Below are 57,671 nucleotides of genomic sequence, written 5' to 3'. Positions count from 1 at the left end.
GAATATGGCTCGTTGCTAAACGAGTCACTATGGCACCTGCTTGTGGCGGATTACGATAAACCGTTTCACCACTACCAACGACGGCTAAACATCGGGTGGTTTTAACCCCCAGTGCATGCATTGCCTCGCTCATTACGTACTCACGAATAGCAGGACCAAGTGCACAACGTCCATCTCCCCCTCTTGAGTAAGGAGTAGCACCAGAGCCTTTTAATTGAATATCCCACAACTGGTTTTTATCATCATTAATAGCGCCCAGCAAATGCGCTCGCCCATCGCCTAAACGTGGTGAAAAATGTCCAAATTGGTGCCCAGAGTAACCAAGTGCTACTGCAGGAATCGCCTGCTTTTCGTTACCGCTAAAAGTGCTAGCACGCAAATCAGCTGCAACGTTAATATTAAACTCTTTTGCTAAGCTCTCGTTCCACAGCAATAACTGAGGAGAGGCAACACTTGCAGGAAAATCTTCTATCGCAAAGTTTTCCGTAATGTCTGTGTATCTTGGCACTAATTTCATGGTAATTCCTATTATTGCTGACTTATACCAACACGGTTGTCACCAACGCCATAAGCAACAATTAAACTTAACTCTTGCATACTTAAGCCGCTTTGCTTTTGCATTTCATTAAAAAAAGCTTGGGCAGCACTCAGTGATTTTTTAGTTTGTAAGCCGCCGTCTATAATTTTATGAGCACGTAAGTAATTCTCTACATCGCGTGATAGTAAAAAGGTATCTTTACCAAGTGCTCGTAGCGCATAAGGTCCTGTATTTCCGCCTAAACGCGAACCATGTTTTTTTAAATACGCCCATAAACCAATAATATCGTCTGCTGGCCAATTAGCGACAAACTGGCTAAAACTGCCATGTTCCCCTGCTATTTCGTGGATCATGTAAGCATTTTCGGTAATTGTTTTTACTTTTTTATAGTTACGAACGATTCGCTCATCCGTTGCTTTTTGTTCCAGCATATCGGGTGGCATCATTAATAACTTATCAACGCTAAAATCCCAAAAAACCTCTCTAAAGCCTGGCCACTTATTATTAATGACTGACCAATAAAAGCCGCTTTGAAATACTTTTCGAGTAAATTCCTCAAGCCAATCGTCGTCACTTAACGTGCTTAGTTGTTTTTTAGATAGCGGTTTTGCAAGTAATAACTTAAGCATTTTTTCGGAGCCTTTTCGCTCTACCGCTCGCTTATAAATATCGCTAAATTTTTCCATACTAATTAAATACCTCACTACTTATATTGCTAGTGTACGAGAAAAGCACCCAATACGTAACCACTCCCATTATGGATGAATGAATATGCATTTAGTCGCTTGACACCTAGACGGCTAAAATGCTTTAATCGCCGTAATTACCCTATTTAAATTGCACAGGTTTGTAAGTTTTTACTCTACAAACAGGTGCAAAGGGCTAGAAGAGGTGCGTTATTCAGGTAGCGTATGTTAGGAGCGCAAACTCCAGTGAGCATACGTGAGGGGAATTAACGCCGAGAAGTAATCACTTTTGCGAGGTGTTTATTTCGGGCGACTAGGTTGAACCCTAGCGACTGTCACCAATAGCTGCTTATAACAAGCAGCTTATTAGTTTGGTGGAGAGCTTCTGGTCTTAAATATTAAGGCCGTGCGCCCTATTATTTTAAGCCCATTCGCTCTTCGAATTATTAGTTCGAACGACGTTAATGCGGCTCCTTCCATAAAGCTTTTTAACTCTTCGAATACTACCAATTGCATTAAATTAGTTATCGCTAAAATGATCACGTATTTAATAAAATTGGTACAAATTATAAGTTCGTGAGAGATGATCAACAATTTCAATTTAAACGACTACTCATTGTGGACCGCGCTTGTTACGCCATTTGATCAACACGGCGATGTTGACTACAACACGTTAACTAAGCTGGTTAGGGATCAAGAAGCCGCACATAACGGTATTTTGCTACTCGGCAGTACGGGCGAAGGTTTAGCGCTTACGCAAAAAGAGCAACAAGCCATTGTTGAGCACGTATGCAAGCTAAAACCCACAGTGCCACTCATGGTTGCTGTGGGCGGTAGTAATCTAAAACAACAAATTGAGTGGGTTAACTTCTGTAATACGCTGCCTATTCATAGTTTTTTACTTGGCTCACCCCTTTATGCAAAGCCCGGCGCTATAGGTCAAACTCATTGGTTTGAAAGCCTACTTAATGCAAGCGCTCACCCATGTATGCTTTATAACGTACCTGGTCGCAGTGCTGTAAGCATTCCAACAGCAACAATTCAAAACTTACAAAACAATAAAAATTTATGGGCACTAAAAGAAGCGAGCGGCAGTATTGCTCAATTTGAAGCTTACCGCCAAGCTGCACCTAATTTAGCTATTTACAGTGGCGACGATGCGCTAATGCCTTATTTTGCTCAAGCTGGCGCAAAAGGTTTGGTGTCGGTAGCTGCAAACGCATGGCCGGTGCAAACCCATGAATTTGTAAAGCGTAGTTTAAGCGGTCAATACCCTAATTTATTTGCCCAGTGGTCAAGCGCTATTAATAGCCTATTTGCTGTCGCAAACCCTATTCCCGTAAAGGTACTGATGCATTTGCAAGGTCGCTTAAGCAGCCCGCAACTGCGTCCACCTTTAACACATCTTGAGTTAACTCAAACCGATTGCATCACAACTGCAAACAACACCATTTTATCTTGGCATTAAATACAGGTTTTTATAATGAGCTGGTTAGAACTATTAAATAATTTAGAATCGGGCGCAGTACGCGCAGCATCACAAAACGAAAGCGGCCAATGGCAAGCTAACGTAGAAGTAAAACAAGGCATTTTAGAAGCCTTTAAAAATGGCACTAATACTGAGTTTGCAGGTGGTTTTGTTGATAAACATAACCTAGCTCCGCAAGAGTTTAGTGCTGAAGATGGCGTGCGTATGGTGCCGGGTGGTTCAAGTGTTCGCCGTGGTGCTTATGTTGCTAAAGGCACGATTATTATGCCACCAGCGTATGTAAACATTGGTGCATACATCGACGAAGGCACAATGGTAGATAGCCACGCACTAGTGGGCTCGTGTGCACAAGTAGGTAAAAACGTACATTTAAGTGCTGCAGTGCAGCTTGGTGGTGTACTTGAGCCAATTGGTGCAAGCCCAGTCGTTGTAGAAGACGATGCCTTTATTGGTGCAGGCTGTATTCTTGTTGAAGGCGTAGTCATTAAAAAAGGTGCAGTACTCGCTCCTGGCGTGCGTTTATCGGCAACTATTCCGGTTTACGACTGCGTAAACGAGCGCCAGCTTGATAAAGGCGAGCCAATCCCTGAGTACGCCATTGTAATACCAGGCTCTCGCCCTGCGTCAAACGAATGGGCGCGCGAGCAAGGCTTAAGCATGTCGTGTGCGTTAATTGTTAAATACCGCGACGAGCAAAGCGATGCATCGTTATTACTTGAAGAGGTTTTACGATAATGAGCTTTTTGAGCACGCCTATCAAAACTGCTGTAAATACAATTACACAACAACTTGATACCCCTTTTTTTGTTTACGACCTAGATCAACTAAACACGCATCTTGCGCGTTTAGTTGCGCAAACCGATGTAAAACTGTGGTACGCGGTAAAAGCAAATCCACTGTCTAAAATTATTCAAAGCTTAGACAGCGCTGGCTTTAATTTTGACGTAGCAAGTAAAGGTGAGCTTGAGCAAGTGCTAGCACAAGGCATTAGTTCGCAGCGCGTGCTCAACACAGGGCCTGCAAAAAGCCCTAAACAAATTAAACATTTTATTGAGCGCGGCGTGCGCATATTTGTTACCGAAAGCCTTAATCAAGTACGTTGGTTAAACCAACAAGCGCAACTACAAAATACGCAACTCCAAGTACTACTGCGAGTGCAATTACGTTGGCCTGAAGGTGAAAAAAACCCACTGGGCGGCGACAGCCTTACGCCGTTTGGTTTGGGTTGTGATGAGTGGCAAGCACTCAATGTAGCCGAGTACCCTGCACTTAAGTTTGACGGCTTACATATTTTTCAGTGGGGCAATATGCTTAGCACGCAAAAGCTAAGCGAATTGTGGTCACAAATGATTGCACCCCTTAGCCAACTTGCCAGCGATTTAAATATTAGCCTTAAAATTCTCGATTTAGGTGGCGGTTTAGGTATTCCATACACACAAAGCGAAACAACACTTGATTGGGATGACTTAATAGCTGCGCTCGCTAAAATTAAAAATGATGCGGGTGTAGAAGAGTTATGGATGGAACTGGGTCGTTATGCCGTTGGCGAATGCGGTCATTACGCAAACCCAGTAGTAGAGCGCAAACAAAACTATAATCAACAGCAAGTAATTTTAAGCGGCGGTATAAATCACTTATTACGCCCTGCTGTTACCAGCCAAGACTTTCCTGCTGCATTACTACGTGAATCCAGTGCTAAAACTCAAGCGGTCACTTTATACGGCCCACTTTGTACAGCGCTTGATTGCTTGGGTGAACATAACTTACCAAGCGATTTAAATGAGCACGACTGGCTAGTGTTTAGCCAATGCGGTGCTTACGGCTTTACCGAAAGTATGCCGTATTTTTTATGCCATGAGCTCGCTGCCGAGTACACATTGCAAAACGGTAAACTTACCTGTGTTCGCCAAGCCGAAAATGCCAGCCACTACTTAAGGTAATAAGCATGAGTAATACAACACACATCAGCCAAGAGAACATTGTAGTAGGGGAAGTTGCAAACGGCTTACCACTTACAATTCCTGTGTATCGTTTAAAAGGCGATGACACAGGGCCAAGTGTTTACATTCAGGCCAATATGCATGGCGCTGAAGTGCAAGGTAACGCAGTTATTTTTCAGCTGCTTGAGCAATTAAAACACCTTAACCTTAGTGGCGATATTACCCTTGTACCTTATGCAAATCCTATTGGCTGTAATCAAAAATCTGGCGAGTTTACCCTTGGCCGATTCGATCCGATTACGGGTACTAATTGGAATCGCATGTATCACTACAATAAAAATTTAGTGACACAGTTTGCACAAAATCATACTCAGTATGACGACGCTACATTAAAAAGTAACTTCAAACAGGCACTTATTGACGAAGTAGACAGCAAACTCAACGGCCCTGCTTATTTACTTAATACGGGTAAACGCATTGCGCTTAACTTACAAAAGCTCGCGCATCAAGCTGATATAGTGCTCGATTTACACACAGGCCCTATTTCAAGCAAGCATCTGTACTGCCCAACCTATGCAACCGACAGCGCACGTTACTTTAATATTGAACATGTATTGCTTATTCCTAGTGATTTTGACGGTGCGATGGATGAAGCAAACTTTTGCCCATGGTGGCATTTAAGTGATGCGCTTAGCGGACAAGGTCGCGAATTATCAATACCTGTAGAAGCATTTACTGTAGAGCTAGGCAGCCAAGAAAAAATAGACTTAAAAGAAGCATTAAACGATGCAAACAGCATTTTAAGTTACTTAAATCACAAAGGCGTATTACAAAACGCACCGCATACGCCAGCCAACATCACTCGCTATGCATGTAATTTAGATGACTACTTTGCTTATTACGCCCCTATTGGCGGCATGGTTGAATACATAGCCCCCCTTGGCGGACATATTAAAGCCGGTGAGCCCATTGCCAATATTTTGCGAATGGAACGCTACTTGAGCGAGCAACCACTGCAAACTCTTACCCTCGATTGCGATGCAATAGCCATTCTGCACTTTGCCTCGGCAAGTGTTAACCAAGGCACCGAACTTTATAAGTTTTTTACTAACATATTTGAGCTTTAGCTCACCCTTCTTATTGCGTGAGAGCACGTTGGCCAAAATGGTTAATTTGCATTAAAAAAGCGGCCTAGGTCGCTTTTTTTCTGATCTTTATCTACTTAATGTTCGTATGTGTTGTGTTGTGAACAAAAATTCAGTAAAAGTTCACCGTTACAAATGTAAAAAGACGTTATAATTAAATTAACGCATACAACAACCCATTCTCACAAAGGAATTACAATGAGCTGGCGCCACTGGATCACACTTTCTGCTTTAATAAGTACAGCTACCTTCGCACAAGAAGAAGTTGCTACAAATGAGCAAGACAACGACATTGAACTTGTAAAGCAATGTATTTTAAATGAAGTAATTGGCGGAGATGGTAAACAAACATTAGACGATCTTCGTAAAAAGTGTTCAGCTCTTGAAGAAAACAAACAACTTACCGCGCTTGATAAACGCCAAGCTCGTGAAGAAGTAGGTAAAAAAAATAGAAATGTAATTACGCCACATAAGCGTAACTATATTTTACCGCTTTCGTACGTATCACACCCAAACGATCGCCCATTTGATGGCTTTGATGCACTAACCGACGACAACGACGGTGAACCGCTCGACAACTTAGAAGCAAAATACCAGCTATCGATAAAAGTGCCTCTTTACGATGATTTTTCGGATAAAGACCAAGCCATATTTTTTGGCTTTACACTGCAATCATATTGGCAGATTTATAACTCAGAAATTTCTTCTCCATTTCGTGAGACCAACTACGAACCAGAGATATTTTGGATAAATTACCTCGACCCAGAAAACGTATTATGGGGCGACGAAATGGCAATCGCCTTGGGTATTTCGCATCAATCAAATGGTCGAAGCCAACCAAACTCACGTTCGTGGAACCGTATTTATGCAGACTTTATCTGGGAAAACAGAGGCTTTGTTTTTAGCTTTAAACCTTGGTACCGAATAGCCGAGGACGAAAAAGAAGATATTTTAGAAGCCAAAGGCGACGACAACCCAGACATATACAAATACATGGGTTACTTTGAATTTAGTGGTGCATATCGTTTTCACGACCATGAATTTAGTTTTATGACACGTAATAACTTAAATTCAGATAACCGTGGGGCAATTCAACTCGATTGGTCATTTCCTTTATGGGGTCGCGTTCGTGGTTATGCACAATACTTTAACGGTTATGGCGAAAGCTTAATTGATTACAACGCCGATATTGAACGTATTGGTGTAGGTATATTATTAACTGACTTGTTGTAAAATAAGCTCACAAAAAAGCCAAGCTATGTGGATTGTTCCACGGCTTGGCTTTTTACTTTTCGGCATTAAATTAAACTGTTATTTTTTAACAGCAAACACACCTTCAAACTCTGCAACTACATTGTCACCATCATAAATAGTAACAGGCACAACATAGCTTGCTTTACCTTCGGTTTCTAAATCGCTCAACTTACCTTTGCAGGCTTGCAAATCTACACAGCCACGTGGGTCTGTAGTTAGTGGTTTTAAATATTTAATATTAGCATCGGCTAACACAATATTACCTTCAAGCCCTGCTTCTTTAAGTGCTAAGTACGTAGCGCCCCAACCTGTAAGTGTTGCCAAGCTATAAATAGATCCTGCAAACATCGTGTTATGTAAGTTTAAGTTAGCGTCTAAATCTGCACTGGTTGTAAATTGCCAATCGGTGTAGCTTTCTACTTTAATACCCATTGCATCACTAATTGGAATTGATTCGCGCCAAATATTTTGCAGCACTTGCGTCCAATTTGGATGGCGAAACCAACCTGGCTCACTTGGCTTTTGCTTTATCATTTTAAAGTGCTGTACATCGCCGTAAGCTAAATGCGCTTTTTCTTTTAATTCGTAGCCATGGCGCTTATAAAACTCAAGTGCACGCTCGCGTGCAAACAAAACCAGTTCATCGGCATTTTGTGTCCATGCTATTTTTTCAAGTTCGTGAAGTAATCGGCTACCAATATGTTGATTACGATTACCCTCCGCAACGGCCATATAGCGTACTTGTGCTTGTTCATGACTATTAAAGTGCAAACGAGCTACGCCTAGCACTTCGCCTTCTTTATTTTTTATAAAGCGATGCTCAGAGTCTTGTTCCATATCGTCTTGTTCTGAGCCACGAGGCTCGCCCCAAGGCGCGCGTAATACCTGCCAACGCAATTGGTAATACGCTTGCCAATCTTCGCTACTTTGTGGGGTGCTTACCTGAAACATACATACTCCTGTTGTTATATAAGCCGTAAATAAAAGTCAAAAAAAGGCTACGGCGCTATACTAATCGTATTGGTTATCTACCAAGCTAGAAATTAGGTCGATTGGTATTATTATGGCAAATACCATACTCCATCTTAAAAAAACTGCAAATACGACTTTGGTGATGGCTGTAAAATAACGTAAAAAAATAATGACAAAGGCCATTGCGCTTTAACGTTGCTAGTTTATGCTGAGAATATGACTGAAAAAATCAATTATATAAATTCACTAACTGGTTTGCTGAGCGATCAATTTATTGAAAATAGCCACAGCATTGGTCAGTTAATCTATTGGCATAAGTGCAGTGGCGACCACATTCAAGTGCGTGAGCACGAGCAGTTACGCTGGTTACTTATTAACGACACTCTTCAATCTGTTATTGATTTAAATAACCCGGATTTATTACTTTTTCCACATTTATTGTGCCTAGGTAAGCATTGGCAAGCTCTTAGCGCGCCACAGAAGGTGTTAGAACTCGGCCTTGGCGGCGGTGCAATTCGTAATTATTTACAGCACAAATACCCTAAAGCACAAATAACATCGGTTGAAAAAAATGCCGATATTATTGATTGCTACACACAATTTTTTTCGTCAAATAAAAATGAGCGATTGCTTTGCGCCGATGCACAGCAGGTTTTAAAAAGTGCACAAAAAATTGATTGGATTATTCTCGATTTATTTAGCCAAATAGACGCGCCTCGATTTTTATTTGAAGAGGCATTTTATAAAAAAATCTACTCGGCTTTAAATAACAACGGCATGCTATTTATTAACTTTTTATCGCAGCATGATTCGCAATTAAAGCAACTTCAGCAGCTATTACTCGATGTATTTGGCTGTAACGTCAGCCCGCAAAAAATTACGGGCTACGTAAATCATATTGTAGTGATAACCAAAAACTTAAACAGATAAGTTAAACGTAACGGGTCCGTCGTTACACAAGCTTACTTGCATATCGGCACCAAACTCACCGGTGGCTATTGTAAGCCCCAACTCTTTAGCTTGAGTAACAAAGTACTCATAAAGCTCGTTAGCTTGGCTTGGTGTTGCCGCAGATGAAAAACTAGGACGCATACCCTTTTTAGTATCTGCCGCTAGCGTAAATTGCGACACCACTAATAACTCACCGCCAATATCTTTTAGGCTTAAGTTCATTTTATCGTTTTCGTCAGTAAAAATACGGTAATTACTTACCTTGTGTAAAAGCTTATCGGCCGTTTGTTTATCGTCGTGTTTTTCAACGCCTAGCAACAACAATATACCTTGGCTAATTTCGCCTACCACTTGGTTGTTTATTTCTACTTTTGCGTGTGTTACGCGTTGTATTAAACCTTGCATTTACACTTTATCCTTTACTGCTGGCTCGTCATCTTCAAGCTCTATTTCTGGCGTTTCTGGAATATCATTTGGGCTAATGCACGCTGTAAATTCAGCACCTAACAGCACAACAATCCATGACAAATACACCCACACAAACAAAATAGGAATGGTCGCTACTGCGCCATAAATAACTTCGTACGAAGGGAAATGGCTAATATAAAGTGCAAATCCCTTTTTAGTTAGCTCAAATAAAAGTGCTGCAAATAAAGCGCCTGGTACAGCCGCTTTAAATGACACTCTTGTATTAGGCACTAAAGTGTAGAGCATAATAAAGCCCGCCATCGAAATACCATAAGGTAATAGCTTTAACAAAAATCCACTAAACCCCGGAATCCCCTGATCAGCAAACGACACCAACGACACAATATAAGAAGTAACACCAATACTGGCACCTAAAAGTACAGGACCTAAGCTTAATACCATCCAATACACAGCAAATGAGATCATCATCGGGCGTTTTTTCTTAATTCGCCAAATACGATTAAGCGTCGCATCAACATTACGTATTAACAGCAAAGCAATGGCCGCTAAAAAACCAATACCCACGGCGGTCATTTGGTTTGCATTACCTGTAAACGAGCTAATATGCTCTCTAATTACATCTGTTGAAGTAGGCACAAGATTAGTAAACAAAAAGCTTTCTATTTCTAGTCGAGTCGACTCAAACCCCGGAAAAGCCGAAAATATAGCAACACCCACAGCAATAAGTGGGATCAACGAAAGTAAGGTAACGTAGGCTAAATAACCCGCATTCACTGTTATTTGATCGTCTATACACCGGTTAACGTACTGCATCCACCATGCAGGCTGTTGGCGCATAAAGGACTTAACTTGCTGTTTGTAATGGGAGAGCTTATCATTCATACAATTGACTTGTGCTTATGTAATTTTGATTATAATAACAATCAGCGCCATAATTTACAGCACTAACACTCGTAAACAGGAATTCAAATGAAAAAACAAACATTACTTAGTGTTTCAATGCTTGTATTAACACTTACTTTATCGGGCTGCCAATCAGCTTATTATTCAGCGATGGAAAAAGTGGGTGTTCACAAACGCGATATTCTTATTGACCGCGTAGAAGAAACCAAAGACTCACAACAAGAGTCGCAAGAAGAATTTAAATCGGCACTTGAACGTTTAACTACACTTATTGATTTTAATGGTGGCGAACTACAAGACACTTACAATCAATTAAACGATGACTACGAGTCGAGCTTAAAAGCCGCTAACGAAGTGTCAACAAACATCAATAAAGTAGAAGACGTAGCAGAAGCGCTATTTGATGAATGGGGCGATGAGCTAGAGCAATATAAAAGTGCCTCACTTAAACGTGAAAGCAGTAAAAAGCTAGCCGCTACTAAGCGTCAATTTGATCAGCTATTACGCTCAATGCGCAGTGCTGAGGACAAAATGGAGCCAGTATTAACATCGCTTCATGATAACGTTTTGTACTTAAAGCATAACTTAAATGCACAAGCGGTATCGGCTATTAAAGGCGAGTTCACTAACCTTAAGCGCGATATTCAATTGTTGATGAACGACATGAACAAATCGATTGCCGATTCAAACAAATTTATAGAGCAAATGAATAGCGCAGGCTAATCAGTTTAAACTCTTTTATTAAGCCTGCAAAATTGCAGGCTTTTTTATTGTTACTTTTTGTTACCTTTGAATTATTCGTTAATCTGCTGTTGTTGTTATACTTTTACAAAATAATAACTAGATTACGACAATGAAACTAACCACCTTTAGCCTCATCACTACATGTATGCTGCTAAGCGCTTGCCAAACAGCCAATCACATTGAGGTCATTGCAGGGGAAGGTACCGTTACTCCACTGCATCAAGATGGCGAACGAGAAGGACGCTTTCATAATCTCTACCCCGGTAAAAAAACTTACCCTACTACCTGCGAAGCTGACTGCTATCCAACGAGCCCTAAACTACAGTGCGAAACAGACAGTGAAAACTGCCAATATATTGCTGATCAAGTAATTCCGAAATTAAATACCGGATACACTGTTCGCTGGCTTGGGCATGCAGGATTTATGATCCGCACACCTAACGGGCAGCAAATGCTATTTGACCCAGTTAAAGAGCAATTTGATTCACCTGTTGATTTAGCCTTTAGGCTAGCCTCAGGGTTTTATAGACAACCCAGCGATTGGCTAACACAAAGTGAACTCGAAAACTTAGACGCTGTGATGTACTCGCATATTCATTACGATCATTTTAATAAAGCAGATATAGAAGAGTTAGGTAATAAACCTCGCTACTTAACACCACTGGGCATGGCCGACAACTTCCCAACTGGCGGGTTTAACATTAGCGAAATGGCTTGGTACGCAAAAACAAACATTAGCGATTTAGCTATTCATGCCTTACCTGCTCATCACTTTAGTAGCCGAGTAATGATACCCTTTATTTATGAAGATAACGATAAAGACCTATGGAACGGCTGGCTCCTTGAGCAAAACGGCAAGACCTTATTTTTTGCAGGCGATACCGGCTACTCAAAGCACTTTAAGGACATTAAGGACATTAAGCAAAAATATAGTGATATAGATATATGCTTAATGCCAATAGCGTCTTATTACAGTGAAGAGAGCCCTAGTTGGTATCGTTACGTACACACCACACCAGAGGATGCACTAAACGCCGCGAATGATCTTAACTGTAAAGTAATGATACCTTGGGGTTATGGTAACTCAACGTGGAAAATGGGCGACCGCACTAGTCATTCAGCCTTACTGCGCTTATTGCACATGCACACAAAAATGGATGCTAAAACACCTTTGTATATTTTAAACGAAGGCGAAAGTATTTCACTGTAACTAATTACTCAACTGTTTTAGGATGTGTGTTACACCAATATAAATACACAATAAAATTGAGAGATTAATGAAAAAATTAGCACTCGCCTTAAGCTTTTTATTAAGCGCTCCTGCAATGGCGATTGATGTTGAACATACATCAACCCCAATTACTGTCGATGGCGTATCAGAAAGCGCGTGGGATAAAGCCGCTTGGCACGACATGCCTTATTTAATGGATGGCACATTGCCATCAAGCGATGCCGACTTTAAAGGGCGTTATCGTTTACTGTGGGATCAAAACTATTTATATCTACAAGCCGATATTGTGGATGACGTTTTAATTGATACACACGCCGATCCAACCTATAAATATTGGGATGACGATGCGCTAGAAGTGTTTATAGACAGCGATGCATCGGGCGGAAACCACCAATTTAATCACACCGCTTTGGCGTACCACATTGGCCTTGATAACCAAGCTGCCGATTACGGCCCTGATAAAAAAGCCCATTTGTACACCGACCACCTAGTCAGTAACTGGAAGCGCAACACCACCGCACCTTTTAACATTACGTGGGAAGTAGCAATAAAACTCTACCCTAATGATTATAAAGAAGGAGCTAAAAACACCCCACTTACACTGAGCGAAAAGCAAGTCATTGGCTTTATGTTAGCGTATTGCGATAACGACGGCAGCAAAGTGCGCGAGCACTTTATGGGTTCACACGAAGTACAGCCAGTAAACGGCGACAGAAACCGTGGATTTATAGACGCAGATGTATTTGGCAAAATAACCCTACTCCCTAAAAAGTAAGCCACCCCACCAATAAAAAATTAAGTAGGTTGGGTTGAGCGAAGCGAAACCCAACGAAAAGATACCCTACCAACAAACGCGAGAGCTTTGCATTATCGATTACTTAAATAAAGATCAAAGTAAAAATATTACCTACTTGACCTGTAACAATATTAATCTTGAGTTTTTTCTAGATCGACTAGCCAATGATTATTTTCAAAGTCTTTTTTTTCCGACTCATCAAACTCAAATACTCTTTTAAAAATACTGTTCAAGTCAAATAGGAATTGTCCTTTATCTAAAACTTCTAACCTTGCTTGAATATTTTTTTCCCAACCGTTGTCGCTTGTATTTAGAAGTACTTTCTCAGCATTAGAGTGAGCAAGAGTATTCCTCAAGTTAATTATTTTACTTATTTTTTCATTAGTCTCTTTATCAAGATCTATATCCAATTTTAACTTTATATAATCTTTCCATTTATCTCTAACCCTCAAATTTTTAAGTCGATTGCTTAACTTCAAATACCTTGCGCCATAATAATTAATATATGCTTCTAATGTGAGCGCAGCATATAAAACGAAAGAATTTGAATAAAATATGAAAGAATGAATATGCAATCTATCTTCTTTACTTAACTGACCTGATTTCTCCCTAGCTTCTTTATATTTAGGATACGCTGCTTGTATTGAAAAAAAACAGTCTACCGTGAAATTGTAATACAGTTCATATTGCTTCTCTAAAATATATGTTTCACCATCATCGTTTTTAAGTAATATTCCAGTATGCATAGTTAATTCCTTTTTACATTTTCCAATTTATTTAATATTCAAAATAGCACTCATTTAAATTTAAATAAATGAATCTCACCCACAAAAAAGCCGCTGTATTTTGCAATACAGCGGCTTTTAAAATCATAATTCTAAATTAATAGATTATGCTTTTGGTCCACGACCTGCACGTTTACGTTCGTTTTCTGTAAGGTAACGCTTACGGATACGAATGTTTAGTGGAGTTACTTCAACTAGCTCGTCATCATCGATGAACTCAAGCGCTTGCTCAAGTGAGTAGTTAAGGTGTGGAGAAAGCGTTTGCGCTTCATCAGTACCAGATGCACGTACGTTAGTTAACTGCTTGCCTTTAAGGGCGTTAACTGTAAGGTCGTTATCACGGTTATGAATACCGATAACCATACCTTCGTATACTTCAACACCGTGACCGATGAATAAACGGCCGCGTTCTTGTAAGTTGAATAATGCGTTAGTAAGTGCTTTACCTGTTGCGTTTGCAATCATTACGCCGTTCTTACGAACACCGATGTCGCCACCTTTGTGAGGACCGTAATGATCGAACGTATGGTACATAAGACCAGAACCCGAAGTAAGCGTCATGAAATCAGTTTGGAAACCAATTAAACCACGGCTAGGGATCATGAAATCTAAACGCATACGGCCTTTGCCATCTGGAGTCATGTTAGTAAGTTCACCTTTACGTAGGCCAACTTGCTCCATAACAGAACCTTGGTGCTCGTCTTGACAGTCAATAGTAACTGTTTCAAACGGTTCTTCTAGAACGCCATCTACAGTACGTAAGATAACTTCTGGACGAGAAACTGAAAGCTCGTAACCTTCACGACGCATGTTCTCGATTAAGATACCTAGGTGTAATTCACCACGACCAGAAACACGGAAGCTATCTGGGCTACCAGTATCTTCAACGCGAAGTGCTACGTTGTGTACTAATTCTTTGTCTAAACGTTCACGGATATTACGTGACGTTACAAACTTACCTTCTTTACCACAGAAAGGTGAGTTATTTACAGAGAATGTCATTGTTACAGTTGGCTCATCAACACTTAGTGGTGGTAATGCTTCAACGTTTCCTGGGAAACAAACTGTATCAGAAATCTTAAGCTCACCAATACCTGTTACAGTTACGATGTTACCAGCGTAAGCTCTATCAGTTTCGATACGTTCAAGACCTAGGTAGCTTTGTACTGCGCCAATTTTACCATTACGTGTAGTGCCATCAGCACTGATAATAGTAACTTGTTGGTTAGGAGCAACAGAACCACGTTTAATACGACCAATACCAACTACACCAACATAAGAGTTGTAATCTAGTTGAGAAATTTGCATTTGGAAGTCACCTTCAGGATCTGCATCCGGTGGTGATACTTCGTCAACGATCATCTTGAACATAGGTTCCATGTTGTCTGATGGCTCGTCTAAATCTAGTGTTGCCCAGCCGTTGATAGCTGAAGCGTAGATTACTTTAAAATCTAACTGTTCGTCAGTTGCGCCAAGGTTGTCGAATAAATCAAAGATTTGATCCATAACCCAATCAGGACGTGAACCTGGCTTATCAATTTTATTGATAACTACGATTGGCTTTAAGCCTTGCGCGAATGCCTTTTGCGTAACGAAACGCGTTTGTGGCATTGGACCTTCTTGAGCATCAACAAGTAATAATACTGAGTCAGCCATCGAAAGTACGCGTTCAACTTCACCACCGAAATCGGCGTGTCCCGGAGTATCTACGATATTGATATGGTAGTCGTTCCAAGAGATGGCTGTGTTTTTAGCCAAAATGGTAATACCACGTTCTTTCTCAATGTCGTTTGAGTCCATCACGCGCTCTTCGTTACCGCCGCGTGTTTCTAATGTACCTGATTGCTCAAGTAGTTTGTCAACCAGAGTTGTTTTACCGTGGTCAACGTGCGCGATAATCGCTATATTTCTTAACTTTTCGATGCTCATATATTTACTCAGAGAAATTAAATTCTCAATGATCCTGCAAGATCTACGCACTCATCCACGCTTTCGCGAGATGTCCCAGCATAGGATTTAAAAGGGCGCATATTATCCCTCATTAATGACATGGATGAAAGTTTATCCAATACATATTTTAAAACTTTCTCAATACTTTTACTAAGTATCTGTTTTATATATGACAATTATATGAATTAAATTTCAATATTTTTTTGAAAAACAGTCTTTTTGGCTATTTTTCCGATCTTTTTGTTACTCTTTTGCATTTAGGTTATGCTAATTTCAGCTGATTAAATTAACAACAAATTACGCTCTGTAAATTTTGCACTAAAATGGAATATTTACGCACCAATATGGTGCATTTGTATATTCCATTTTGATGCAATGATATTTTTTTAATTTATAAACAGCCAGTTACAATAATGGCACAAAATCAGCTTAGTAAATACCAAAGCAATTATGCAGCAATAACAAAACCCAATAGTTGGAGGACACATGTCACAATCGGTTTTAGATTTTATTAAAGAAAATGACGTCAAGTTCATTGATTTACGCTTTACTGACACTAAGGGTAAAGAGCAACATGTATCGATTCCTCATCACCAAGTTGATGAAGATTTTTTCGAAGACGGTAAAATGTTCGACGGTTCTTCAATTGCAGGCTGGAAAGGCATAAACGAATCAGACATGGTATTAATGCCAGTTCCTGAGTCAATCAAACTAGACCCTTTCACTGAAGAAGCGACATTAATTTTACGTTGTGACGTAGTAGAGCCTTCTACACTACAAGGCTATGAGCGCGACCCGCGTTCTGTTGCTAAGCGTGCTGAAGATTACATGCGTTCTACAGGCATTGCAGACACTGTTTTATTTGGCCCTGAGCCAGAATTTTTCGTATTTGACGATGTTAAATACAAATCAGATATGTCTGGTTCTATGTACAAAATTGATTCTAAGCAAGCTGCTTGGAACTCAGATAAAGAATATGCAGATGGCAACACTGGTCACCGTCCAGGTGTTAAAGGCGGTTACTTCCCTGTTGCTCCAGTTGATGACTTCCAAGATTGGCGTTCAGCTACGTGTCTAGTTCTAGAAGAAATGGGCCAAGTAGTAGAAGCACATCACCACGAAGTAGCAACAGCAGGTCAAAACGAAATCGCTACTCGCTTTAATACAATGGTATTAAAAGCGGATGAAATTCAAGAAATGAAATATGTTATCCATAACATGGCTCACTTATACGGTAAAACAGCAACGTTTATGCCTAAGCCAGTTGTTGGTGATAACGGTTCTGGTATGCATTGTCACCAGTCTTTAGCTAAAGACGGTGTTAACCTTTTTGCTGGCGATAAGTACGGCGGTCTTTCTGAAGATGCACTTTACTACATTGGCGGCATCATCAAGCATGCTAAAGCAATTAACGCTTTCGCAAATGCGTCTACTAACTCGTACAAACGTTTAGTACCAGGTTTTGAAGCACCAGTTATGCTTGCATACTCTGCACGTAACCGTTCTGCATCAATCCGTATCCCAGTGGTTCCATCTGAAAAAGGTCGTCGTATTGAAGTACGCTTCCCGGATCCAACTGCTAACCCATACCTTGCTTTCTCAGCAATGCTTATGGCTGGCCTTGATGGTATCAAAAACAAGATCCATCCTGGCGATGCTATGGATAAAGATTTATACGACTTACCAGCTGAAGAAGCAGCAGAAATTCCAACTGTTGCAGCATCACTTGACGAAGCACTATCTGCACTTAGCGCAGACCGTGAATTCTTAACTCAAGGTGGCGTATTCACTGATGACTTAATCGATGCTTACATCTCACTTAAGTCTCAAGAAGTTGAAAAGCTTAACATGACAACTCACCCAGTTGAGTTTGAAATGTACTACAGCTGTTAATTAAGCTGTAAAAAATATGTGTGTTCTCAAGCCCGCTTTGCGGGCTTTTTTAATGGTAAAATTAGTCAATCTCCACTAAAGTTAAGTTACCGATAAAAATGCAGGGCTGCAGAGTGAATAACAAGATTTTATTACTATTAATTACTTTAGGATTAAGTAATTATGGTTATGCCGGTGAAACAAAAATATACGCTTGGAAAGATAAAAATGGCGTATTAGTGTTCTCAGACACCCCTCATAAAGGGGCCCAAGAGGTAAAGCTCACCAGCCAAGATCTTAATATGCCTGCAACAAATACTGACATTTTTGACGAGCAACCTCAGCCTCAACAAGCGGCCTTTAGTATTGCTATTTCCTCACCTGATCATAACCAGACTATTCGTGAAAATACCGGCACTGTTTATGTAACTAGCCGAATAAAACCACGCTTTGAAACTGGTTTTACTATACAACTTTTTATTGATGGTAAAGCACACGGCCCAGCCAGTGACAGCTCAACCTTTGCAATTAGAGATGTAGAACGTGGTCAGCACACACTACAATTAAAGCTTTTTAATAGTAAAAACCAAGTTATTGCTACAAGCGAACCCTGCATATTTTTTATGCACCGAAAAGGGCTAAACCTAGGTAACTAAATTGGGGCATTACTAAACGTGCAGCAGTGTATTTAACCATATAACTTGCTTGCAAACATCCACGCACTAAAATGGTGCAGCTATGATTAATAATAAAAACTTTAGCCCTGAGCTACTCGATGCCATTTGGCAAAATCAAACAACCGCTATCATGTTGCTTGATAAAAACTTCACCGTTGTATATGCCAATACCAGTACCAGTGAGCTGCTTGGCCTTGGTAACAAGCGCCTATTAGATCAGCCTTTTGATAGCCTTTTTAACTACCATTCAATCGATTTACAACGTATAGAACAATACTCATTGGTTGAAGGCGTAGATTGCCAGCAGCATAGAGCTGATGTGGTTTTTAGCGATTCTCGCCATGCAAAAGTAGCCGTAAGTACACGACAAATTAAGTTTAATGGCTCGCTTTATATTTTATTTGAGTGGCGCCAAACTGATGATGAAATTAAGCACGACCAAGCGTCTAATCAAATGCATCAATACCAAGCTGCTCGAAACCTAATTAGAGGTTTAGCACACGAAATTAAAAATCCTTTAGGTGGAATCCGCGGAGCGGCGCAGTTATTGCAGTATGAGGTTGATCAACAAGAAAGAGATCAATGTGCTGAGCTCATCATTGAGCAAGCCGACCGATTACGCGAATTAGTAGATAGGCTTTTAGGGCCTAATCAACTTCCGCAAAAATCGTATGGCAACATACATCAATCACTTGAATCAGTTGCAAGACTAAGTACGTTAGATAATTGCTCTAACATTAACTTGGTTAAAGATTACGACCCAAGTATTCCTGATGTATACATTGATCAAGGTAAAATTCAGCAAGTAGTATTAAACATTGTTCGAAATGCCCAACAGGCGCTTGTGGATGGCGGTGAAATAACAATAAAAACCCGCATAAATCATCAGCATCGTCGCCCGGGTAAAGCACCTAAAAAAGCCTTGTTGATCCAAATATCTGATAACGGACCAGGTATTGATCCCAGTGTACGCGAAACACTGTTCTACCCGATGATCACCAATAAAGAAGGTGGCTCCGGATTAGGCCTTTCAATAGCGCAAACACTGATTGATCAACATGATGGCTATATAGAATGTGATAGCTGGCCTGGACATACTGAATTTAATATCTATCTGCCCTTTGCAGATTAATGTTTGGAGTTTGCATGAAAACAGTTTGGCTTGTAGATGATGATGCTTCTATTCGATTTGTACTCGAAAAAGCACTAACCCGTGCAGGGTTTAACGCAGAAAGCTTTTCTAACGCGCAAGATGTATTAAGCGCATTAAAGTTTAGCCAACCTACTGTTTTAGTTTCTGACGTACGAATGCCTGGTATGGATGGTATGGCGTTGCTTGAACTTATTGCAGAGCAGAACCCTGGATTGCCCGTTATTATAATGACTGCGCACTCAGATTTAGACTCAGCTGTAAATGCATTCCAAAAAGGTGCTTTTGAATACCTAGCTAAGCCGTTTGATTTAAACGAAGCAGTGGCACTAGTCGAAAGCGCATGCAGGGCAAATTCCACTAAAAAAACTAAGCGTAAGCAAGCTCCACCAAAAAGTGCGCATATAATTGGTGAAGCACCCGCCATGCAAGAAGTGTTTAGAGCGATAGGTAAACTATCGGCTTCTAGCATGAGCGTATTAATAAATGGCGAATCTGGAACAGGTAAAGAACTTGTCGCCAGTGCTTTGCACAATCATAGCCCACGTAAAGAAAACCAATTTATTGCACTTAACATGGCGGCTATTCCAAAAGAGCTTGTTGAGTCGGAGTTATTTGGCCACGAAAAAGGCGCATTTACCGGCGCCGACAACGTGCGTAAAGGCCGTTTTGAGCAAGCCAATGGCGGCACACTATTTTTAGATGAAATTGGTGATATGCCACTTGATGTGCAAACACGTTTATTGCGCGTACTCGCCGATGGTGAATTTTATCGCGTTGGTGGTCATCAAAGTATAAAAGTAGACGTACGTATTATTGCGGCTACGCATCAAAACCTTGAAGATTTAGTTAAACAGGGCAAGTTTAGGGATGATTTATTTCATCGTCTTAATGTTGTGCGCCTGCGCTTACCTGCACTTCGAGAGCGTACTGAAGATATAGAAAGCTTGTCGCAACACTTTTTACATAAAAGCGCTAAAGAGCTACAAGTAGAAAGCAAAGTACTGAGCCCTAAAGCAACTGAGCAATTACGTTTATTTAATTGGCCAGGCAATGTACGCCAATTAGAAAACACCTGTCGCTGGCTTACTGTAATGGCACCGGGTGAGCTTGTGAGCGAGCAAGACTTACCGCCTGAAATTCTTGATGCCACACCAACTCAAGAAGAAGGTGATTGGTTAGATGCGTTTCAGCAATGGCTTAATCAAGAACTTAAACAAGGTAAAGAAAATATTTGGCCTGACATTCAAGCTCAGCTAGAAACCCGCTTAATAAAAACAGCTCTCGCTAATTGCTCTGGCCATAAGCAAGATGCCGCTATAAAAATTGGTTGGGGACGCAACACGTTGACCCGAAAATTAAAAGAGCGCAATATTAGCTAATTAAACGTTTTTAACACATTTGGTTATTGATGAAGCTAATCGAACATATTCCATTATTCAAACAAATGGAAATTATAAACAGGCTGCACTTTTTTAAAGAATTTACGCTCAGCGAGCGCCAAGTCTTATTGGAGTCGTTCGGCCTGTTATATTTAGTAAGCCAGCATCAGTTTTTATTTAAGCAATACGATAACGACAAGCGCTTATATATTGTACTTAGCGGTGCGTTGTTAGTATTTAAACATAATCATTTGCTAGAACTTGGAACGATAGTACCTGGTGAATTTATAGGTGAAGGCGCTTTTATAAATAACCGAGAGCGTAGCACTAGCGCACGCGCTAAAACCGACAGTATCGTCCTTGCCATTACCCCTGAAGCACTCACTCGTTTACCTAACGTTATCCGTGAAAAAATTAAAGACCGAATTATAGAAGGTATGAGTCTGCGTATTGCAAAACTTAGCGAGCATATAGAAGCCCACGGTTAACTTTATCACTCAATCCATATAAACAATTTGTAATGAACAGTTAAGCCAATCTGGTTTGTTTATATGTGTATTGTAAATAAAAGTATCTGACGGCTTTTGCCCAAAAGGTGTGCTTATTTTTGGCGTTGTATGCGTATACGATTGCGATGTATTTTGATAATAAATAACTAAGTACTGTTCAATAAGCTCCCAATCCAACATCACTCTAGAACCACTTGGTAATGTAAATTGCGCCTTTTTTTCGTCAAATGAAACGCGCATATTGTTATATCTATCGTTTAAGCAACCCGTTGTAAGCATAATACTTGGCATACTTAGCTCGGTGCTTTGTGAAGCTGAACGTAAATAAAAACCTATATTTCCATTCGTGTAATAATGATTCTCTGCTTTGCTGTAAATAATGTCAGGCTCAAATCCCATGCTTTGCATTATTAGCGTTAACTGTTCTAGCTGCCCGCTACCAAAGTCGTTATAAGAGACTATTAACGTCGCATTTTTATATGCTTTTGGTACTGCAATATTTTGGTATTTATAAGGTAGAGTTTGAGCAGCCAGTTTAGTTTCTAGCTGCTGCTTTTGATCTGCATTCAATGCTTGTGTATAAACATACACAGTTGGCTGCTGACACGCACTTAGTAAAATAACCCAGCACACTAAAACTATATTTTTCATCATCAATCTCAAATAGATTACAAGCGTAGTCTATTTGATTTTTGATAAATAGCAAATCAGCTAATTTGGCTATTTAACCACGCATCAACACTTTTACGTGTGTATAAAACTTCTTTAAATAAACGATGGCGTTGAAATTCAAGTACCGATTTTTTTTTCATATCGCCACTCACTAAGCGGCTATGGTGATCGTTAAATTTTGAAATCACAGAAAAACCACGTTCAGCATTTTCCTTTTGCTCTTTTACTTGATTAGTAAGATGTGACCTAACATCATCTGCGGTCAACATATCTGAATTATCTAAGCCCATTAGCTCTTTTTTCATTGCTAATCTTACGCCCATTTTCTACTCCGTTTTATATGTATTCATTACACATTGATTAATCCGCCAGAGTTTTAGCAATTAGCGAGCCATACGTAAAAAAGATTGCAACGAAGCTTAACTTTTAATTGCTTCAGTTTTTTTAAAGACAGATAAAATACCTAAAAACTTTCATAACTAATTGTGTATTACCGCTATCTAAAGTTACTTGCTTTGGTGCAAAAGTCGCTGTAAGCCTTTATACTAAAGCCTGTGCGTTACCCCACCGAGAGCAAATATGAACGAAGAATATATAGAAATAGAGTTAGAAGAAGAGCCGATTGAGCTTTGTAAATTATTAAAAGTATTAAACTTAGTTGAAGGTGGCGGCCAAGCTAAAAACCTAATTACTGAAGGCTATGTGGGTGTTAACCATGAAATTTGTACAATAAAGCGGAAAAAATTATACAGTGGCGATGTATTAGAATTTGATGGTGAATTTTTTAAACTTGCGCTAAGTGAAGATGCAACCCCTGCAGAAAAACCTGCGGTACAAACTCAAGCAGAGTCAAAGCAAGCTGCACCACAACCAACAAATCAGCCAGCTAAAAGTAAGCGTAAGCGAACTAAAAAACCAAAAGTAGATGATAAAACAGGTCGTCGACCTATTTCATTTGGTTAAGCATTTAAAAGCCCTCTTTTTATATAAAAAGGTCAACTTGTATAGTTGGCCTTTTTACTCTTTAATTCCCTTGTAAATAACAATAAAAACAAGGTAATAACATGTCACAAAACACACCAGCCACTTGGTTTAAACCCGTTGTATGGGCGGCACTCGTATGGAACTTACTTGGCGTTATTGCATTTGCTATACACATGATGATGACACCCGAAATGATAGATAAACTTCCGCTAGATCAACAAACTGCCTACTCTAACGTTCCTATTTGGTCAACTATTGCATTTGCTATAGCTGTATTTGGAAGCACTTTGGGTTGTATTTTTTTACTTGCTAAAAACGCGCTGGCAACGCCCACTTTTACGCTATCGCTCGGCGCTATTTTAATTCAACAATATTATAATTTTATTGTAATCAATAGTATTGAACTGCTAGGACTGAGCGCTGTATTTATGCCTGTTTTTGTAATTATAATTGCTGTCGCCCTACTCTATTTAAGCATTAAAGCTAAGCAGCAAGGTTGGCTGTTGTAATTTGTGAGGGTCTAAATAACTTTTGCTCCTTTATCCCTCTTTCAAATCATCTCTTGAAATTAAACTTTTCAGCATCATCTCTACTATATTAACTGTATAAAACTCGTTCTCTAAACACGATTTTTTACACTGGTATGCACTTTGCAACTCAAGCACTACAGAGGTCACTCTTCAAAATATTTTTATCATTCATAAAGGGGCAAATAATGAATAATAGTTTCGATACCCAACATCAGCTCACAATAAATGGTGAGCAATATCATATTCATTCTCTAAAAGGACTTGGCGACAAAGCGAAACGATTGCCCTTCTCCTTAAAAGTATTACTTGAAAACCTTCTTCGTAACGAAGACGGCGCAAATATTAAAGAACAAGACATTCAAGCCCTCCTTAATTGGGACCCTCAAGCAAAACCTGCATCTGAAGTTGCCTTTACCCCCGCTCGCGTAGTTATGCAAGACTTTACCGGCGTACCCGCTATTGTTGATTTAGCCGCGATGCGTGATGCAATGGAAAAGCTAGGTGGTGATCCTGCAAAAATAAACCCGTTATCGCCTGCTGAACTTGTTATTGACCATTCGGTACAAGTAGATGGTTACGGCAATGATGGTGCATTTGATTTAAATGCAAAACTTGAATACGACCGAAATAAAGAACGTTACGAATTTTTGCGTTGGGGACAAACCGCTTTTGATAATTTAAAAGTAGTGCCACCAGCAACCGGCATTGTTCACCAAGTAAACCTAGAATACCTAGCACGCGTTGTTTTTAATGAAGACCGCGATGGCAAAAAATATGCTTACCCAGATACGCTTGTAGGTACCGACTCTCATACAACCATGATCAATGGCTTAGGTGTGCTTGGTTGGGGTGTAGGCGGCATTGAAGCTGAAGCAGCTATGCTTGGTCAGCCTATTAGCTTACTCATTCCACAAGTAGTCGGTATGAAGCTAAGCGGTAGATTACCTGAAGGAACTACCGCAACCGATTTGGTGTTAACAGTTACCGAAATACTACGTAACCATGGCGTAGTAGGTAAATTTGTAGAGTTTTATGGTGACGGCCTTGCTGACCTACCACTTGCCGATAGAGCAACCATTGCTAATATGGCACCAGAGTACGGTGCTACATGTGGTATTTTCCCGATTGATGATGAAACCATTAACTATCTTCGCTTAACAAACCGCGACGAAAAACACCTAAAAGTAATTGAAGATTATGCTAAGCATCAAGGCCTATGGCGTAACGATGGCGACGAAGCTAGCTACACCGATACACTTGAACTTAAATTAGATGATGTTGTACCGAGCCTTGCAGGCCCTAAACGTCCACAGGATAGAATTGCCCTAAATGAAGCTGGCAAAGTTATTGGCGATCATTTAAAAGGCTTCCAAGACGAACGTATGGCTCGTCGCGATAAAAGCGATGAAGAACAAGCTCGCATTGAAAGTGAAGGCCCAGCAACAAATCCAGATGAGCCAGTAGACGAAGCACAGTTTATGGGTGCCGCTAAGGTTAAATTTAAAGGCCAAGAGTTTGAGCTAAACGATGGCGCTTGTGTTATTGCCGCGATTACCAGCTGTACTAATACTTCTAACCCAAGTGTTATTTTAGCCGCAGGCTTAGTCGCTAAAAAAGCAAAACAGCTTGGTATTAATGTAAAACCTTGGGTTAAAACATCACTTGCACCGGGCTCTAAAGTAGTTACTGATTACCTAGAAAAAGCAGGATTGATGGATGACCTAGAAAGCTTAGGCTTTAACCTTGTTGGCTACGGTTGTACAACTTGTATTGGTAACTCAGGCCCACTAGCAACCGAAATATCAGATGCCATTCAAAAGCACAAATTAGTGGTTAGTTCTATTTTATCGGGTAACCGTAACTTTGAAGGACGTATTCACCAAGATGTTAAAATGAACTTTTTAGCGTCTCCTCCGCTTGTTGTTGCTTATGCCATTGCAGGTAGAACCGATATTGACGTATACAACGAACCTCTTGCGCAAGATGCTAACGGTAACGACATTTACCTTAAAAATATTTGGCCAAGTGTTAAAGAAGTAAGCGACCTAGTTAAAGAAACAGTAACTAAAGAAATGTTCAAAAAAAGCTACGCTAACGTTTACGAAGGCGATAGCCGTTGGCAGCAAATTAAAATACCAGATGGCAAACTTTACGATTGGGATGACGCATCTACCTACATTAAAAAAGCACCATTTTTTGATGGTATGAAAGTAGAACCACCAGGCATTCCTACTATTGAGGGTGCACGTTGTTTAGCTAAACTTGGGGATTCAGTAACCACTGACCATATTTCTCCAGCAGGAGCTATTAAAGCAGATGCACCAGCAGGTTTATACTTGCAAGAAAATGGCGTAGATAAAGCGCAGTTTAACTCGTACGGTTCACGCCGTGGTAATCACGAAGTAATGATGCGTGGTACGTTTGCTAATGTTCGTCTTAAAAACTTACTCGCCCCAGGTACTGAAGGCGGCGTAACACGTACGCAACCAGAAAACGATTTAGCAAGCATTTACGATGCGGCTATGGAGTATCAAAAAAATAATACGCCTCTTATTATTTTAGCGGGTAAAGAGTACGGTACAGGTTCATCTCGTGACTGGGCGGCTAAAGGCTCTCTGTTACTTGGTGTAAAAGCCGTTGTAGCACAAAGCTATGAGCGTATTCACCGTTCTAACTTAATTGGTATGGGTGTATTACCGCTGCAATTTAAAGAAGGTGAAAGCTACGAGTCACATGGGTTAACTGGGCAAGAACAATTTGATATTGATGGCCTGTACGATAAAACCGATGAAGTAACCGTTATTGCAACCAATGCCGAAGGTAAAAAAGTAACCTTGAGTGTTGATGTACGTATTGATACCCCTAAAGAGTGGGATTACTACAAACACGGCGGTATTTTACAATATGTACTGCGTAATATGCTCGATTAATACGCGCTGTAATTAGTGCATTTAAAAGCCCAGTTTAGTAATAAGCTGGGCTTTTTTATGTGTGCCGTTTGTTGTTTCAAATCAATGCCGAATATTTAAAGCCTGCCTACACTAGGGTCACTCTTAGTGAGGTGACTATGTCGCAAATAATGATTATTCGACTGCTTAAAACATCAATAGTGTTTGGATTATGCCTTATTGTGACAGGCCACACTTTAATTGTGTCGAGTTATTTCACTGTTAATCATGGTATTAAAGGAATAATTACAGCGGCAGCATGTATCGCTATAGGAGTGCTATTATCACTTCCCACTAAAATATATTTAACCATACTGCTAATGGAAGCCGAAAAACGTTATTTAAAAAACCATAAAAGCCCTAACTCAGAATAGCTAAAGTGCGCTTAAATTATTAATTTCTTTATTACGTTTTTCTAGTTTGTCTTTTACATTTTCGGCGTCATTAAATAGCTTTTTAACAGAGTCTGGATTCAAAATACTGATCCCCTCTGGTGCAGCCGACATTGTATTTGTACTTGGAGAGGTGTTTAAAATAGACGTGTCTTCTGCAGCAATAACAGTAATATCTTTAGGATCGAGTTTTACTTCAATACTTTTTATATGCGGGTTAGGTGTATCAGAAAAGTGCCATTGGCCTGTTTCATCTTGCCACTTAAAAATTTTGCTGCTTGAGGTAGTACTTGCAGGCATTGGTTCATCAGAAATACTGCTCGCAATTTTATCGCCCGCTTGCTTAACACCTTGCACTGCTTGATCCAAAGTATTGCTAGATAGCGCGACCATTTTTTCTTTAATTTGCTGAGATTCACTGCTAATTGATGATGCAGAAAGCCATGTTTGACCGTCAGGCTTTTTTAGATAAAACAAAGAGATGACTGCAATAGCCATGATTGATATAGCTAAGTAGGTAAAGTATTTCATAGCGTTCCTGCTTTAATTAATCCTTTATTACCACAAGTTTAATAAAAAATACTTAATTAGGCAATTTTTGTACCCTAATAAAAGAAAATAAAAACGCAGCCTAAGCTGCGTTGTTATTATTGATTAAACTACACCGTAGTAACGTTAAATACCGTCACCATCCATGTGTAGTCCGCATTCTCGGTTTAAACCAAAAAAGCGAGTTTCTTCCTCAGTCATTCCTGGTTCTAACTTACGTGTTGTATGCACGTCACCCATCGACACATAACCTTGCTCCCATAATGGGTGATAAGGTAAATCGTGCTTAGTTAGGTACTGATACACGTCGCGGTTAGACCATTCAATAATCGGGTACACTTTAACCGTGCCACGGCTAATTTCTACAAACTGTTTATCAGCACGCGATGATGATTGATCGCGGCGCAGGCCACTAAACCACGTACCGGCTTCAATCTCTTTTAGCGCGCGGGTCATCGGCTCTACTTTATTAAGCTGATTATATTGCTTAATGCCGTCTTCGCCTTGCTCCCATAGCTTACCAAATTTGGCTTCTTGCCATGCAGGGCTAAGCGGCGCTCTATACACCTTTAAGTTAAGCGATAAACGCTCACTCATTTGCTCAATAAACTGATACGTTTCAGGAAATAAATAACCTGTATCGGTTAATACAACAGGAATATCTGGGCGTTGTGAGATCATTAAATGCAGCATCACTGCTGCTTGAATACCAAAGCTAGATGATAAAAATGCCGTATTAGGCAAGTTATCAAGCGCCCATGCAACGCGCTGTTCTGCGCTCATACTCGCTAGTAAACCATTAGCATCAGCTAACATAGCCGTTTGGCTTTGTTTATCTAGCTGTAAAATGTTTTTAAATTCACTCATGGTAAATTCCAAACCTCACCAGCGCTTAGCGCTGGTATTAAATTATGCGTAAAAGTCGGTTACTGATACTTTTACTTCAGCAACAATGCCTTTGCGTATAACAAAGTCACCAAAACACTCACCGTCGTTACGCTCTTTAGCCCATTGGCCAATTAGCTTATCGAATGCTTCTAGGTAAACATCTTCGCCTACGTTCTCAAGGTACAATTTAGGAATACGTGTGCCTTCTACATTACCACCTAAGTAAACGTTGTACTTACCTGGGCCTTTACCTACTAAACCAGCTTCTGCAAGCATTGCGCGGCCACAACCGTTCGGGCAACCTACAACGCGCATAATAATGCTGTCATCGGGTATACCGTGCTTAGCAAGCAGTGCTTCAGTTTTTTCTATTAGGCTTGGTAAGTAGCGCTCTGCCTCGGCCATTGCAAGCGGACATGTTGGCAGTGAAACACACGCCATTGAGTTTTTACGCTGCTGCGAATCTTTGTCATCAATTAAGCCATGACTACGGGCAATTTCTTCAATCACTGCTTTTTGATCAGCGGGTACACCGGCAATAATTAAGTTTTGATTGGCTGTCATGCGCATATCACCTTGGTGAATTTCTGCAATTTTACGACAACCTGTTTTTAGTGGCTTGTCTGGGTAATCCAAAATACGGCCATTTTGGATGAAGAGTGTTAAATGACTCTTTCCATCAATACCATCAACCCAACCTATGCGATCACCTCGGTGGGTGAACTTATAAGGTCTAATCGGTTCAAACTTAACACCAATACGTTTTTCAACTTCAGCTTTAAATGTATCTGTACCAACACGGTCTAGTGTGTACTTTGTTTTCGCATTTTTACGATTTTCGCGATTACCCCAATCACGTTGAACTGATAAAACATGTTCAGCAACACTCAATGTATGCTCAAGAGGTATAAAACCAAATTCGTCAGCTTTACGCGGGTAAGTTGCTGTATCGCCGTGCGTCATAGCAAGACCGCCCCCCACTAATACATTAAAACCAATTAGCTTGCCGTTATCAGCAATCGCCACAAAGTTTAAATCATTAGCGTGCACGTCTACTTCGTTATTAGGTGGGATCGTTACCGTAGTTTTAAATTTACGTGGTAAATAGGTCGCCCCTAAAATAGGTTCTTCTGTGGTTTCTGTCTTTTCACCATCTAACCAAATTTCAGCGTATGCTTTGGTTTTTGGTAATAAATGTTCAGAAATTTTCACAGCCCATTGATAAGCCTCTAAATGCAGTTCAGATTCAACTGGGTTGGTTGTACAAAGTACATTACGATTAACATCACCTGCCGTCGCTATAGAATCAATACCAACACTATCGAGTAATTGGTGCATGCCTTTAATGTTTGGCTTTAATACGCCATGAAATTGAAATGTTTGTCGGGTAGTTAAACGAATGCTGCCATACGATGTTTTATCACCAGCAAAATCATCAACGGCTAACCACTGTGCGGGTTTAATGATACCGCCAGGCATACGCGCGCGCAGCATAACATTATGTAAAGGTTCTAATTTCTGTTTTACACGTTCAGATCTTATATCACGATCATCTTGCTGGTACATGCCATGAAAACGAATTAGCTGAAAGTTATCTGCGGTAAAACCACCTGTGATGTCATCTTTTAACCCTTGAGCTATAGTGCCGCGCAAAAAGTTACTTTCACCTTTTAAGCGCTCGTTATCAGAAAGTTTTACATTTTTATCTTGTTCGCTCATTTTAAATCCTAAATTTGTTACAATTACGATAATTAGATACTAAATAAAATAGGAGGCGCGGTTAGTACACGTCTTTCTGATAGCGGTTTGCGCTACGTAAATCTTTTAAGTACTGCTCTGCGTCTTCGTTACTCTTGCCCGTGTTTTCTTTAACTATATCAAGCAAAGTATTGTGTACATCTTTTGCCATACGATTTGCATCGCCACAAATATAAAAGTGGGCGCCAGCCTCTAGCCATTCAAATACCTCTTTACTATTACTGCGTAACTTGTCTTGTACGTATACTTTTTCGGCTTGGTCGCGGCTAAATGCAACATCTACTTTGTTAAGTAAACCCGATTTTAAATAACCCTGTATTTCTACTTGGTATAAAAAGTCTTGCGTGAAATGTGGGTTACCAAAAAACAACCAATTTTTGCCTTGTGCTTCACGCGAGTCACGCTCTTGTAAAAATGCACGGAACGGCGCAATACCCGTACCAGGGCCAACCATGATCATGGGCGTATCATCGTTAGTTGGTAGGCGGAAATTGTCGTTATGTTCACTAAATACTTTAACTTTACAACCTTCTTCAGCACGACGAGTTAAGTAACCTGTACAGCCACCTAAATGTTCGCTATCAAATGCATCAAACTGCACTAGACCTAGTGTTAAATGTACTTCGTCTTCAACCTCAGCTTGGCTAGATGCAATTGAGTACAAGCGAGCTTGTAGTTTACGTAGGCAATCTACTAATGTTTGCGCATCAATTTTTGCAGGGTTTTGGCGAATTACATCAAATATTTGGCGAGGTTCAATATACGCACGCATTGCGGCTTTATCTTCTACAAGCTTTAATAATTCAGGCGTACCTGTTGCTGTTGCGTATTTTTCTACAAAACCAGGGTATGACTGAGTCAGCTCTAGTTTTTCAATAAGTGCATCACGTACGCTTAGCTCTTCATCACCTACTTTTACAATGCTAGCCGCATCTATTTGAGTAAGTGTAAGTACTTCATCAACTAATACATCATCATTTAAAAAGTACACACCTAATGAATCACCTGGTGTGTAAGTAATGTCTGACCCTTCAAGTGAAATTTCAACGTGGCGTACATCTTTAGTTGAGTCGCGACCGGTAATTTTTTGAACGGTTAATAGCTCTGCTTCAAATGGATTTTGTTTTGTATATTGGCTTGAAGCGGTTGTTGGTGCACCAAATGGCATTGATACTACTTGGCCACCAGCTGCATCTTGTTGCGCTTTTAAATCAGGTTCAAATGCATCAATTGCGCCCGCAATCCATGTTGCAGCTTCTTCTTCATAATCTACGTCTAAATCAGCACGTTGATATATAGTTTGCGCGCCGAGTTTATTTAAACGCTCTTCAAAGTCTTTTGCTGTTTGGCAGAAAAACTCATAGCTAGAATCACCTAAACCAATAACAGCTATTTTTACATCATCTAGTTTTGGTGCTTTTTTAGTGGCTAAAAATTCGTGAAGTGTTTCTGCGTCCTCAGGTGGCTCACCTTCGCCGTAAGTAGATACAACGATAGTTAAAAACTTTTCTTTTTTCAGGGCTGTTGGTTTGTAATCTGACATGCTAACAAGCTTAACTGCTAAGCCGCGCGACTCAGCCTGCTCTTTCATTTTGCTTGCTACGCCTTTTGCGTTACCCGTTTGCGAACCATATAAAATAGTTAGCGCTGCTGCATCACCCGCAGCCGGTACGCTAGCAGTAGGAGCACCTAATGCAGCTGAGTTAGCATTAGCAGCTAAATAACCGCTTACCCATGCTTGTTGAATTGGATTAAGCTCAGCCACTAAACCTTGCAGCTTTTGTACTTGATCTTGCGATAGCGGGCTTGCCGCAGCATTTAGTTGACCTAACAACATGAATCGATTCCCCATAACCCTGAAAATTAAACACAACACACTTTGTGTATTGTTAAAAATGAGTTTTACCTCATCCAGAGCGTATCTGTTGAGGTTTTCTAAGTATCTAGGATAACGGGCTCTGCATAGATAAAAAAAGAATAGAATCTGCTTTGATATTCCATTTAGTTATTAATTTATAAAAACACCTTCAAAAACAGATTAAAGGGCGATTATTGCCTTTTACAGCACTTTAAATTAACAATTTTGTAACCTAACTAATGTAGGGTATATTCCTCATTCAAAATAAAAATAGGAACAACTATGTTACACGGGAAATATAAAAATAAACTACTTAGTACCGCATTGTTACTTGGCTCATTACCTGTAATGGCCAATGTAGCTAATGGCGGCTTTGAACAATGGACTGGCAATACACCTAGTTCTTGGAGCACTATTGATAGCGGAATTGCTTTATCTCGCTCAACCAGTACAGTTAAAAGTGGTAGTAGCTCTGCTGCTGTCAATGTAACAACAGGATCGCAAAGTAACACTGATTTACTACAACAAGTTGCTGTAAAAGCAGGTAAAACCTATAACTTTTCGGCTGATGTTTACCACACCGAAGGTAAAATTAAAGCTCGCTTGTATGTAGATGGTTATCAAGGCTATTCAAATCAAGCACAAACTAACCAATGGCAAACAGTTAGCCATAGCTATACAGCAAGCAGTAATAAAACAATTAGTGTTGGCCTTAGGTTTTACGATGTAAGTGGATTTGATGGCAGCGAAACCGTATACGTAGATAACTTTTTACCAAACGCTGATGGCAGCGCATCAACAAGCTGTACTGACAATAGCCTCATCTTAACGCTTAGTACCGATAATTACGGTAGCGAAACTAGCTGGGCCGTTAATAACAATCAAGGTAGTGCTGTTGCTAACGGCAGTGGTTACGCATCAAACACTCAGTATGATGAGCAAATATGCCTAACTGATGGAACTTACACACTTGTTATTAACGACAGCTACGGCGATGGCATGTGTTGTTCAACAGGTAATGGCAGTTATGCACTTAAGCAAGGCTCTACCACATTTGCTAGCGGTGCAAGTTTTAATAATACAGACAGCACAGCATTTACTTTAGGTAGTGGCTCTGGTGATGGCGGCGGGACCAACCCAACACCCACTGGCTACTATGTTACTGCTCAAGGGTTATCGGGTTATGCACTAAAAACTGAGCTTTATAATATTATTAAAGATCATAATGCACAGGGTTACTCGGCTATTTGGAATTTTTACGACTCATCAGCACGTGATACATACTTTGAAAACGATAACAGCATTTTAGATATGTATAGCGAAAAACCAAACGGCTCAGATAGCTACAATTATGCTGCGGTGAGCGATCAATGTGGTAACTATAGTGGAGAAGGCGGCTGTTACAACCGTGAACATTCATTTCCTAAAAGCTGGTTTGGCGGCACTATTGAGCCAATGAACTCAGATGTGCATCATATTTACGCAACCGACGGTTATGTAAACTCAAAACGTAGTAACTTCCCATTTGGTGAAGTAGCAAGCGCTTCATTTACATCAACTAACGGAAGTAAATTAGGTTCTGCCGCAAGTTCATTAAATTACTCAGGTACTGTATTTGAGCCAATTGACGAATTTAAAGGTGACTTTGCTCGCGCTTATTTTTACATGGCAACGCGCTACGAAAATGTAATAGGCACTTGGCAAACCAAAACGACCTCAAGTAATGCAGTGCTTAATGGTTCAAGAAACCAAGTATTCGAGAACTGGGTTGTAGCCATGCTGCTTAACTGGCATAACAGCGATCCTGTAAGCCAAATGGAACTTGACCGTAACCAAGCAGCGTTTGAATTTCAAGGCAATCGTAACCCGTATATCGACCACCCTGAATTTGTAGAAATGATTTGGTAAAAGTTAGCAGTTAAAACAAAAGCCTTTGCAAATGCAAAGGCTTTACCTTTTAGTGTGTAATATTTTTTAGAAATATGATGGTTTAAGCTAATTATAAGAAACAGCTGCGATAAGTGATTTTTCAGCTCTGTTTTTCATCAACGTTAAAAGTGAATGATGAAAATCTTGAAATATCACCTCCCCCCATATTCGCGAATAAACACCAAAATTTGTATTATCTTGCACGGTCGTTTTTAACGTTAAAATCGTATTGCCGCTTTTATCTTCACTTAACTCATATCCACCGTAAAGAGGTGAAAAGTATTCACCGCCTAGTTTTACGTGTTTATCGAGTGCGTCATCGGGGATAGCATCAGGGTCTATATCAAATCTATAATGCATCAGTTTATTTGGTTGCCAGTCGGTTATTACTTCTTTAAACACAACGCCTTTTTGCCAAGTACTTGTGCGAACAGCGCCTATACCGCTAGCATTCATACTTGCCTTTAATGGCTTTGGTACACCAATTAATTGAGTGAGTGAAAAAGGCACTTCCTGTGGTTTTATGTCACTCACATTAGCTAACTGCTGCCACACAACATTGATGGGCGCGTTAATAGCTATTGAATTTGTTACTTCGTATGTTTTTGATAAATGTAAAAAATTAACTTCAATAGGTGAGAGCAATATAGGCAACAACGCGATTGATAATAACGAGCTATTCGCTTTTTTCATTTTGCGCTTTCTAACAAAGCCCGCAAGTAATCCACCAATGCTGGCAAAAAACATAAAAGCAGGCAAAGCCATTGCCACACAAATGCTCCCTTCAAGCAAAGTAATTACACTTACAAATAAAAAAACAAAAATAGGCTGCCAAGCAATCGTGATCATTTGCCTTTTAGTTAATGCCTTTGATTCGTTGTACTCAAAGTGAATACGAATATAGCCAATAGCAACAGGCACTAAAAACATAAATGATATAGAGACTAAGCTACCTAAATTGTAAGCATTGACTAGCTCTACAAACAGCCGCATAAATATGCCGTAAAGCGTACCAAGTAAAATACCAATTGATTTAGGGGAGTTGAGTTGCATCTCTATTCTTTATTGTTGTTATTAACAACCCGAAAGTAACAGAAGTATTATTTCACCACAAATAAAACGAAATTAACGGCTGCTGTAAACAAATAGCTTGAAATATAGCGGCTTTAACAACCACTAAGACTAAAGGATAATAACCTGCCATTAACACGATACTATTCTGCAAACAGTCCTTCACCCCTTTAAAATAAAACGCAAACATTTGATTTATAATATTTTTAATCTATATCTGTAATTTTATAATTTTTAACGTAAAGCTGTTTTTCAGATTAACTGTATTAAAAACAACCATGCACGACCTTTTGCCTATACATCCCAGCCTAAAAGCTGATTTACCCTGCATGTTCAATATTCATTTGCTTTAACAAAAGCCGTATTTATTTGACTAAGCAACAATGTTGCAGGAGAACGCATGCAAACTACACCGCCCGGTGATGCACCATCAAACACGCACAAGGATGCTCAAAGCTACGAGCAACTTCACAAGCCGAGTTCAGAGTTTAATACTCGCGACGAGTATCTCGAACATGAATTACAAATTATGCAGCCTAAACGTTGGCGTCCTAATTTACCGTTTAGAGATTACCGATTTGAATTTGAAGACACCATTCCAGCAATGGCCGGTACTATTGGTAAAGTGGTTATGGTGGGCGCTATTGCAGCAACATTTGCGGCACCTCTTGGTTTAGGCGATGCGTTTGTTTTAGAAAATGTGCGTTACGAATTACTCATTGTTTCTATTTTTATCATTTTGTTTTCAGGCTTTATTTTACCAACAGCCAACTTGGCTGGCACTCACGGCCCGCTTATTCCGTTAATTCCTATTGTAGTTGCAGCTGGCGGCCATCCTATGGCGTTTGGCTTACTCATTGGTGCCTTTGGTTTTATTTTAGCCATAACCAAGGGAGGAAGTATGCTCGCGCGCCTAACCAGTAAAGGTGTGTGTGGCGGACTACTTATTTATTTGGGCTTTATTGGCACTATTTCGCAAGTTAAAAAGCTGTTTGCTTGGGCTGAAGCCATTGATATGGCACACATTGCATTTATTGTTATTTTAGCCACCATTTTATTGTATGCACTTTTAGAGCACTTTAAAAAGCGCTGGTTAGCGGTGCCATTGAGTTGCCTTATTGGTGGCGTGGTTGCCTTTGCTTTAGGTGCACCGTTTGAGTTTCATACTGCACCGGGTTTACCAAATATGAACCCAGCATACTGGTGGGGCGAAAACACAGGTTGGATGCTTGGCCTACCAACACTTGAAAGCTTTGTTGTTGTACTACCTTTCGCTGTACTTGCTGTCGCTATGTGGTCACCTGATTTTTTAGGTCATCAAGTATTTCAAAAAATAAGCTATCCGCAACGCACCGAAAAAGTACAAATGAATATCGACGACACCATGCTAAGTGCATCAGTTAGACAAACATTTGGCTCACTTGCCGGTGGTGCTAACTTTGCCTCGTCTTGGGGTACTTATATTGTGCCTGCCGCTATTGCTAAGCGCCCTATTCCTGCTGGCGCTATTTTAACTGCATTATTTTGTATTATTGCTGGTTTATGGGGCTACCCTATGGATTTAGCAATTTGGCAGCCTGTGCTCTGTGTAGCACTTATTGTGGGCGTGTTTATCCCACTACTTGAAGCTGGCATGGAAATGACGCGCGAAGGTAAAACAACGCAATCAGCCGCTATTGTGGTATTTGCTTCGACCTTAGTTAATCCGGCTTTTGGTTGGTCGCTTACTATGTTACTTGATAACTTAGGACTGATTGGCTGTAAAGAGCGCAGCGCTGAGCTAACTAAAATGAGCCGCTGGGTGATTCCACTTATTATGTTTGTGTTACTTACCACTGTAATGGCAATTGTAGGTATGTTACCTGGTATACCGGCGTTAATGGCTGACTTTAGGCATTAACCTTTAGCTACCACATCTAATATTTACCCACAAAAAAGCACGGCAATTGCCGTGCTTTTTTACGTGTAATAAGTGTTCTAAAGGAGCTTTGATCAAACTCCTTTTTACTGATCATTACTTTGGCTACTAGATTACTCGCCATTATTAATCGTGTAATGTATATCTAAAATTTTTAAGGATGAAAGTAGGTCGGGTGAATAAATTAAACAATCAAAATAATTATTTTAAAAATACAGAAGTTGAAGGTAATAAACGCCTAGTTACAATTAGTGTTAGTAGAAATAATATAATTATAAAAAATGGTATAGGACGCTTTAAGCGGGGTCCCTATAAAGGAGCTTCCTTATCATTAAGTCCAGAAGAAATAACAACCCTTTATCAAGTTGGCACCGTTGTTGGTGGCTATATTATTGGAACAATCACAACTAACTATTTCACAAAAAAAGGAGCTCAGGCGTCTAGAGGAACAAGTAAAATATGCAATTTTAAAAAGCCTCTATATAAAAAAATTTGTGGTAAGCCCCTTTATTTTCGTAATGAAGCTTTAGATATAAATGGTAGAACAATTGAAATTTTTAGGTGTGATGACGGCCATGAGTACATACAACCAGTGATATCTGCTATGAAACTCCCTCATAAAAAAACGCGAACTTAGCCGCGTTTTATTATTTAATTACTTTTAAGCAATTACTGCCAAGGGCGCTCAGCAGCAAGTTGCTTTTCAAACGCATCAATTTGTGGATTTAGCGTTTCGGTTACACCGATAAAATCTAAGCCACTTAATAAGCGCTCTTTTACTTCTTTACTAATATCAAAGTTAATTGGCGCAAATTTACTGCTTGTTAGTGTTTGATTTTCAAGATCGATTTCAATGTTTATATCGTCATGCTGTTCGCTAAGTACAAACAACTGCTCAAGCGTATCGGCAGGTAACGCTATGGCTAACATTTGGTTGTTACCACAGTTATTAAAGAAAATATCTGCAAAGCTTTCAGCTAAAATCACTTCAAAACCGTATTGCTTAAGTGCCCATGGTGCATGCTCACGAGATGAGCCACAGCCAAAGTTATCGCGCGTTAATAATATTTGCGCGCCTTGGTAACACGGGCGATTTAAAATAAAGTCAGGGTTTGGCTCGTCGTTATCTAGGTAACGCCAATCATAAAACAATGCCGCATCAAAGCCTTCGCGGCTAGTTGATGTTAAAAACTGCTTAGGAATAATTTGGTCAGTATCTACATTGTTTTTATCAAGTGGGGCCATTAAGCCACTAAAAAATACGCTCATTAGGCTTCTCCTCTAATATCAACAAAGTGACCATGTATTGCAGCAGCTGCGGCCATTGCAGGGCTAACTAAATGGGTACGCCCGCCACGACCTTGGCGACCTTCAAAGTTACGGTTAGAAGTAGATGCACAACGCTTGCCTGCTCCTAGGCGGTCATCGTTCATCGCTAAACACATAGAACAACCTGGTTCGCGCCATTCAAAGCCAGCGGCTTTAAAAATATCGGCTAAGCCTTCGTCTTCAGCTTGTTTTTTAACTAAACCAGAACCCGGTACTATTAACGCTTCAATGCCGGCTACCACATGTTTGCCTTCAACAATTTTTGCAGCTGCGCGTAAATCTTCAATGCGGCTATTTGTACATGAGCCAATAAATACCGTGTCTACTTTCGCGCTTGATAATTTATCGCCCGCTTTTAAATCCATGTATTTAAGCGCGCTGCGAATAGCATCGGCTTTAATTAAATCTGGTTCTTGGTCTGGATCTGGTATGCACTCATCAACACCAATTACTTGCTCTGGGCTTGTGCCCCAGGTAATTTGTGGCTGAATGTCGTCGGCATTTAGCTCAACAACTAAATCAAAGTGTGCGCCTTCATCCGTTTTTAATGTTTCCCAATATTCAACGGCTGCATCAAAATCAGCGCCTTTAGGTGCAAACGGGCGACCTTTTAAGTAATCATAAGTAATTTGGTCAGATGCAATCAAACCGGCCTTTGCACCCATTTCTATACTCATATTACATAGCGTCATACGCGCTTCCATCGAAAGCGCTTCAATGCCTGCACCACAAAATTCAGCGACATAACCCGTGCCACCAGCAGTACCTAACTTACCAATTACCGCCATAATTAAATCTTTAGCCGTAACCGTTGGACGCAATACACCATTAATTTGAATTTTTAATGATTTCGCCTTTTTTTGCTGTAGCGTTTGCGTTGCTAATACGTGCTCAACTTCCGATGTACCAATACCATGCGCTAATGCGCCAAACGCACCATGCGTAGAGGTATGGCTATCGCCACATACAATGGTTGTGCCAGGCAAAGTAATACCTTGCTCTGGGCCCATTACGTGCACAATACCTTGATTAATTGAGTTTAAATCGTAAAGCACAATACCAAACTCTTTACAGTTTTTATCAAGCGCCATTAATTGGTTTTTAGATACTTCACTTGCTGCATCGAGCGAGCGGCTTTTAGTCGATACGTTATGATCCATAGTTGCAAAGGTTTTTTCTGGGCAACGTACAGTACGGTTTTTTTCACGCAAGCCTGCAAAAGCCTGCGGAGAAGTAACTTCATGCACTAAATGGCGGTCAATATAAAGTAAGTCGGTTTGCTCGTTTATGCTGGCAACGGTATGTGCTTGCCAAATTTTGTCGTATAACGTTTGGGCCACTTGCTAATTCCCTAATCTGTTTGAGTTGCAGCATAACGGTGCTGCAACTTTAATATGTTATTAAATGCGTGAAACGATGGCTGCTGCCACATCGCTTGTGCTGTAACCTGCATTTGGATATATATCTGGTGTACCAACGCCTGCTTCTACGGCTTCTGCTACTGCTTTTTCAATGGTGCGTGCAGCTTCGTCTTGTCCTAGCGAGTAACGTAGCATTAATGCGGCACTTAAAATTTGTGCTATTGGGTTTGCAACGCCTTTACCTGCAATATCTGGCGCTGAGCCACCCGCTGGCTCGTATAAGCCAAAGCCCGATTGGTTCAAGCTTGCCGATGGTAATAAGCCCATTGAACCTGTGATCATGGCGCACTCATCTGACAAAATATCGCCAAATAAGTTATCGCAAAGTAGTACATCAAACTGGCTAGGCTGCTTAACTAACTGCATAGCCGCGTTATCTACGTATATGTAGTCTAAGCTTACTTCTGGGTAGTCTTTGCTTACTTCGGTTACTACTTCGCGCCATAATACGCTTGATGCTAATACATTGGCTTTATCAACAGATGTTACGTGGTTACTACGTAGCTTTGCAGCTTCAAAAGCAAAGCGGGCAATACGTTCAATTTCTTTTCGTGAGTATGTTTGCGTATCAAATGCAAACTCTTCTGCGCCTTCACCACTGCGGCCTTTTTCGCCAAAGTAAATGCCGCCAGTTAGTTCGCGCACACATAAAATATCAAAGCCTTTTTCGCTAATATCTGCGCGAAGTGGCGACGCTGCACTTAATGCAGGTAATAATTGTGCAGGGCGTAAATTACAAAACAAACCAAAGTGCTTACGAAGCGGCAATAACGATGCGCGCTCCGGTTGCTCATTTGGTGGTAAGTTTTCCCATTTAGGACCGCCTACCGAACCAAATAAAATAGCGTCTGAGTTTTCACACGCAGTAAGCGTGCTCTCTGGTAATGCTTTACCAAATTCGTCAATGGCTGCACCGCCAATTGCATAATGCTCGCGGTTTAGGGTAAAACCAAACTTATTGCTTACAGCATCAAGTACTTGCTCTGCTGCTGCCATTACTTCTGGGCCAATACCGTCGCCAGCTAATACCGCAACGCTGTAGTTTGTTTTACTCATCCTGCTTTCCTTTGTTGTTTTAAATCAGACACCTTTTGTGCACGATAAATTAAGTTATAAACACGGATCATGGCGCGTACCGACGCTTCAACCACATCCGCTGCAATGCCCGCACCGTGATAAGGTCGGCCATTATATTTAGCTATTATATTTACTTGCCCTAATGAGCTTGCACCTTGGCCTGTCGCTTCTAAGTTATATTCAATCATTTCAACGCTCATACCGGTTAAGCGCTCAATAGCTGCAAACGAGGCTTCTACTGGGCCATTGCCCGTCGCGGCTTCTTGTTTAGCTTCGCCATCAATACGCATGCCAATGGTAGAGCTTGCTACCGATTGTGAGTTAGAGGCTGAGTTAACAAATTCTAATTGGTATTTTTCGTCTTTGTCGTTAATTTGATTAAAGTAAATCATTGCCTCAAGGTCGTAATCGTATACGGTGCCTTTTTGGTCAGCCAACTCAATAAAGCTTTTATATAAGCCATCCATATCGTAATCAGATTTTTGATAGCCTAACTCTTCTAAACGATGCTCAATAACATGACGACCCGAACGCGAAGTCATATTTAATTGGTTGCTTGGCACACCAACGCTTTCTGGCGACATAATCTCATAAGTATTTTGCGCTTTTAATACACCATCTTGGTGAATGCCAGAACTATGTGCAAAGGCGTTTTCGCCAACAATTGCTTTATTTGGTTGTACTGGCATATTACAAATTTTAGCCACTTGACGAGATGCGCGGTAAATTTCTTCACTTTTAATATCTGTGTATACTTTTAAGTGGTCGTGGCGCATTTTCATGATCATCGCCACTTCTTCAAGTGAGCAGTTACCAGCACGTTCACCAATGCCATTAATAGTACACTCAATTTGGCGTGCGCCGGCTTGCACTGCTGCCACCGAGTTTGCTACTGCTAAACCTAAATCGTTGTGGCAATGCACACTTAAGCGCGCTTTATCAATATTTGGCACGTTATTCATTAAATGGCGGATCATAGCGGCGTATTCGTCTGGCGTTACAAAACCAACGGTATCTGGCAAGTTAATAGTTGAAGCTCCAGCATTAATTGCCTGCTCAACAATTTTACATAAATCCCAATGCGGCGTACGACCAGCATCTTCACACGAAAACTCAACATCATCAGTATAGTTACGTGCCAATTTAATTGATTTAACGGCCATTGCTGTTGCATCGTCTAGGCTCATACGTAATTTATGTTCAAGGTGCAAAGGGCTTGTAGCAATAAAAGTATGAATACGGCTTTGCTGAGCTGTGCGAAGTGCTTCGCCACAGGCTTCAATGTCTTTAGCAACTGAGCGCGCTAAACCACAAATAATCGGGCCTTTTACTTCGGTTGCAATACGTTGCACCGAGCGAAAATCAGCAGGGCTCGAAACCGGAAAACCCACTTCCATCACATCCACATTCAAGCGGCTAATTGTATGTGCTAATTGAATTTTATCATCTTCAGTAAGGCTTGCTTTAAGCGCCTGTTCGCCATCACGTAAGGTGGTATCAAAAATCCATACTTTATCTTGCTCTTGCATAACTGCCCCTCATTCCTATGTTACCCAAATTTCAATTAATCCCAGCCGCGAGATAAAAAAAACCCCGCAATTGCGGGGTTTTTAGTGTTCAACTCGATGCAAACACACTAATCCCCGCTTACTTGCCATAGCAGTAAGAGGTTAAGTTTTAGTGTAATTAAACGAATAATATGCATCTTGTTTTCTTGTGTGTGTGTTCAGTGAAGCCTATTTTTAACATTCATAGCCGCACCAAGCAAGCATAAATATTCCACATAATAGATTTAAAAACGATTCAATTGGGTTTTTTAATTTAACATAGGTCAACATAGGGAATTAAAATAACAAATACGCAACTAGTGGCGCTTAAATTAATAAGCACTGCAATATACCGTGCTTATATTAACTTTTTGCAATTTTTTTAAGCTATGCCTCTTTATTCGTTTCTCTTACGTAATGCGACGCACCGCGAGTAATATAACGTAATTGCCAAATAACGCGCTCAATCAATTCGTCGCGTTGTAGCCCTTCTATGTCGAGCGCTTCTGCGCCGGCATTAAATACCAGAGTGACCATAGATTCAGCCTGAATATAGGCATGCATGGAGTTACATTTGGTTTCGCTTTCTAAATAATGAGCCAGCTCTAAAATAAAATGTTTTACCTCGCGCGCTACTGCGGCTCTAAATGCTTTAGACGTACCAGAGCGTTCTCGTAGCAATAATCTAAATTGGTTACTTGAGTTATCAATAAACTCCATAAACGTAACCACTGAGGTGTTTATAACACTGCCGCCATCGTTTGCTATGCGCCTACGTGCTTGACGCATTAGTTGGCGAAGAGTTAAACCTGCTTCGTCTACCATGGTTAAGCCAAGCTCATCCATGTCTTTAAAATGACGATAAAAAGAAGTTGGGGCAATACCGGCTTCTCGCGCAACTTCGCGTAAACTTAAATTAGAAAAACTATGATCAGCACTCAGCTGATTAAATGCCGCCTCAATTAAAGCCTGTCGTGTTTTTTGTTTCTGTTGCGCTCTAACACCCGACATCAACAGCTCCTAGAATGAATTTATGTGAATTTTTAGTGAAAATGTGCCTAATTCCCTAGTCTAATACTTGACGCCAAGAGTTTGAAATACTATTTTAGCTTACAGTTGTACGCTGAGATTGAGAATTATGAATAAACCACCGATTATTTGGACAAACGTCCTGTTTTTTAGCCTAACCTTTTTGGCGGCTGCCACCCTTGTACCTTGGTACGCTATTAGCTACGGATTTACCAGCGCGCATTGGATTGCTTTTGTAGGCTGCATGTTTTATGCGGGCTTATCTATTACTGCCGGTTACCACCGATTATGGGCACATAAAACCTATAACGCACACCCTGCGGTTGAATTTATTTTTGCGCTTGGCGGTGCTTTTGCACTACAAAACAGTGCTTTGCACTGGAGTAGCGATCACCGTGTACATCACGGCCAAGTTGACGACCCAATAAAAGACCCTTACGCAGCTACTAATGGCTTTTGGTACAGCCATATTGGCTGGATGTTACGTGACTACCAAGGCGATAGCTATAACGACTATAGTAATTGTCGTGATTTACAACGAAATAAAGTCGTTACGTGGCAACATAAGCACTACTTAAAACTAGCTATTGCTATGAACGTAGGTTTGCCACTCGCACTAGGCTTAATGGTAGGTGATGTATGGGGTATGTTAATTCTTGCAGGCTTACTACGCTTAGTACTAAGCCAACACTTTACTTTTTTTATTAATTCGGTTGCACATATTTGGGGTTCTCGCCCATACACCGAAAAAAATACAGCACGCGATAACGGCTTTTTAGCATTATTTACTTATGGCGAGGGTTACCATAACTTCCACCATATTTTTGCAAGCGACTATCGTAACGGTATTAAATGGTTTCATTACGATCCAACAAAATGGATGATTCGCTCTTTAGCAGCTGTTGGTTTAGCTAATAAATTAAAGCGTACGCCAGTTGAACGCATCGAAAAAGCGAAGGCCGAAACGCTAATGGGTAAAACGCAAACGCGTCTTGCAAAATTGCCTTTAGCGCAAGATAAGCTTACATTATTACAACAAGAGTACGATTTACTGCTGAAAAAACTGCAGAATTATTGTTCACTACAAAAACAAGTGTTAGAAGTTAAAAAAAATAACATGGCAAAGCAGTGTGAACGCTCAGCATTAATGGCACAATACCATGAGTTGGAAGCCGCCTGGGAAAATCAAAAACAGGCATGGCTAGCACTTAATGCGAGGTTATTAAAAGCCTCTTTTAATTAATTTAGGAGTGGCTGTGGCCAAACAACCAGAACAAAAAAAAGTACCCGTGACATACCAATATGATGCAATAATTATTGGCACGGGTCCTGGCGGTGAAGGTACCGCCATGAACCTTTCAAAAAATGACAAAAAAGTAGCGGTTATTGAACGCCAAGAAGCTGTTGGTGGCGGTTGTGTGCATTGGGGAACAATTCCTTCAAAAGCGCTTCGCCACTCTGTTAGCCGTTATATTGAATACAAAGCAAACCCGTTATTTAATGTTGGCGAGCGTCCTAGCCGCTTAACATTTCCTGATATTTTGCGTCATGCCAGTTCTGTTATTTCTAAGCAATCTAATTTACGTAGCAGCTTTTACGATCGCAACCGCATTCATATGTTTCAAGGTGATGCGAGCTTTGTAGATAAGCACACAATTGAAATAAAAAGAAATGATGGCTCAACTGAGCGACTAACTGCTAAAACAATTGTTATAGCGACCGGTTCACGCCCTTACCGCCCGCCTGAAGTCGATTTTACGCATTCTCGTATTTACGAAAGCGATACAATACTTGGCCTTGAACATGACCCTCATCGCGTACTTATTTATGGCGCTGGTGTAATTGGTTGTGAGTACGCTTCTATATTTAAAGGTTTAGGCGCTAAAGTTGATTTAGTTAATACACGCGACCGACTACTTGCTTTTATGGATGCTGAAATATCTGACGCGCTTAGCTATCACTTTTGGAACAGCGGTATTGTTATTCGTCATAACGAAGAGTTTGACCGAATAGAGACCCGTGACGACTGCGTTATTATGCATTTAAAATCAGGCAAACGCGTAAAAGCTGACTGTATTTTATTTGCTAATGGCCGTACTGGTAACACTGATACGCTAAACCTTGAAGCCATTGGTTTAAAAGCCGATAGCCGTGGCCAATTAAAAGTTAACGAAACATATCAAACAGAAATTGATAACGTTTACGCTGTAGGTGATGTAATTGGCTATCCAAGCCTTGCAAGTGCTGCGTTTGACCAAGGTCGCATAGCTGCTGATGCCATTGCGTGTGGTAACTGTGACGACCGCCTGATTGTTGATATTCCAGCTGGTATTTATACCATCCCAGAAATGAGCTCAGTAGGTAAAACAGAGCAAGAACTTACAGCCGCTAAAGTACCGTATGAAGTTGGCCGTGCACAGTTTAAGCATTTGGCTCGCGCGCAAATTGCTGGTACTGAAGTAGGTAGTTTAAAAATATTATTCCACACTGAAACCAAAGAAGTACTTGGCGTACATTGTTTTGGCGAGCGTGCCTCTGAAATTGTTCACATTGGCCAAGCCATTATGGAGCAAAAAAATGGTGGCAATAATATCGACTACTTTGTAAATACCACATTTAACTACCCAACCATGGCTGAAGCCTACCGTGTTGCGGCATTAAATGGTTTAAATCGCTTATTTAAATAAGTAGTTTTAAAAGCCTTTATAAATAGATAACAAAAAACCCGCAACTTAGCGGGTTTTTTACTTTTAAACAGTTTTAAAGTTTATTTAAGTAGCTATTACTTATGGTACTTAGCACTTAGCTCATGTACTGCATTAATGAATACACCAGCATTTTCAGGGTCTACATCTGGTGTAATACCGTGGCCTAAGTTAAACACGTGGCCATTGCCTGTACCGAAGTCTTCTAAAATAGTGCCTACTTCTTGGCGAATACGCTCTGGTGTACCGTGTAACATAGATGGATCCATATTACCTTGTAGAGCTACTTTATCACCCACACGGCGTTTAGCGTCGCTAATATTAATAGTCCAATCAAGACCAATTGCATCACAACCTGTTGCTGCAATAGCTTCAATCCATTGACCACCATTTTTAGTGAACAAAGTAACCGGTACTTTACGACCATCGTATTCACGAATTAAGCCATCTACAATTTTATGCATATATTGCAGTGAAAATTCGTTGTAATCGCGCGGGCTTAATACACCACCCCATGAGTCAAATACCATTAGCGATTGCGCGCCAGCTTTAATTTGAGCATTTAAATAATCAATAACTGAGTCAGCTAACTTATCGAGTAATAAATGAAGTGTTTGCGGCTCTGCAAACGCCATTTTTTTGATTTTACCAAATACTTTGCTGCTACCGCCTTCAACCATGTAAGTTGCTAGTGTCCAAGGTGAACCAGAAAAACCAATGAGCGGTACTTCACCCTTAAGCTCACGACGAATAGTGCTTACTGCGTTCATTACGTAGCCAAGCTCGTCTGTAGGGTCTAACTTTGGAATTTTTTTAACATCAGCAAGTGATGAAATAGGACGTTCAAATTTAGGGCCTTCGCCAGTTTCAAAGTAAAGACCTAAACCCATCGCATCTGGAATCGTTAAAATATCACTAAATAATATAGCGGCATCTAACGGGTAGCGACGTAGTGGCTGCAGTGTTACTTCACATGCAAGCTCAGCATTACGGCACAGGCTCATAAAATCGCCCGCTTGTGCACGTGTAGCGCGATACTCTGGTAAATAGCGTCCTGCTTGGCGCATCATCCATACCGGAGTTACATCAACAGGTTGTTTTGCAAGTGCACGTAAATAACGGTCGTTTTTTAATTCGCTCATGGCGTAAATGATCCTAAGACTTGTATAAATTGTGCAAGATTGTACCACCATATTCTCCGACCCTCTATTGCTTAGGGACGAAAACAGCTTTACCTAGAGGCAGATCAATATAATGGCGTGCTTTAATCCATTTTGACTATAAAGTAAGCAAAAAAGAATAACATTTAAAACTTTTTATTAATATGTTTGCAACATTACAAAAACCTTGTTATTGTTTGTCCCGCGTTAACAAAAAAAATAATAAAAATCTTAAAACAATAAAAATAAATGTTTTAAAATAATAACAATAAAAATCATCTCATAAAAATAAGAAAGCTTGTTATAACAAGTCACTGAAAGAAATTAGACCACCGTAACTGGTGGTTTTTTCTTGCCTAAAATAAAATCCCTCGCCTTAGATTATATAAAAAGGTACACCCCTCAAAGTAGCTCAACTTTACTTGTTGATATACTCGCAAATTAAATATATCTTGATGTACATAAACTTATTATATTCTAATTGAAAGACCAACCCAGCTAGGAGAACAGTTATGCTGACGCGTGTAGAAAAAGCTCAACAAAAATGGGGTGGTAGCCACACAGTAATTGATAAATGGCTAAACGAACGCCAAGACCTTATTGTACTTTATTGCAAAATTGCAGGTTTTACGCCGTACGAAAAACAAGATCAAGCATTGCCAGAGCCAAAACTAATTGAATCATTTTGCCAACTTTTAATGGATTACCTATCTGCGGGCCATTTTGAAGTGTATGACGATATAGCAAAAGCATGTGAAAAAAAGGGCTTACAGAGCCAAGAGCTTGCAAACTCTATTTACCCGCGTATTTCCAGTACAACCGACATAGCGTTAGATTTTAATGATAAGTACGCTGAAGTAGACAAAGAAGACTTGTTAAAGGGTTTTGATGATGACTTGTCTGTTATTGGTGAGGCATTAGAAGCACGCTTTGCACTTGAAGATGAGCTTATTGATAACTTGTTTTCTAATCACGCAAACTAATATGTTATTTACGCATATTAAAAAAGGGACCTAAGGTCCCTTTTTGCATTTACACAATAAGCTTATTATTGTGCTGGTGCTTCTTCATTTTGAATTTCAAGTAATTCAACTTCAAATACAAGTGTTGAATTAGCTGGAATCTTACCTAAGTCGCGGTCGCCGTAAGCAAGTTCTGAAGGAATAGTGAACTTGTACTTAGAACCCACTGACATAAGTTGTAAACCTTCAGTCCAACCAGCAATTACGCGGTTAAGAGGGAAAGTTGTAGGTTCGTTACGTGCATATGAGCTATCAAACTCAGTACCGTCTAATAAAGTACCTTTGTAGTGTACTTTAACTACGTCTGTTGCTACTGGCTTTTCGCCATCGCCTTCGCTAAGTACTTCATACTGCAGGCCAGACTCAGTTACTGTAACGCCTTCTTTTTTAGCGTTGTCAGCTAGGTATTTAACACCCGCTTCTTTGCTTTTTTCAGACTCTACTTTTGCTTTTTCTTCTTGCTTAGTACGTACTGATGTATCTAGTTCAGTTAATACTTCGCGAATTTTTTCTTCGTCAATTTTTGCATTACCAGCAAGTGCATCTTCAAAACCACGGATTAGAAGTGCTTGGTCTAGCTCAATACCAATTTCTGTTTTGTCTGCTAGGTCTTTATTTAAAAAGTTACCTACAGATGCACCAATACCGTATGCTTGTTGCTGTTCTACAGTGTCTAATTTAACTTCAGCTTGTTCTTTTTTTGCTTCTTGATTACAAGCTGTAAGCGCTAAAACTGACGCTGCAATCAATGACAATCTAATCGTCTTTTTCATTTTAAATCTCCGACACACTTTGCAGTTGTCATTTTAATGTATTATTACTAGTTAAAGATTAACGGCCCACATGATAGGCTGCTTGTTTAATGACTAAATTCCACATTGTTAGCTAAACTAAAAACATATCCAGTGATTAGACAAACAACCTAGGCATTTAACGCGTCCTAGTCTAACCTCTCAGTCACTAAGAGTTAAGGGGAAATACCTGTAATATGTCGATATTTCGTACTTTTTTAATCGTATTTAGCTGTTTTTTAGCCATCGCCTGTACCGATAAAAAGCAACACGCTGTAGCAAGTTACGAACATGCTGCACAAGGTGCGTTTTCATCAACACTTTCAAACGATGGTAAATACAGTTTGATCTCCTCTATCAACCATGGGGTCGCCCTGTGGGATAATCAACAGCAGGTACTAAAATACCAATGGTTTCAGCAGCAAGCTCAAGACAGTTTGGTATACGCCGTTGCTATTGCTTTTGATAACAGCGTGGCTGTTACCGCCGAAAAAACCACGTTTGCTGTGTGGGATATAGCCACAGGCAAAAATAAAGGTTATTACAAAATACAAAAAGCCAGTATTCGCGATATTGCTATTAGCAATCAAGGCCGTAGTGTTTTATACGGCCGTAGCGACGGCGTTGTCGTATTTGTAAACCTAGAAACCGGACGTCGTATTGAGTTTTTAGGTCATCAAGATAAAGTTAACACCGTTGACCTATCACCTAACGGACGCTACGCCTTAAGTGGCTCTAACGATTATGTTGCTTACTTTTGGGATACACGTACAGGGCAAGTAATTCATCGTTTTAATCACCCAACGCGTGTTACCCAAGTGACGCTCGATCCACAGGGTCGCTATGCGTTTACGGCCGACAGTATGGCACAAGCAAATGTATGGAAGCTGACTACAGGTGATCTTGTGAGTAAACTGAAGTATATTGCGCGTCAGAAAATTTTTACTGCTGTGCGTTTTAACGAACAAGGCACTTTGCTTGCAACCGGCTCGCCAAATAAGCGCGTAGATTTGTGGCAAATACTAAGCGGCGAAAAAATTCAAACTTGGCAGGTTACCCCGCGCGAAGGCAGTAAGCCTAAATCGGCGGTGGTGCTAGATGTGACATTTACAGATAACGGTAAGTCGTTGTTAACCGAAAGCTCCAGCGGTATCGCAGAGCGATTTATTATACGAGAGAATAATGAACACAATTGAACATCGCTTAATGGAACTTGAAGCCAAAGTGGCTTTTCAAGACGAAACGATTGAAGTTTTAAATGATGAAATAAAAGTGCATCAGCAACTTTTAGCAAAAATGAAACGCCAAACAGAGCTGCTAGCAGAAAAAATTAAAGAGTCGCAGTCATCATCGTCTATGATGTCTGAAGCACCTGAGCCGCCTCCACCGCATTACTAAAGCCGGTAAAAATTAGGCAATAAAAAAACCGGGTTAGTCGCCCGGTTTAAACACACCAATTACTTGTTCAAATTGGCGAGTCGACGCCTGAACAGCGTTATCGGGTTGCGCCATTTTATGACCGCACTCAACACACTCTACTTTTTCAACATCATGTTCTCTGTATAGCATCATAGTATCCATGGCTTTACACTCAGGGCACGATGCACCAGCAATAAATCGCTTCTTTTGTCTCACAACATTTTTCCTGTGGTTTGAACTGCCGTTATTTTATCGTATAACTTCACTTGTTGATACGCTTGATAAGAGCATTAAGTTCTATGTTATGATAGCGCCAACTTAACAAGGGCACAGCAAAGTAACGCATTCATGATCCAAATCTCAGAAATAGAACTACTTCGTGGCGGTAAAGCCTTATTAAAAAACGCATCAGCTACGTTATTTCCAGAGCACAAAGTAGGCCTTGTTGGCGCTAATGGCTGTGGTAAATCTACGTTATTTGGTTTACTAAAATCTGAATTGCAACTCGATGCCGGTAATTGCAGTATTCCAAAAGATTGGTCTATTGCCTCAGTAAAACAAGAAACCCCTGCCCTTGAAATAAGCGCCATTGACTATGTACTTCAAGGCCACCCAGAATACTATGCAATGCGTATAGCACTGCGTGAGGCCGAGAAAAACAACGATGGCGACACACAAGCCAAAGTACATATTCAGCTTGAAAACATTAAAGGTTACAGCATTGAATCAACCGCTGGTGAGCTATTACACGGCTTAGGCTTTGCTAATAACCTAATAGAAAACCCTGTAAGCTCGTTTTCGGGTGGTTGGCGTATGCGTTTAAACCTTGCCCAAGCATTAATACGCGACGCCGATTTACTACTTCTCGATGAGCCAACAAACCACCTTGATTTAGATGCCGTTTATTGGCTTGAACGCTTTTTACGTGCGTATACAGGCACCCTTGTGCTTATATCGCATGACCGTGAATTTTTAGATGCCGTGGTTGATCAAATTTGGCATGTAGATAAACAACTTATCAATGTGTACAAAGGTAACTACTCGCAGTTTGAACGCCAAAAAGCAGAGCGTTTATTACAACAACAAGCGATGTTTGATAAGCAACAAGATCAAATTGCGCACCTTGAGCAGTTTATAACGCGCTTTAAAGCAAAAGCCAGTAAAGCTAAACAAGCACAAAGCCGTGTAAAAGCGCTTGAACGCATGGAAAAATTAGCACCAGCACATGCCGACTCGCCATTTAACTTTGAGTTTGCAGAGCCAAAAGCATTACCAAACCCACTAATGACAATAGATAAAGCCAAAGCGGGTTATGGTGACGTCACCATTTTAAATAATATAGAGCTAAACCTAGTACCAGGCAGCCGAATTGCTTTACTTGGAAGAAATGGTGCGGGTAAATCAACGTTAATTAAACTGCTTTCTGGCGACTTAGAGCCACAAGCGGGCGAAGTTGTGCAGCACCATGGTTTAAATATTGGTTATTTTGCGCAGCATCAGCTTGAATCGCTTGATTTAAAAGCCAGTGCAATAACGCATATACAACGACTCGATCCTAAAGCTACTGAGCAATCACTACGTGACTTTTTAGGTGGTTTTGCCTTTATTGGCGATAAAGCCCTTGAGCCTGTAGCTCCTTTTTCGGGCGGCGAAAAAGCACGTTTAGTACTTGCCATGTTGGTATATCAAAAACCAAACTTATTACTACTCGATGAGCCAACTAACCACCTTGATTTAGAAATGCGCCACGCGCTTGTTATGGCCCTGCAAGGTTTTGAAGGCGCTATGGTTACCGTATCGCATGATCGCCATATGCTTAAAAATACCGCCGATGAGTTTTATTTAGTCGATGACGGCAAAGTAACGCAATTTGGTTACGACTTAGATGCGTATTATCAATGGCTACTTAACGCCAATAAAGAAGCAGTTAAAGCACAGCAAAGCGACGAACCTAAAGCTAATCCGGGCGTTAACCGAAAAGAGCAAAAGCGCTTAGAGGCTGAGTTTAGAAAAGCCACTCAGCCACTTAAAAAGCAAATTGAAAAGCTTGAAAAGCAACTCGATAAATTTACTGCAGAGCTTAGCGAAGTGGAAGTAGCCCTTGGCGACAACGAACTCTACAACGACGACAACAAAGCCAAACTCAAAGAGTTATTGGCCAAGCAAGCAACGCTTACGCCTAAACTTAACGACATTGAAGAAGAGCTACTGATGGCACTTGAAGAAATGGAAGAAAAAGAACAGGCATTCGCCGATGAACTTGCTCAATAGCGACCATTTTTGGCAATTTGCGTGCACCCTGTACGCAAAGCCTGCTCAACAAACAACCTTGCTGGCACTACAAAACCAGCAAGGTAAAAATGTAAATTTGTGCTTGTTACTGCTTTATTTAGACTCATTAAATTTAAGCGTTAACGCCGAGCAATTAAGTACGTTAATAAACGTAATTTATGAGTTTGATAACCAAGCTTTGCAACCGCTACGTGCTGCACGTAGCTATTTAAAAACGAACCAAAATACAATAAATGATTACGCCACAATACGCGAAGAGTTACTAAGCGCTGAGCTAAAACTTGAAAAACAACAGCAACATATGTTGATTGAAGCAGTAAATGAGTTTGAATTAATCGAGCATACAGAACCAAACAATATTGAGCTATATGTGGAAGTATAGTTTGAATTATTATTGTTTTAAGCAGTTTAAGAGTATGAAGTAAATAATGAAGTGGTAGTAAAAAAACTACAGATACAAGTAGTCCTAATATTTTACTAATTAAGCTTACAGTAATATTAACCTCTTAGGTTTAACAATTTCTAATATCATTCACTAAATCAAAGTCTTTAATTGATAATTTAATAAGTTCTTTCGCCACTTGATCTAAAAAATAATTTACATTTTCAATAGATTTTAAAATCTTGTAGTCCTTAGAAAAATCATATTTTTGACCATGAGCAATATCACTTCTTAATCCATATAACTTTGCCCATAGCTTTGGATATCCTATTTCTTCAAAAAAAACATGATATTTTATCGTATTATCAAATCGCTTAGATAATAGGTTTATCTTATGTTTAATTTGATGAGTTACTGAATCTAGAGTTTCAGTTAATCGAGGCTTGTGAGCGATTAGTGATTCAATTATAGAGAATAGTGATAATGTTAGTAATTTAGAGCCTACATCTAAACTTCCTGATGAAGAATACAACTCTAAAACAAATTCAATCTTTTCATATTTGGTTTGCTCACGGCCTATAAAATTATATAAATTTTTTAGTTTTTGAAGTTCAGCTGTACTTACTTTTTGAGATACCTTTCGTGACTGTTCTGCAAGTAATTCAATTTGGGAATGACCGCCATATAAAACACTTTTGCCTTCCCTTTTTTGATTGGGCCCTTTGTACATAAAAGTCGAACCAAATTGTAATTTAGGATTAATTAGCGTAGAAACTTTACCAAGTGTAAACACTTGTGAATTAGAACCATTAAAAGCAATGACCCAACATCTTGTTTTATTACTTTGAGCATATATGATCTTTTTAGTGCCCTTATCTTCAACTTCTATAGCCTCTTCATTAAATGGAACGACCCAACGGGCTGCTGAGCCATACGCTTCTTTTAAATGCTCATTTAGCTGTTCGATCTCCGATGAAGTTGCAGATCGAAGTATCATATTTTCTGACAACATAAAAGGTAAGTCGATTTCTTCGAAATAAACATTGCTAAATATGAATGCAATTCCACTTAGTTTCATAATTTATCCAGCCCCTTATTAATTTCTGCACAATTCTCATAAGTATATATAACCTTTTTCTTCACATCAAAACCTAGCATCAACATAACCTAACTAAACAATCATCCCTGTATCTTGATAAATAATTATAATATTCTAGGTATAGCTGCTAGAACTTCAGCAAATCAACCTACTACCTAGCTAATCACACTTAAAATATGATCTAAATCAACTTAGATTCGCTCCTACATCTGCTTATGTAAATAACTTGATCTCGATCACGTTGGGCCTTCTAAACACCGCTTATGATTAACCCATCAACAACGAGGGGAACAAATCATGAGCGTATTCTTTAGAGATTTTTTTACAGATCCAGTTTTATTTATGTCTTTTGGGTTTTTAACTATCGTTGTTTCTTTGTGTATCTTTTTTGCTTTTTTCTTTCTGAAAAAAATACATGATGCAGAAATTCCTGACCAAAATTAAGCACGACGCACTAAAGCGCCTTATTAGTTTACTAGTTAGGCGCTTTTTATTTTCTGAAGCGAAAAATTTGATACACTAGCTTTTCGTTTAATACAAAGTGCGTAGTACAAACATGATCTCTCAGTTCAAACCAGCATGGTGGATGACCAATCGTCACGTTCAGACCATAATGCCGCGTTTTTTCCGCCCATTTCACCACACTCGCTACGAACTTGAGCAACTTGATACACCTGATGGTGACTTTATTGAGCTCGCATGGTCACTTCCACATAACGAAACAGCTCCACTTGCCGTTGTTTTACATGGCCTTGAAGGCAATATAAATAGCTTTTATGCCAAAGGCATGATGAAGGCGTTAAAAAAACAAGGTTACGCAGTGGTGCTTATGCACTTTAGAAATTGCTCAACTGAAGTAAATCGCCTACCTCGCGCTTATCACAGCGGTGACACCGCCGATTTAGCCTTTTTTATAAATCACTTAAAGCTGCAATTCCCTGAGCGCACTATGGTCGCTGTAGGTTTTTCGTTAGGCGGTAACGTACTGGCCAAATACTTAGGTGAACAATCACAAGCATGCCCACTAAGTGCTGCAGCGGTGGTATCGGCGCCTTATGATTTGTCGTCATCAAGTGATGTTATTCGTAAAAGTTTAGGTAAAATTTATCAAAAGTATTTGCTCGATCGCATGAAAAAGTCGATGCAACGTAAATTGCCGCAAATTAAGCAGCAAATTCCTATAACTACCGATCAATTAATGAATATTGATGATTTATTAGAGTTTGATAACCAACTTACAGCACCGTTACACGGTTTTGAAAATGCTCACGATTACTATCGTAAAGCCAGTGCCATGCCGTACTTAAAAGATATCGCTATACCCACACTTATTATTCATGCCAAAGACGACCCAATGCTCTCAATTAAGGCCGTACCGAGTAGGCAAGATGTAAGTGAGCATGTTACGCTGCGCATCTCTGACAAGGGCGGACACGTTGGTTTTATTAGCGGTAAAAATCCGTTTAAGCCCATATTTTGGTTAGAGAAAGCCGTGCCATGCTATTTTGGGCAACATGTTTTAGGCAACGCAAACAAAGAGCAATTATGATTATCCCTTTTGAACAACTCGATAAAGATACACTATACAACCTAATAGAAAGCTATGTACTGCGCGAAGGCACTGATTATGGTGAAGTAGAAGCAAGCATTGAATCTAAAGTTAACCAAGTTAAGCTACAGCTTAAAAATGGCGAAGCAATGGTGTTTTTCTCTGAATTACATGAGTCTGTAACTATCATTTCGAAGGGCGAATTTAAAGCGCTGCAAAGTGAAGAGCATCAAGCAGAGTCGTTTGATTAGCACTTGTAACTTTTGAATTGAACGTACACAATGGCTTTTTACCCAAAGAGCCAAAACATGATAAAACTCAGCACTCTAGTGGTAGCCGTATCACTAGCATTAACTAGTCAAGTCCATGCAGAACAATCAATAACAGCATCCGACAAAGCAATTAAACTCGCTAAAGACACCATTTTAATTGATACCCATATCGACGTACCTTATCGAATTCACGAAAGCTGGGTTGATGTAACTAAAGCGACAACTGATGGCGATTTTGACTACCCTCGCGCTGTAAAAGGCGGTTTAAACGCACCGTTTATGTCGATTTATATTCCTGCGCATTTGGAATTTGAAGGTAAAGGAAAAAGCTACCAACTAGCCAATCAAATGATTGATAGTATGGAAGCTATAGCCCAGCGCGCACCCGATAAGTTTGCTATTGCCAGCTCAAGCACTGATATAGAAGAGCAGTTTAAGCAAGGTAAGCTGTCTATTGCAATGGGTATGGAAAATGGATCTCCTATCGAAGGAGATATGAAAAACCTTCAGCACTTTTACGACCGCGGTATTCGCTACATCACGCTAGCGCACTCGCAAAGCAACCATATTTCAGATTCGTCTTATGATATTCGCCGCAAATGGAAAGGTTTAAGCCCATTTGGTAAAAAGCTAATTACTGAAATGAATAATATTGGTATGTTAATCGACGTTTCTCATATTTCTGATGATGCGTTTTATCAGGTTATGGATCTCTCTAAAACACCCGTAATTGCCTCTCATTCATCACTTCGTAAATATACTCCTGGCTTTGAGCGTAATATGAATGACGATATGTTATTAGCACTTAAAGAAAATGGCGGTGTTATTCAAATCAACTTTGGCTCAAGTTTTGTTACCGCTAAAGCAGGCAGTTGGGGCAAGCAGTTAAAAAGTACAAAAGAGTCGGTTAAAAAAGACGGGACTAAATTAAGCAAAGATTTTGATGCTGTATACCGTGCCAAAAACCCTTACCCATTTGCAAGCCTTGAGCAAGTACTTGATCATATTGATCACGTAGTTGAGCTAATTGGTATTGATTATGTCGGTATTGGCTCCGATTATGATGGAGTAGGCGATTCATTACCTATCGGTTTAAAAGATGTATCTAGCTACCCTAACCTTGTTCAAGGTTTAATGGATAGAGATTACAGCGATGCTGATATTAAAAAAATTCTTAGCGGTAATTTATTAAGAGTTTTAAAGCAAGCTGAAGAGTATGCTAAAAAGCATTAAAGCTTTTATCATATATTAGTAATTGGCTAAAAGACCAAGAGCTAACTCAATATAAGCGCGGCCTAGCCGTGCTTTTTTATTGGTACCAATTTTATTAAAAGCATGATCATTTTAACGTATTAAATAGCCCATTAACTGCGTAGTTATCTTCAGCAATCTTTTTCCTCGGGTTTCGTAAAACTCAACCCAAGCTACGGCAATAAAGCTATAACGAAAAGCCAATCACTTTTCTTCAGGTATTAAAAAAGGCCACCTAAGTGACCTTTTTCTAATAATTAACTTTAAGGTTAATTATTACGCTACGATAGTTGCTACAAAGTACCTACGCCTAAGATAAGAGCGCCACCTTCATATGACACTTTTCTTCAGGCATTAAAAAACCCGAGACTAAGCTCGGGCTTTTTGGTAACAATTAGCTAGGCTAATAATTACGCTACGATAGTT

Annotated in this window: 54 protein-coding genes and 1 riboswitch (1 of these 55 running past the window's edge); of the genes, 31 read left to right on the top strand and 23 right to left on the bottom strand. The window is 40.0% G+C overall.

Annotation, left to right across the window (positions count from 1 at the left end; all coding sequences use genetic code 11):
* On the bottom strand, positions 1–517 hold the 5' end (the start) of the coding sequence (locus tag I6F53_RS04145; RefSeq protein ID WP_197238590.1) for a protein adenylyltransferase SelO. Its footprint begins 893 nt before the window's first position; 517 of the gene's 1,410 nt are visible here — the first part of the coding sequence; it begins with the start codon at positions 515–517; its stop codon lies off the left edge, out of view.
* 11 nt (positions 518–528) lie between these two features.
* Positions 529–1,224 (bottom strand): DNA-3-methyladenine glycosylase I, encoded by a 696-nt coding sequence (locus tag I6F53_RS04140; RefSeq protein WP_024589543.1) that lies wholly within the window; start codon positions 1,222–1,224, stop codon positions 529–531.
* A gap of 192 nt (positions 1,225–1,416) precedes the next feature.
* Positions 1,417–1,617: riboswitch (Lysine riboswitch) on the top strand.
* A 190-nt stretch (positions 1,618–1,807) separates the two neighbouring features.
* Between I6F53_RS04140 and dapA the strand changes: the two genes are divergently transcribed.
* The 5 genes from dapA to I6F53_RS04115 all read left to right on the top strand — a co-directional run bounded on the left by dapA (position 1,808) and on the right by I6F53_RS04115 (position 7,031).
* Positions 1,808–2,692 (top strand): 4-hydroxy-tetrahydrodipicolinate synthase, encoded by an 885-nt coding sequence (gene dapA, locus I6F53_RS04135; protein WP_197238588.1) that lies wholly within the window; start codon positions 1,808–1,810, stop codon positions 2,690–2,692.
* Positions 2,693–2,707: 15 nt separating this feature from the next.
* Positions 2,708–3,448, top strand: a complete 741-nt coding sequence (locus I6F53_RS04130) for a 2,3,4,5-tetrahydropyridine-2,6-dicarboxylate N-succinyltransferase (RefSeq protein WP_166421698.1) — start codon at positions 2,708–2,710, stop codon at positions 3,446–3,448.
* The gene (locus I6F53_RS04125; RefSeq protein WP_197238587.1) at positions 3,448–4,653 is read left to right on the top strand and encodes a PLP-dependent decarboxylase; all 1,206 of its coding nucleotides are present in this window, start codon (positions 3,448–3,450) and stop codon (positions 4,651–4,653) included. Before I6F53_RS04130 ends, I6F53_RS04125 begins: the two co-directional genes overlap by 1 nt.
* 5 nt (positions 4,654–4,658) lie before the next feature.
* Positions 4,659–5,780: a succinylglutamate desuccinylase/aspartoacylase family protein gene (locus I6F53_RS04120; RefSeq protein WP_197238586.1), complete on the top strand. Its 1,122-nt coding sequence runs from the start codon at positions 4,659–4,661 to the stop codon at positions 5,778–5,780.
* Positions 5,781–5,996: 216 nt separating this feature from the next.
* Positions 5,997–7,031 (top strand): phospholipase A, encoded by a 1,035-nt coding sequence (locus I6F53_RS04115; RefSeq protein WP_197238584.1) that lies wholly within the window; start codon positions 5,997–5,999, stop codon positions 7,029–7,031.
* A gap of 78 nt (positions 7,032–7,109) precedes the next feature.
* On the opposite strand, the gene I6F53_RS04110 is transcribed toward I6F53_RS04115, so the two are convergent.
* Entirely contained in the window at positions 7,110–8,003 is an 894-nt protein-coding gene (locus I6F53_RS04110) for a bifunctional GNAT family N-acetyltransferase/hotdog fold thioesterase (protein ID WP_166421701.1), read from the bottom strand.
* A gap of 237 nt (positions 8,004–8,240) precedes the next feature.
* Here I6F53_RS04110 and I6F53_RS04105 point away from each other — a divergent pair, with 237 nt between their 5' ends.
* On the top strand, positions 8,241–8,954 hold the full coding sequence (locus I6F53_RS04105) for a spermidine synthase (RefSeq protein ID WP_197238583.1): 714 nt from the start codon (positions 8,241–8,243) through the stop codon (positions 8,952–8,954).
* Here the strand turns inward: I6F53_RS04105 and dtd are convergent.
* Positions 8,943–9,380 (bottom strand): D-aminoacyl-tRNA deacylase, encoded by a 438-nt coding sequence (dtd, locus tag I6F53_RS04100; protein ID WP_166421703.1) that lies wholly within the window; start codon positions 9,378–9,380, stop codon positions 8,943–8,945. The genes I6F53_RS04105 and dtd overlap by 12 nt on opposite strands.
* Entirely contained in the window at positions 9,381–10,286 is a 906-nt protein-coding gene (locus I6F53_RS04095) for a virulence factor BrkB family protein (protein ID WP_197238582.1), read from the bottom strand. It abuts the gene before it with no gap.
* 87 nt (positions 10,287–10,373) lie between these two features.
* On the opposite strand from I6F53_RS04095, the gene I6F53_RS04090 reads away from it, so the two are divergent.
* The 3 genes from I6F53_RS04090 to I6F53_RS04080 all read left to right on the top strand — a co-directional run bounded on the left by I6F53_RS04090 (position 10,374) and on the right by I6F53_RS04080 (position 13,057).
* Positions 10,374–11,030: a DUF2959 domain-containing protein gene (locus tag I6F53_RS04090; RefSeq protein WP_197238580.1), complete on the top strand. Its 657-nt coding sequence runs from the start codon at positions 10,374–10,376 to the stop codon at positions 11,028–11,030.
* A 130-nt stretch (positions 11,031–11,160) separates the two neighbouring features.
* The gene (locus I6F53_RS04085) at positions 11,161–12,261 is read left to right on the top strand and encodes an MBL fold metallo-hydrolase (RefSeq protein WP_197238579.1); all 1,101 of its coding nucleotides are present in this window, start codon (positions 11,161–11,163) and stop codon (positions 12,259–12,261) included.
* A gap of 67 nt (positions 12,262–12,328) precedes the next feature.
* The gene (locus I6F53_RS04080) at positions 12,329–13,057 is read left to right on the top strand and encodes a CBM9 family sugar-binding protein (protein WP_197238578.1); all 729 of its coding nucleotides are present in this window, start codon (positions 12,329–12,331) and stop codon (positions 13,055–13,057) included.
* Positions 13,058–13,209: 152 nt separating this feature from the next.
* Here I6F53_RS04080 and I6F53_RS04075 read toward each other — a convergent pair whose 3' ends face one another.
* Both I6F53_RS04075 and typA read right to left on the bottom strand, forming a co-directional pair.
* A complete protein-coding gene (locus I6F53_RS04075; RefSeq protein WP_197238576.1) occupies positions 13,210–13,824 on the bottom strand; it encodes a hypothetical protein in 615 nt (204 codons plus the stop codon).
* A gap of 144 nt (positions 13,825–13,968) precedes the next feature.
* Positions 13,969–15,792: a translational GTPase TypA gene (typA, locus tag I6F53_RS04070; RefSeq protein ID WP_024589533.1), complete on the bottom strand. Its 1,824-nt coding sequence runs from the start codon at positions 15,790–15,792 to the stop codon at positions 13,969–13,971.
* A 507-nt stretch (positions 15,793–16,299) separates the two neighbouring features.
* On the opposite strand from typA, the gene glnA reads away from it, so the two are divergent.
* The 5 genes from glnA to I6F53_RS04045 all read left to right on the top strand — a co-directional run bounded on the left by glnA (position 16,300) and on the right by I6F53_RS04045 (position 21,382).
* Entirely contained in the window at positions 16,300–17,706 is a 1,407-nt protein-coding gene (gene glnA, locus I6F53_RS04065) for a glutamate--ammonia ligase (RefSeq protein ID WP_024594310.1), read from the top strand.
* A gap of 113 nt (positions 17,707–17,819) precedes the next feature.
* Positions 17,820–18,341, top strand: coding sequence for a DUF4124 domain-containing protein (locus I6F53_RS04060; RefSeq protein ID WP_024589531.1), 522 nt, complete (start codon positions 17,820–17,822; stop codon positions 18,339–18,341).
* Positions 18,342–18,423: 82 nt separating this feature from the next.
* On the top strand, positions 18,424–19,494 hold the full coding sequence (glnL, locus tag I6F53_RS04055; protein ID WP_166421826.1) for a nitrogen regulation protein NR(II): 1,071 nt from the start codon (positions 18,424–18,426) through the stop codon (positions 19,492–19,494).
* A gap of 14 nt (positions 19,495–19,508) precedes the next feature.
* Positions 19,509–20,894 carry a nitrogen regulation protein NR(I) gene (ntrC, locus tag I6F53_RS04050; RefSeq protein ID WP_197238575.1) on the top strand — a complete coding sequence of 462 codons (1,386 nt, stop codon included), beginning with the start codon at positions 19,509–19,511 and terminating at the stop codon, positions 20,892–20,894.
* Positions 20,895–20,923: 29 nt separating this feature from the next.
* The gene (locus I6F53_RS04045) at positions 20,924–21,382 is read left to right on the top strand and encodes a cyclic nucleotide-binding domain-containing protein (RefSeq protein ID WP_165739230.1); all 459 of its coding nucleotides are present in this window, start codon (positions 20,924–20,926) and stop codon (positions 21,380–21,382) included.
* Positions 21,383–21,391: 9 nt separating this feature from the next.
* Here the strand turns inward: I6F53_RS04045 and I6F53_RS04040 are convergent, their stop codons facing one another.
* Positions 21,392–22,054 carry a hypothetical protein gene (locus tag I6F53_RS04040; protein WP_197238574.1) on the bottom strand — a complete coding sequence of 221 codons (663 nt, stop codon included), beginning with the start codon at positions 22,052–22,054 and terminating at the stop codon, positions 21,392–21,394.
* A gap of 56 nt (positions 22,055–22,110) precedes the next feature.
* Entirely contained in the window at positions 22,111–22,398 is a 288-nt protein-coding gene (locus I6F53_RS04035) for a hypothetical protein (protein ID WP_165728334.1), read from the bottom strand.
* Positions 22,399–22,654: 256 nt separating this feature from the next.
* Here I6F53_RS04035 and I6F53_RS04030 point away from each other — a divergent pair, with 256 nt between their 5' ends.
* From I6F53_RS04030 to I6F53_RS04015, 4 genes are all read left to right on the top strand, one after another.
* Positions 22,655–23,038, top strand: a complete 384-nt coding sequence (locus I6F53_RS04030; RefSeq protein ID WP_010554787.1) for an RNA-binding S4 domain-containing protein — start codon at positions 22,655–22,657, stop codon at positions 23,036–23,038.
* Positions 23,039–23,139: 101 nt separating this feature from the next.
* A complete protein-coding gene (locus I6F53_RS04025; RefSeq protein ID WP_197238573.1) occupies positions 23,140–23,568 on the top strand; it encodes a hypothetical protein in 429 nt (142 codons plus the stop codon).
* Positions 23,569–23,774: 206 nt separating this feature from the next.
* Positions 23,775–26,519, top strand: a complete 2,745-nt coding sequence (acnA, locus tag I6F53_RS04020; RefSeq protein WP_197238572.1) for an aconitate hydratase AcnA — start codon at positions 23,775–23,777, stop codon at positions 26,517–26,519.
* 137 nt (positions 26,520–26,656) lie between these two features.
* The gene (locus I6F53_RS04015; RefSeq protein WP_197238570.1) at positions 26,657–26,911 is read left to right on the top strand and encodes a hypothetical protein; all 255 of its coding nucleotides are present in this window, start codon (positions 26,657–26,659) and stop codon (positions 26,909–26,911) included.
* Here the strand turns inward: I6F53_RS04015 and I6F53_RS04010 are convergent, their stop codons facing one another.
* The 4 genes from I6F53_RS04010 to I6F53_RS03995 all read right to left on the bottom strand — a co-directional run bounded on the left by I6F53_RS04010 (position 26,912) and on the right by I6F53_RS03995 (position 31,961).
* On the bottom strand, positions 26,912–27,460 hold the full coding sequence (locus I6F53_RS04010; RefSeq protein WP_197238569.1) for a DUF4124 domain-containing protein: 549 nt from the start codon (positions 27,458–27,460) through the stop codon (positions 26,912–26,914). It abuts the gene before it with no gap.
* Positions 27,461–27,604: 144 nt separating this feature from the next.
* Positions 27,605–28,345 carry a phosphoadenylyl-sulfate reductase gene (locus I6F53_RS04005; RefSeq protein WP_197238567.1) on the bottom strand — a complete coding sequence of 247 codons (741 nt, stop codon included), beginning with the start codon at positions 28,343–28,345 and terminating at the stop codon, positions 27,605–27,607.
* A 42-nt stretch (positions 28,346–28,387) separates the two neighbouring features.
* Complete coding sequence (gene cysI, locus I6F53_RS04000) at positions 28,388–30,085, bottom strand: assimilatory sulfite reductase (NADPH) hemoprotein subunit (RefSeq protein ID WP_166421505.1); 1,698 nt, start codon at positions 30,083–30,085, stop codon at positions 28,388–28,390.
* 61 nt (positions 30,086–30,146) lie between these two features.
* Positions 30,147–31,961, bottom strand: a complete 1,815-nt coding sequence (locus tag I6F53_RS03995) for an assimilatory sulfite reductase (NADPH) flavoprotein subunit (RefSeq protein WP_197238566.1) — start codon at positions 31,959–31,961, stop codon at positions 30,147–30,149.
* Positions 31,962–32,264: 303 nt separating this feature from the next.
* On the opposite strand from I6F53_RS03995, the gene I6F53_RS03990 reads away from it, so the two are divergent.
* Positions 32,265–33,890, top strand: a complete 1,626-nt coding sequence (locus I6F53_RS03990) for an endonuclease (RefSeq protein WP_197238565.1) — start codon at positions 32,265–32,267, stop codon at positions 33,888–33,890.
* An 87-nt stretch (positions 33,891–33,977) separates the two neighbouring features.
* On the opposite strand, the gene I6F53_RS03985 is transcribed toward I6F53_RS03990, so the two are convergent.
* Positions 33,978–34,964 carry a hypothetical protein gene (locus tag I6F53_RS03985; protein WP_197209110.1) on the bottom strand — a complete coding sequence of 329 codons (987 nt, stop codon included), beginning with the start codon at positions 34,962–34,964 and terminating at the stop codon, positions 33,978–33,980.
* A gap of 418 nt (positions 34,965–35,382) precedes the next feature.
* Here I6F53_RS03985 and I6F53_RS03980 point away from each other — a divergent pair, with 418 nt between their 5' ends.
* Both I6F53_RS03980 and I6F53_RS03975 read left to right on the top strand, forming a co-directional pair.
* Positions 35,383–36,882 (top strand): DUF3360 family protein, encoded by a 1,500-nt coding sequence (locus I6F53_RS03980; protein ID WP_165728343.1) that lies wholly within the window; start codon positions 35,383–35,385, stop codon positions 36,880–36,882.
* Between the two features lie 193 nt (positions 36,883–37,075).
* Positions 37,076–37,537 carry a hypothetical protein gene (locus tag I6F53_RS03975; protein WP_197238564.1) on the top strand — a complete coding sequence of 154 codons (462 nt, stop codon included), beginning with the start codon at positions 37,076–37,078 and terminating at the stop codon, positions 37,535–37,537.
* 32 nt (positions 37,538–37,569) lie between these two features.
* Here the strand turns inward: I6F53_RS03975 and leuD are convergent, their stop codons facing one another.
* The 5 genes from leuD to fabR form a co-directional block, all read right to left on the bottom strand.
* Entirely contained in the window at positions 37,570–38,169 is a 600-nt protein-coding gene (leuD, locus tag I6F53_RS03970; RefSeq protein WP_166421501.1) for a 3-isopropylmalate dehydratase small subunit, read from the bottom strand.
* Complete coding sequence (gene leuC, locus I6F53_RS03965; RefSeq protein ID WP_154903733.1) at positions 38,169–39,569, bottom strand: 3-isopropylmalate dehydratase large subunit; 1,401 nt, start codon at positions 39,567–39,569, stop codon at positions 38,169–38,171. The genes leuD and leuC overlap by 1 nt, the downstream gene beginning before the upstream one ends.
* 60 nt (positions 39,570–39,629) lie before the next feature.
* Positions 39,630–40,706, bottom strand: a complete 1,077-nt coding sequence (gene leuB, locus I6F53_RS03960) for a 3-isopropylmalate dehydrogenase (RefSeq protein ID WP_007582207.1) — start codon at positions 40,704–40,706, stop codon at positions 39,630–39,632.
* Positions 40,703–42,256 (bottom strand): 2-isopropylmalate synthase, encoded by a 1,554-nt coding sequence (gene leuA / locus I6F53_RS03955; protein ID WP_033040549.1) that lies wholly within the window; start codon positions 42,254–42,256, stop codon positions 40,703–40,705. Before leuA ends, leuB begins: the two co-directional genes overlap by 4 nt.
* Before the next feature lie 405 nt (positions 42,257–42,661).
* The gene (fabR, locus tag I6F53_RS03950) at positions 42,662–43,285 is read right to left on the bottom strand and encodes an HTH-type transcriptional repressor FabR (protein ID WP_166421497.1); all 624 of its coding nucleotides are present in this window, start codon (positions 43,283–43,285) and stop codon (positions 42,662–42,664) included.
* 127 nt (positions 43,286–43,412) lie between these two features.
* Here fabR and I6F53_RS03945 point away from each other — a divergent pair, with 127 nt between their 5' ends.
* Both I6F53_RS03945 and sthA read left to right on the top strand, forming a co-directional pair.
* Entirely contained in the window at positions 43,413–44,546 is a 1,134-nt protein-coding gene (locus I6F53_RS03945) for an acyl-CoA desaturase (protein WP_197180010.1), read from the top strand.
* A 13-nt stretch (positions 44,547–44,559) separates the two neighbouring features.
* Complete coding sequence (gene sthA / locus I6F53_RS03940) at positions 44,560–45,990, top strand: Si-specific NAD(P)(+) transhydrogenase (RefSeq protein ID WP_182193767.1); 1,431 nt, start codon at positions 44,560–44,562, stop codon at positions 45,988–45,990.
* Between the two features lie 95 nt (positions 45,991–46,085).
* Here sthA and hemE read toward each other — a convergent pair whose 3' ends face one another.
* Positions 46,086–47,150, bottom strand: a complete 1,065-nt coding sequence (hemE, locus tag I6F53_RS03935; protein WP_002961084.1) for a uroporphyrinogen decarboxylase — start codon at positions 47,148–47,150, stop codon at positions 46,086–46,088.
* 530 nt (positions 47,151–47,680) lie between these two features.
* Between hemE and I6F53_RS03930 the strand changes: the two genes are divergently transcribed.
* Positions 47,681–48,151 carry an Rsd/AlgQ family anti-sigma factor gene (locus tag I6F53_RS03930; protein WP_007582240.1) on the top strand — a complete coding sequence of 157 codons (471 nt, stop codon included), beginning with the start codon at positions 47,681–47,683 and terminating at the stop codon, positions 48,149–48,151.
* 65 nt (positions 48,152–48,216) lie between these two features.
* On the opposite strand, the gene fkpA is transcribed toward I6F53_RS03930, so the two are convergent.
* On the bottom strand, positions 48,217–48,963 hold the full coding sequence (fkpA, locus tag I6F53_RS03925) for an FKBP-type peptidyl-prolyl cis-trans isomerase (protein WP_007582243.1): 747 nt from the start codon (positions 48,961–48,963) through the stop codon (positions 48,217–48,219).
* A gap of 215 nt (positions 48,964–49,178) precedes the next feature.
* Here fkpA and I6F53_RS03920 point away from each other — a divergent pair, with 215 nt between their 5' ends.
* Positions 49,179–50,177 (top strand): WD40 repeat domain-containing protein, encoded by a 999-nt coding sequence (locus I6F53_RS03920; protein WP_197180008.1) that lies wholly within the window; start codon positions 49,179–49,181, stop codon positions 50,175–50,177.
* A complete protein-coding gene (locus tag I6F53_RS03915) occupies positions 50,164–50,379 on the top strand; it encodes a SlyX family protein (protein ID WP_007378900.1) in 216 nt (71 codons plus the stop codon). Before I6F53_RS03920 ends, I6F53_RS03915 begins: the two co-directional genes overlap by 14 nt.
* A gap of 33 nt (positions 50,380–50,412) precedes the next feature.
* Here the strand turns inward: I6F53_RS03915 and I6F53_RS03910 are convergent, their stop codons facing one another.
* A complete protein-coding gene (locus I6F53_RS03910; protein WP_004589620.1) occupies positions 50,413–50,616 on the bottom strand; it encodes a YheV family putative zinc ribbon protein in 204 nt (67 codons plus the stop codon).
* Between the two features lie 132 nt (positions 50,617–50,748).
* On the opposite strand from I6F53_RS03910, the gene I6F53_RS03905 reads away from it, so the two are divergent.
* Together I6F53_RS03905 and I6F53_RS03900 are read left to right on the top strand one after the other, a co-directional pair.
* On the top strand, positions 50,749–52,671 hold the full coding sequence (locus I6F53_RS03905; protein ID WP_197238562.1) for an ATP-binding cassette domain-containing protein: 1,923 nt from the start codon (positions 50,749–50,751) through the stop codon (positions 52,669–52,671).
* On the top strand, positions 52,655–53,074 hold the full coding sequence (locus I6F53_RS03900; protein WP_197238561.1) for a TIGR02444 family protein: 420 nt from the start codon (positions 52,655–52,657) through the stop codon (positions 53,072–53,074). Before I6F53_RS03905 ends, I6F53_RS03900 begins: the two co-directional genes overlap by 17 nt.
* A gap of 130 nt (positions 53,075–53,204) precedes the next feature.
* On the opposite strand, the gene I6F53_RS03895 is transcribed toward I6F53_RS03900, so the two are convergent.
* Positions 53,205–54,152 (bottom strand): HEPN domain-containing protein, encoded by a 948-nt coding sequence (locus tag I6F53_RS03895; protein ID WP_197238559.1) that lies wholly within the window; start codon positions 54,150–54,152, stop codon positions 53,205–53,207.
* Positions 54,153–54,729: 577 nt separating this feature from the next.
* Here I6F53_RS03895 and I6F53_RS03890 point away from each other — a divergent pair.
* Genes I6F53_RS03890 through I6F53_RS03880 form a run of 3 tightly spaced genes read left to right on the top strand, consistent with a single transcriptional unit; the run spans position 54,730 to position 57,227 of the window.
* Positions 54,730–55,722, top strand: a complete 993-nt coding sequence (locus tag I6F53_RS03890) for a hydrolase (RefSeq protein WP_165741905.1) — start codon at positions 54,730–54,732, stop codon at positions 55,720–55,722.
* A complete protein-coding gene (locus I6F53_RS03885; protein ID WP_197179996.1) occupies positions 55,719–55,973 on the top strand; it encodes a YheU family protein in 255 nt (84 codons plus the stop codon). The genes I6F53_RS03890 and I6F53_RS03885 overlap by 4 nt, the downstream gene beginning before the upstream one ends.
* Positions 55,974–56,030: 57 nt before the next feature.
* Positions 56,031–57,227: a dipeptidase gene (locus I6F53_RS03880; RefSeq protein ID WP_197238558.1), complete on the top strand. Its 1,197-nt coding sequence runs from the start codon at positions 56,031–56,033 to the stop codon at positions 57,225–57,227.
* Positions 57,228–57,671 lie beyond the last annotated feature (444 nt).

The sequence above is a fragment of the Pseudoalteromonas sp. SWN29 genome (genome assembly GCF_015864465.1).
Lineage (GTDB): Bacteria > Pseudomonadota > Gammaproteobacteria > Enterobacterales > Alteromonadaceae > Pseudoalteromonas.
Note: the sequence above shows the minus strand (reverse complement) of the source record. Positions and strands in the feature narration are given on the sequence as shown.

What these genes read in the sequence shown, in the direction of transcription:
- I6F53_RS04085 (WP_197238579.1), top strand. Translation starts at nt 11,161, where the DNA reads ATGAAACTAACCACCTTTAGCCTCATCACTACATGTATGCTGCTAAGC.
- I6F53_RS03880 (WP_197238558.1), top strand. Translation starts at nt 56,031, where the DNA reads ATGATAAAACTCAGCACTCTAGTGGTAGCCGTATCACTAGCATTAACT.
- dapA (WP_197238588.1), top strand. Translation starts at nt 1,808, where the DNA reads ATGATCAACAATTTCAATTTAAACGACTACTCATTGTGGACCGCGCTT.
- I6F53_RS03885 (WP_197179996.1), top strand. Translation starts at nt 55,719, where the DNA reads ATGATTATCCCTTTTGAACAACTCGATAAAGATACACTATACAACCTA.
- acnA (WP_197238572.1), top strand. Translation starts at nt 23,775, where the DNA reads ATGAATAATAGTTTCGATACCCAACATCAGCTCACAATAAATGGTGAG.
- leuB (WP_007582207.1), bottom strand. Translation starts at nt 40,706, where the DNA reads ATGAGTAAAACAAACTACAGCGTTGCGGTATTAGCTGGCGACGGTATT.
- I6F53_RS04010 (WP_197238569.1), bottom strand. Translation starts at nt 27,460, where the DNA reads ATGAAATACTTTACCTACTTAGCTATATCAATCATGGCTATTGCAGTC.
- I6F53_RS04120 (WP_197238586.1), top strand. Translation starts at nt 4,659, where the DNA reads ATGAGTAATACAACACACATCAGCCAAGAGAACATTGTAGTAGGGGAA.
- I6F53_RS03895 (WP_197238559.1), bottom strand. Translation starts at nt 54,152, where the DNA reads ATGAAACTAAGTGGAATTGCATTCATATTTAGCAATGTTTATTTCGAA.
- I6F53_RS04040 (WP_197238574.1), bottom strand. Translation starts at nt 22,054, where the DNA reads ATGAAAAATATAGTTTTAGTGTGCTGGGTTATTTTACTAAGTGCGTGT.
- I6F53_RS04075 (WP_197238576.1), bottom strand. Translation starts at nt 13,824, where the DNA reads ATGCATACTGGAATATTACTTAAAAACGATGATGGTGAAACATATATT.
- ntrC (WP_197238575.1), top strand. Translation starts at nt 19,509, where the DNA reads ATGAAAACAGTTTGGCTTGTAGATGATGATGCTTCTATTCGATTTGTA.
- I6F53_RS04095 (WP_197238582.1), bottom strand. Translation starts at nt 10,286, where the DNA reads ATGAATGATAAGCTCTCCCATTACAAACAGCAAGTTAAGTCCTTTATG.
- I6F53_RS04045 (WP_165739230.1), top strand. Translation starts at nt 20,924, where the DNA reads ATGAAGCTAATCGAACATATTCCATTATTCAAACAAATGGAAATTATA.
- I6F53_RS04015 (WP_197238570.1), top strand. Translation starts at nt 26,657, where the DNA reads ATGTCGCAAATAATGATTATTCGACTGCTTAAAACATCAATAGTGTTT.
- I6F53_RS04115 (WP_197238584.1), top strand. Translation starts at nt 5,997, where the DNA reads ATGAGCTGGCGCCACTGGATCACACTTTCTGCTTTAATAAGTACAGCT.
- I6F53_RS04030 (WP_010554787.1), top strand. Translation starts at nt 22,655, where the DNA reads ATGAACGAAGAATATATAGAAATAGAGTTAGAAGAAGAGCCGATTGAG.
- I6F53_RS04090 (WP_197238580.1), top strand. Translation starts at nt 10,374, where the DNA reads ATGAAAAAACAAACATTACTTAGTGTTTCAATGCTTGTATTAACACTT.
- hemE (WP_002961084.1), bottom strand. Translation starts at nt 47,150, where the DNA reads ATGAGCGAATTAAAAAACGACCGTTATTTACGTGCACTTGCAAAACAA.
- I6F53_RS04105 (WP_197238583.1), top strand. Translation starts at nt 8,241, where the DNA reads ATGACTGAAAAAATCAATTATATAAATTCACTAACTGGTTTGCTGAGC.
- glnA (WP_024594310.1), top strand. Translation starts at nt 16,300, where the DNA reads ATGTCACAATCGGTTTTAGATTTTATTAAAGAAAATGACGTCAAGTTC.
- I6F53_RS03900 (WP_197238561.1), top strand. Translation starts at nt 52,655, where the DNA reads ATGAACTTGCTCAATAGCGACCATTTTTGGCAATTTGCGTGCACCCTG.
- I6F53_RS03945 (WP_197180010.1), top strand. Translation starts at nt 43,413, where the DNA reads ATGAATAAACCACCGATTATTTGGACAAACGTCCTGTTTTTTAGCCTA.
- I6F53_RS03990 (WP_197238565.1), top strand. Translation starts at nt 32,265, where the DNA reads ATGTTACACGGGAAATATAAAAATAAACTACTTAGTACCGCATTGTTA.
- glnL (WP_166421826.1), top strand. Translation starts at nt 18,424, where the DNA reads ATGATTAATAATAAAAACTTTAGCCCTGAGCTACTCGATGCCATTTGG.
- I6F53_RS04130 (WP_166421698.1), top strand. Translation starts at nt 2,708, where the DNA reads ATGAGCTGGTTAGAACTATTAAATAATTTAGAATCGGGCGCAGTACGC.
- cysI (WP_166421505.1), bottom strand. Translation starts at nt 30,085, where the DNA reads ATGAGCGAACAAGATAAAAATGTAAAACTTTCTGATAACGAGCGCTTA.
- I6F53_RS04005 (WP_197238567.1), bottom strand. Translation starts at nt 28,345, where the DNA reads ATGAGTGAATTTAAAAACATTTTACAGCTAGATAAACAAAGCCAAACG.
- fabR (WP_166421497.1), bottom strand. Translation starts at nt 43,285, where the DNA reads ATGTCGGGTGTTAGAGCGCAACAGAAACAAAAAACACGACAGGCTTTA.
- I6F53_RS03890 (WP_165741905.1), top strand. Translation starts at nt 54,730, where the DNA reads ATGATCTCTCAGTTCAAACCAGCATGGTGGATGACCAATCGTCACGTT.
- I6F53_RS03920 (WP_197180008.1), top strand. Translation starts at nt 49,179, where the DNA reads ATGTCGATATTTCGTACTTTTTTAATCGTATTTAGCTGTTTTTTAGCC.
- I6F53_RS03905 (WP_197238562.1), top strand. Translation starts at nt 50,749, where the DNA reads ATGATCCAAATCTCAGAAATAGAACTACTTCGTGGCGGTAAAGCCTTA.
- leuD (WP_166421501.1), bottom strand. Translation starts at nt 38,169, where the DNA reads ATGAGCGTATTTTTTAGTGGCTTAATGGCCCCACTTGATAAAAACAAT.
- dtd (WP_166421703.1), bottom strand. Translation starts at nt 9,380, where the DNA reads ATGCAAGGTTTAATACAACGCGTAACACACGCAAAAGTAGAAATAAAC.
- I6F53_RS04110 (WP_166421701.1), bottom strand. Translation starts at nt 8,003, where the DNA reads ATGTTTCAGGTAAGCACCCCACAAAGTAGCGAAGATTGGCAAGCGTAT.
- I6F53_RS04125 (WP_197238587.1), top strand. Translation starts at nt 3,448, where the DNA reads ATGAGCTTTTTGAGCACGCCTATCAAAACTGCTGTAAATACAATTACA.
- leuA (WP_033040549.1), bottom strand. Translation starts at nt 42,256, where the DNA reads ATGCAAGAGCAAGATAAAGTATGGATTTTTGATACCACCTTACGTGAT.
- I6F53_RS03980 (WP_165728343.1), top strand. Translation starts at nt 35,383, where the DNA reads ATGCAAACTACACCGCCCGGTGATGCACCATCAAACACGCACAAGGAT.
- I6F53_RS04140 (WP_024589543.1), bottom strand. Translation starts at nt 1,224, where the DNA reads ATGGAAAAATTTAGCGATATTTATAAGCGAGCGGTAGAGCGAAAAGGC.
- I6F53_RS04035 (WP_165728334.1), bottom strand. Translation starts at nt 22,398, where the DNA reads ATGGGCGTAAGATTAGCAATGAAAAAAGAGCTAATGGGCTTAGATAAT.
- I6F53_RS03930 (WP_007582240.1), top strand. Translation starts at nt 47,681, where the DNA reads ATGCTGACGCGTGTAGAAAAAGCTCAACAAAAATGGGGTGGTAGCCAC.
- I6F53_RS04025 (WP_197238573.1), top strand. Translation starts at nt 23,140, where the DNA reads ATGTCACAAAACACACCAGCCACTTGGTTTAAACCCGTTGTATGGGCG.
- I6F53_RS03915 (WP_007378900.1), top strand. Translation starts at nt 50,164, where the DNA reads ATGAACACAATTGAACATCGCTTAATGGAACTTGAAGCCAAAGTGGCT.
- I6F53_RS03985 (WP_197209110.1), bottom strand. Translation starts at nt 34,964, where the DNA reads ATGCAACTCAACTCCCCTAAATCAATTGGTATTTTACTTGGTACGCTT.
- typA (WP_024589533.1), bottom strand. Translation starts at nt 15,792, where the DNA reads ATGAGCATCGAAAAGTTAAGAAATATAGCGATTATCGCGCACGTTGAC.
- I6F53_RS03995 (WP_197238566.1), bottom strand. Translation starts at nt 31,961, where the DNA reads ATGTTGTTAGGTCAACTAAATGCTGCGGCAAGCCCGCTATCGCAAGAT.
- fkpA (WP_007582243.1), bottom strand. Translation starts at nt 48,963, where the DNA reads ATGAAAAAGACGATTAGATTGTCATTGATTGCAGCGTCAGTTTTAGCG.
- I6F53_RS04080 (WP_197238578.1), top strand. Translation starts at nt 12,329, where the DNA reads ATGAAAAAATTAGCACTCGCCTTAAGCTTTTTATTAAGCGCTCCTGCA.